The 57,671-nt window shown below is 52.2% G+C and carries 40 protein-coding genes, 1 tRNA gene and 2 pseudogenes (1 of these 43 running past the window's edge); 31 read left to right on the top strand and 12 right to left on the bottom strand.

The genetic code is table 11. From position 1 onward, the window contains the following. Both BITS_RS07845 and BITS_RS07840 read left to right on the top strand, forming a co-directional pair. Positions 1 to 373, top strand: partial view of a carbohydrate ABC transporter permease gene (locus BITS_RS07845; protein WP_026642468.1) — the 3' end only. The gene continues 482 nt to the left of window position 1, outside the view; only the last 373 of its 855 coding nucleotides appear in the window; its start codon lies beyond the left edge, outside the window; the stop codon is at positions 371 to 373. Then, positions 370 to 1,206, top strand: a complete 837-nt coding sequence (locus BITS_RS07840; protein ID WP_026642467.1) for a carbohydrate ABC transporter permease — start codon at positions 370 to 372, stop codon at positions 1,204 to 1,206. Before BITS_RS07845 ends, BITS_RS07840 begins: the two co-directional genes overlap by 4 nt. A gap of 392 nt (positions 1,207 to 1,598) precedes the next feature. On the opposite strand, the gene BITS_RS07835 is transcribed toward BITS_RS07840, so the two are convergent. Beyond that, positions 1,599 to 3,359 (bottom strand): glycoside hydrolase family 13 protein, encoded by a 1,761-nt coding sequence (locus tag BITS_RS07835; protein ID WP_026642465.1) that lies wholly within the window; start codon positions 3,357 to 3,359, stop codon positions 1,599 to 1,601. Positions 3,360 to 3,435: 76 nt separating this feature from the next. On the opposite strand from BITS_RS07835, the gene BITS_RS07830 reads away from it, so the two are divergent. Together BITS_RS07830 and BITS_RS07825 are read left to right on the top strand one after the other, a co-directional pair. Next, entirely contained in the window at positions 3,436 to 3,684 is a 249-nt protein-coding gene (locus tag BITS_RS07830; protein ID WP_026642464.1) for a hypothetical protein, read from the top strand. 170 nt (positions 3,685 to 3,854) lie between these two features. Beyond that, a complete protein-coding gene (locus BITS_RS07825) occupies positions 3,855 to 4,484 on the top strand; it encodes a DUF624 domain-containing protein (RefSeq protein WP_026642463.1) in 630 nt (209 codons plus the stop codon). A gap of 135 nt (positions 4,485 to 4,619) precedes the next feature. On the opposite strand, the gene BITS_RS07820 is transcribed toward BITS_RS07825, so the two are convergent. The 6 genes from BITS_RS07820 to BITS_RS07795 form a co-directional block, all read right to left on the bottom strand. Continuing rightward, on the bottom strand, positions 4,620 to 5,633 hold the full coding sequence (locus BITS_RS07820; protein WP_026642462.1) for a LacI family DNA-binding transcriptional regulator: 1,014 nt from the start codon (positions 5,631 to 5,633) through the stop codon (positions 4,620 to 4,622). A gap of 361 nt (positions 5,634 to 5,994) precedes the next feature. Beyond that, positions 5,995 to 8,151: a 4-alpha-glucanotransferase gene (gene malQ / locus BITS_RS07815; protein ID WP_026642461.1), complete on the bottom strand. Its 2,157-nt coding sequence runs from the start codon at positions 8,149 to 8,151 to the stop codon at positions 5,995 to 5,997. Between the two features lie 453 nt (positions 8,152 to 8,604). Continuing rightward, positions 8,605 to 10,518, bottom strand: coding sequence for a type I pullulanase (gene pulA, locus BITS_RS07810; protein WP_034534165.1), 1,914 nt, complete (start codon positions 10,516 to 10,518; stop codon positions 8,605 to 8,607). 174 nt (positions 10,519 to 10,692) lie between these two features. Beyond that, positions 10,693 to 11,601 carry a sugar ABC transporter permease gene (locus BITS_RS07805; protein WP_081693568.1) on the bottom strand — a complete coding sequence of 303 codons (909 nt, stop codon included), beginning with the start codon at positions 11,599 to 11,601 and terminating at the stop codon, positions 10,693 to 10,695. Between the two features lie 5 nt (positions 11,602 to 11,606). Then, positions 11,607 to 13,007, bottom strand: coding sequence for a carbohydrate ABC transporter permease (locus BITS_RS07800; RefSeq protein ID WP_026642458.1), 1,401 nt, complete (start codon positions 13,005 to 13,007; stop codon positions 11,607 to 11,609). 160 nt (positions 13,008 to 13,167) lie between these two features. After that, positions 13,168 to 14,406, bottom strand: a complete 1,239-nt coding sequence (locus BITS_RS07795; protein WP_026642457.1) for an extracellular solute-binding protein — start codon at positions 14,404 to 14,406, stop codon at positions 13,168 to 13,170. A gap of 463 nt (positions 14,407 to 14,869) precedes the next feature. On the opposite strand from BITS_RS07795, the gene BITS_RS07790 reads away from it, so the two are divergent. The 3 genes from BITS_RS07790 to BITS_RS07780 all read left to right on the top strand — a co-directional run bounded on the left by BITS_RS07790 (position 14,870) and on the right by BITS_RS07780 (position 18,085). Beyond that, positions 14,870 to 16,489 (top strand): alpha-amylase family glycosyl hydrolase, encoded by a 1,620-nt coding sequence (locus BITS_RS07790; RefSeq protein ID WP_026642456.1) that lies wholly within the window; start codon positions 14,870 to 14,872, stop codon positions 16,487 to 16,489. Positions 16,490 to 16,518: 29 nt separating this feature from the next. Further along, a complete protein-coding gene (locus tag BITS_RS07785) occupies positions 16,519 to 17,196 on the top strand; it encodes an HAD family hydrolase (RefSeq protein WP_238556577.1) in 678 nt (225 codons plus the stop codon). 148 nt (positions 17,197 to 17,344) lie between these two features. Then, the gene (locus BITS_RS07780; protein ID WP_034534164.1) at positions 17,345 to 18,085 is read left to right on the top strand and encodes a TraX family protein; all 741 of its coding nucleotides are present in this window, start codon (positions 17,345 to 17,347) and stop codon (positions 18,083 to 18,085) included. A 27-nt stretch (positions 18,086 to 18,112) separates the two neighbouring features. Here the strand turns inward: BITS_RS07780 and BITS_RS07775 are convergent, their stop codons facing one another. Continuing rightward, the gene (locus BITS_RS07775; RefSeq protein WP_026642454.1) at positions 18,113 to 19,132 is read right to left on the bottom strand and encodes a LacI family DNA-binding transcriptional regulator; all 1,020 of its coding nucleotides are present in this window, start codon (positions 19,130 to 19,132) and stop codon (positions 18,113 to 18,115) included. A gap of 562 nt (positions 19,133 to 19,694) precedes the next feature. Between BITS_RS07775 and phoA the strand changes: the two genes are divergently transcribed. From phoA to BITS_RS07750, 5 genes are all read left to right on the top strand, one after another. Next, a complete protein-coding gene (gene phoA, locus BITS_RS07770) occupies positions 19,695 to 21,719 on the top strand; it encodes an alkaline phosphatase (RefSeq protein WP_026642453.1) in 2,025 nt (674 codons plus the stop codon). Between the two features lie 582 nt (positions 21,720 to 22,301). Next, the gene (gene dnaK, locus BITS_RS07765) at positions 22,302 to 24,167 is read left to right on the top strand and encodes a molecular chaperone DnaK (protein WP_026642452.1); all 1,866 of its coding nucleotides are present in this window, start codon (positions 22,302 to 22,304) and stop codon (positions 24,165 to 24,167) included. 2 nt (positions 24,168 to 24,169) lie between these two features. Continuing rightward, a complete protein-coding gene (grpE, locus tag BITS_RS07760) occupies positions 24,170 to 24,811 on the top strand; it encodes a nucleotide exchange factor GrpE (protein WP_026642451.1) in 642 nt (213 codons plus the stop codon). 142 nt (positions 24,812 to 24,953) lie between these two features. Next, entirely contained in the window at positions 24,954 to 25,943 is a 990-nt protein-coding gene (locus BITS_RS07755) for a DnaJ C-terminal domain-containing protein (RefSeq protein WP_026642450.1), read from the top strand. Positions 25,944 to 26,055: 112 nt separating this feature from the next. Then, positions 26,056 to 26,610: a heat shock protein transcriptional repressor HspR gene (locus BITS_RS07750; RefSeq protein WP_026642449.1), complete on the top strand. Its 555-nt coding sequence runs from the start codon at positions 26,056 to 26,058 to the stop codon at positions 26,608 to 26,610. Between the two features lie 105 nt (positions 26,611 to 26,715). Here the strand turns inward: BITS_RS07750 and BITS_RS07745 are convergent, their stop codons facing one another. Beyond that, complete coding sequence (locus BITS_RS07745) at positions 26,716 to 27,714, bottom strand: asparaginase (protein WP_026642447.1); 999 nt, start codon at positions 27,712 to 27,714, stop codon at positions 26,716 to 26,718. A gap of 274 nt (positions 27,715 to 27,988) precedes the next feature. Between BITS_RS07745 and BITS_RS07740 the strand changes: the two genes are divergently transcribed. From BITS_RS07740 to BITS_RS07730, 3 genes are all read left to right on the top strand, one after another. Next, on the top strand, positions 27,989 to 28,657 hold the full coding sequence (locus BITS_RS07740; RefSeq protein ID WP_044259746.1) for an HAD family hydrolase: 669 nt from the start codon (positions 27,989 to 27,991) through the stop codon (positions 28,655 to 28,657). Between the two features lie 212 nt (positions 28,658 to 28,869). After that, on the top strand, positions 28,870 to 29,748 hold the full coding sequence (locus tag BITS_RS07735; RefSeq protein WP_051264373.1) for a DUF3737 family protein: 879 nt from the start codon (positions 28,870 to 28,872) through the stop codon (positions 29,746 to 29,748). 16 nt (positions 29,749 to 29,764) lie between these two features. Then, positions 29,765 to 31,093, top strand: coding sequence for a MalY/PatB family protein (locus BITS_RS07730; protein WP_026642444.1), 1,329 nt, complete (start codon positions 29,765 to 29,767; stop codon positions 31,091 to 31,093). A 295-nt stretch (positions 31,094 to 31,388) separates the two neighbouring features. Here the strand turns inward: BITS_RS07730 and BITS_RS07725 are convergent. After that, positions 31,389 to 31,461, bottom strand: a tRNA-Ala gene (locus BITS_RS07725). 116 nt (positions 31,462 to 31,577) lie between these two features. Beyond that, positions 31,578 to 32,291 (bottom strand): DedA family protein, encoded by a 714-nt coding sequence (locus tag BITS_RS07720; RefSeq protein ID WP_026642443.1) that lies wholly within the window; start codon positions 32,289 to 32,291, stop codon positions 31,578 to 31,580. Between the two features lie 359 nt (positions 32,292 to 32,650). On the opposite strand from BITS_RS07720, the gene BITS_RS07715 reads away from it, so the two are divergent. The 5 genes and pseudogenes from BITS_RS07715 to BITS_RS07695 all read left to right on the top strand — a co-directional run bounded on the left by BITS_RS07715 (position 32,651) and on the right by BITS_RS07695 (position 38,289). Continuing rightward, positions 32,651 to 33,694, top strand: coding sequence for a LacI family DNA-binding transcriptional regulator (locus BITS_RS07715; RefSeq protein ID WP_238556576.1), 1,044 nt, complete (start codon positions 32,651 to 32,653; stop codon positions 33,692 to 33,694). A 112-nt stretch (positions 33,695 to 33,806) separates the two neighbouring features. Then, the gene (locus BITS_RS07710; protein ID WP_026642440.1) at positions 33,807 to 35,114 is read left to right on the top strand and encodes an ABC transporter substrate-binding protein; all 1,308 of its coding nucleotides are present in this window, start codon (positions 33,807 to 33,809) and stop codon (positions 35,112 to 35,114) included. A 102-nt stretch (positions 35,115 to 35,216) separates the two neighbouring features. Further along, positions 35,217 to 36,154, top strand: a pseudogene (locus BITS_RS07705) (carbohydrate ABC transporter permease). Between the two features lie 16 nt (positions 36,155 to 36,170). Then, the gene (locus BITS_RS07700; RefSeq protein ID WP_026642438.1) at positions 36,171 to 37,049 is read left to right on the top strand and encodes a carbohydrate ABC transporter permease; all 879 of its coding nucleotides are present in this window, start codon (positions 36,171 to 36,173) and stop codon (positions 37,047 to 37,049) included. 157 nt (positions 37,050 to 37,206) lie between these two features. Next, positions 37,207 to 38,289: a glycoside hydrolase family 172 protein gene (locus BITS_RS07695; protein ID WP_229774958.1), complete on the top strand. Its 1,083-nt coding sequence runs from the start codon at positions 37,207 to 37,209 to the stop codon at positions 38,287 to 38,289. Positions 38,290 to 38,602: 313 nt separating this feature from the next. Here BITS_RS07695 and BITS_RS07690 read toward each other — a convergent pair whose 3' ends face one another. Beyond that, positions 38,603 to 39,265 carry a YesL family protein gene (locus BITS_RS07690; RefSeq protein WP_026642436.1) on the bottom strand — a complete coding sequence of 221 codons (663 nt, stop codon included), beginning with the start codon at positions 39,263 to 39,265 and terminating at the stop codon, positions 38,603 to 38,605. A 349-nt stretch (positions 39,266 to 39,614) separates the two neighbouring features. Between BITS_RS07690 and BITS_RS07685 the strand changes: the two genes are divergently transcribed. The 11 genes and pseudogenes from BITS_RS07685 to BITS_RS09560 form a co-directional block, all read left to right on the top strand. Continuing rightward, positions 39,615 to 40,493 (top strand): ABC transporter permease, encoded by an 879-nt coding sequence (locus BITS_RS07685; protein ID WP_338010657.1) that lies wholly within the window; start codon positions 39,615 to 39,617, stop codon positions 40,491 to 40,493. 22 nt (positions 40,494 to 40,515) lie between these two features. Next, a complete protein-coding gene (locus BITS_RS07680) occupies positions 40,516 to 41,448 on the top strand; it encodes a carbohydrate ABC transporter permease (RefSeq protein WP_238556575.1) in 933 nt (310 codons plus the stop codon). A gap of 343 nt (positions 41,449 to 41,791) precedes the next feature. Beyond that, a complete protein-coding gene (locus tag BITS_RS07675) occupies positions 41,792 to 43,576 on the top strand; it encodes a type 2 periplasmic-binding domain-containing protein (protein WP_026642433.1) in 1,785 nt (594 codons plus the stop codon). 177 nt (positions 43,577 to 43,753) lie between these two features. After that, positions 43,754 to 45,241: an alpha-L-fucosidase gene (locus tag BITS_RS07670; RefSeq protein WP_026642432.1), complete on the top strand. Its 1,488-nt coding sequence runs from the start codon at positions 43,754 to 43,756 to the stop codon at positions 45,239 to 45,241. 58 nt (positions 45,242 to 45,299) lie between these two features. Then, on the top strand, positions 45,300 to 47,429 hold the full coding sequence (locus BITS_RS07665; RefSeq protein WP_026642431.1) for a beta-glucosidase family protein: 2,130 nt from the start codon (positions 45,300 to 45,302) through the stop codon (positions 47,427 to 47,429). 67 nt (positions 47,430 to 47,496) lie between these two features. Further along, entirely contained in the window at positions 47,497 to 49,536 is a 2,040-nt protein-coding gene (gene yicI / locus BITS_RS07660) for an alpha-xylosidase (protein ID WP_026642430.1), read from the top strand. A gap of 521 nt (positions 49,537 to 50,057) precedes the next feature. Next, positions 50,058 to 52,313: a cellulase family glycosylhydrolase gene (locus tag BITS_RS07655; protein ID WP_160249609.1), complete on the top strand. Its 2,256-nt coding sequence runs from the start codon at positions 50,058 to 50,060 to the stop codon at positions 52,311 to 52,313. Between the two features lie 93 nt (positions 52,314 to 52,406). Further along, complete coding sequence (locus BITS_RS07650; protein WP_026642428.1) at positions 52,407 to 54,008, top strand: glycoside hydrolase family 43 protein; 1,602 nt, start codon at positions 52,407 to 52,409, stop codon at positions 54,006 to 54,008. A 112-nt stretch (positions 54,009 to 54,120) separates the two neighbouring features. Beyond that, entirely contained in the window at positions 54,121 to 56,265 is a 2,145-nt protein-coding gene (locus BITS_RS07645; RefSeq protein ID WP_081693565.1) for a beta-galactosidase, read from the top strand. 10 nt (positions 56,266 to 56,275) lie between these two features. Continuing rightward, positions 56,276 to 57,304 (top strand): LacI family DNA-binding transcriptional regulator, encoded by a 1,029-nt coding sequence (locus BITS_RS07640; protein WP_026642426.1) that lies wholly within the window; start codon positions 56,276 to 56,278, stop codon positions 57,302 to 57,304. 176 nt (positions 57,305 to 57,480) lie between these two features. Beyond that, positions 57,481 to 57,671 (top strand): annotated as a pseudogene (locus BITS_RS09560) (IS256 family transposase); the annotation flags it as partial.

Here is a 57,671-nt window from a genome sequence, read left to right as displayed (position 1 = left end):
CATGATGATTATCTATATCGCAGGGCTGCAAAGCCTTCCCGGTGATGTTATCGAAGCCGCTGCAGTAGATGGCGCGAACGGAACGCAGACCATGTTCAAGGTGATTATTCCACTGATGATGCCATCGATAACCGTGTGCAGCTTCTTGACGGTGACCAACGGTTTCAAGCTCTTCGACCAGAACCTCGCGCTTACCAACGGCATGCCTTCGAACAAATCGGAAATGCTCGCGTTGAACATCTTCCGCACATTCTATGGACGTGTTGGTTACGAGGGCGTCGGCCAGGCGAAGGCAGTGGTGTTCTTCATCGTCGTGGCTGCAATCGCATTGATTCAAAACCGTCTGACCACAAGCAAGGAGGTGGCAGCATGAACGAGAAAGTCAAGCATCCCGTACTGTGGACCACGCTATTCACGGTTATTGCGCTGGCATGGATTTTCCCGATTGTGCTGGTGCTCATTAACTCTTTTAAGCAGAAGGCATACATCTCGCGCAATGCCTTTTCCATCCCCACAGGCAAGGCCTTCGTCGGATTGGAGAATTACAAGCGCGGCATTGAATCCACCGACTTTATCTCCAGCTTTGGCTGGACGGTCGTGGTAACCGTCGGCGCGGTGGCTCTGATTCTGCTGTGCACTTCGATGTGTGCGTGGTGGATTGTCCGAGTGAATAATTGGGCGGCCAAGCTGCTGTACATCCTCTTCTTGTTTAATATGATCGTTCCATTCCAGATGGTCATGTTCACACTTTCCAAGCTTGCTGACATGCTCGGTTTGAACACCCCTTGGGGATTGTGGATCGTGTACTTGGGCTTCGGCGCAGGCCTTGCGGTATTCATCTTTACCGGTGTGGTCAAAGGCATCCCTCAGGAGTTGGAAGAGTCGGCAATGCTTGATGGTGCGAGTGTTCCTCGCATATTCTTCCAGATCATCATGCCGATTATGCGTCCCTCGCTGATTTCGGTGGCGATTTTGCAGACCATGTGGATCTGGAACGACTATCTGCTGCCATCGTTGACCTTGAATCTCAATAAGTACACCACCATCTCCATCGCAGTGCAGAGCCTGAAAGGTGGATACGGTTCAGTGGATATGGGTGCCATGATGGGATGCCTCGTGCTCGCCATCGTGCCGATTATCGTCTTCTATCTTCTCTGCCAGAAGTACATTATCAAGGGGGTGATGGCAGGCGCGGTAAAGGGTTAATTCTTCTATTCCTACTCCTTTGACAACAGCGGTCCTCTCGGGGGCCGCTTTCTTTTTGGTCGTAATGGCTAGGTGTGCTGGAACGCTTTAATGAGTGATCGCCGCTGGGTGAGCGAGCCGGTATGCCTCAATGGGTTATCGCCGCCGAATGAGTGCGCCGGTAGGTCTCAATGGGTGATCACGGTTGGCTGGGAAGCGAGAGCGTGAGTATCTAATTACGGCTTAGGGAACTGAATGTGATTCTGAGAATTCGTTGTCTGGGTCTATTGAATGTTGCGTTTACGAGTGGCGAAGCCGAAAAGATATACATGAGTGCCAATAAACAGTTGCGGGGATATGCCCGAGTTAAGGCATATCCCCGCAACTGACGAATCCGTAAAGGGTAATTCGTACTATTTCAGCAACATCCACACCGTGGTATCTTGCGGGAGCGAGCTCCCTGATATCGGCTGAGACGACAGCACAATCTCGCCTTCTGGCAGAGCAAAGTCAGTGGTGCCAAAGTTGGTGAAGCTTGCGAAACGACGCCCTGATTCATCCGATGATGTGCGTGTGTACGCGATAACGTCGTCAGTGGGCTGAGAGACTTCGCAGTCGGTATTTCCGGTTGAAGTGAGCAGCCTTGACCTTGACTCGAGTGCCTCGCGATACAAGTGCAGCATCGAGCCCGAGTCCGCCTCTTCGCGGTTGACCGCGAGATCTGCGTACCACAGTGGTTGCGGCAGATGCGGATCGTCGGCAGGGGAGCCGTCTTCCTTGGTCGAGGGGGAGAATCCGAAAGAAGCACCCTGTCCAAACGACTCATCCCAGTCGGCTGGAGAAGGGACATCTTCGGAATCCCAGGGAAGAGGCACACGGCAGCCATCTCGGCCCTTTTCGACAAGATTTTCGCGGGTGAAGAACGCAGCAGGGTCCTCGAGCTTGTTCCAAGGAATATTGGCAACCTCGAATAATCCCAGTTCCTCACCTTGGTAGACGTAGACGGAACCGGGCAGGCCGGTTTCAAGCAGGATCGCTGCACGAGCGCGCTTGGTGCCCAGTGTCCGATCTTCGTAATAGCTATTGCCATTGCGCAATATCCAGTCATGGGCTATCTGGTGGTGTCCGCGCGCAGGTATCTGCGGCAAGCCATAGCGCGAAGCATGGCGAGGCACGTCATGGTTGCTCATAACCCAAGTGGTGGTGGAGCCTCCGGAATGTGCTGCGGAATCCAGGCCTTCCTCGATGGCGGCAAGCAGCGAGGAGGCGTTCCAGTCGGCCTTGGCAAATTCGAAGTTGAATACCTGGCCCAACTCTTCGGTTGAAGCGTAGAGATGCTGGTGTTCCGGAACGACCCAGGCTTCGCCCACTGCGAATCGCGGTGGATCGTATTCATTGAATACCTTGCGCCACTCGCGATAAATCTCATGGACTTCCGTGCGATCCCAGAGCGGATGCTTGCCATCCACGGAGCCCTGCTCCTGAATGCTGTAGCGGCGGCCCAGCTCATCCAAGGGCATGCTGTCGAGATCCTTGGTCAGTCCATGGGCCACGTCAATGCGGAAGCCGTCGGTGCCATGGTCGCTCCAGAAGCGCAATGTGGTGAGGAACTCTTCGTGCACATCGGGGTTTTTCCAGTTCAGATCCGGCTGTTCCTTGGTGAAGATATGCAGATACCATTGGCCATCCTCAACACGTTCCCAAGCCGGGCCGCCAAATACCGATTCCCAGTCATTTGGCGGCAGTTCGCCGTTGTCTCCACGGCCTTCGCGGAAGATATAACGGTCACGTGCTGCCGATCCGCGGCCGGCCTCCAATGCTTCTTGGAACATGGCATGCTTATTGGAAGTGTGATTGGGGACAATATCAACGATTACCTTCATGCCCGCTGCATGGGCGGCTTTGGCCATGGCGTCAAAGTCATCCATGCTTCCGAGACGAGGGTCGACATTGCGGTAATCGATCACATCGTAGCCGCCGTCTGCCAGTTCAGAAGGATAGAAGGGGGAGAGCCATATGGCGTCAATGCCCAGACTCTGCAGGTAATCCATTTTTGAGGTGATGCCGGCAATGTCTCCCAATCCATCGCCGTTGGCATCCTTGAAGCTTCGTGGATAAATCTGATAAACGACGGCTTGTTTCCACCAGTCGCTGCGCTCGTTATTGGCGGTCATCGTGCCTCCTTAGGACTTGATCGCTGCGTTGCCTTGAACTGCTTTGTTATCACGTCTCAGTGTACGGCATAAAATCATGTCTGACAACGATATCATCGAGAATATCAAGGAAATTACAGTATATTTTGACCACGTTATCATGTGTCATATTGGCTATCTGCGCATAGTGGTGCCCGGTAACGGTGTGGGACGTACTCTCTTGGCTGGTTTCGCCTATGAATCGCAGGAAATGGGAATGGGGTTATGTGGGATTGCCAACCGTGTATGTCATTTGCGTATGTCATTTGCATATGTCGTGGTGCGTATCGTTATGAAGCCGTATTGATCTGGGCGACGTCATCATAACTATGCCGATTCCGATTTTGGGGGCATCCGCTGACTCATGCCTTGGAATCGAGGTGCTGCATGCAGCAAGGCGTGGTATTGATTACGATGGATGAGGCTATATTGGTCACGTGGCTGCATGACGCCATAGGTCTAGAAGAATGGAATGACATGAAGTTCCTGTCACCCGATTCGCCATTTATGCGAGGATTGAGCACCTTCGCAGATGCGGTATGGATCAACATATTGATGGTGCTGACCAGCATCCCCATCGTGACCATAGGCGCTTCACTGACCGCGGCGCATGATGCTGCTCGCAGGTCTCTCGCAGCCCAAGGCCATGTGACATCCAACTTCTTCAAGGCTTTCGCATCCAACTTCCGCAAATCCACCCTGACCTGGCTTATTTTCGGCCCACTCGCCGTGGGGCTGGTGTATGCGTGGGTCATTTTGCAGATCACGCCGTTGCTCATCCCGAAATTCGCTTTCAGCATTCTATGGCTCATCGCATTCGAATGGGTATGGGCTTTGCAGGCCCGTTTTGAAAATGCGTGGCTGTCCACAATCGCCAATGCGTTTATTTTCGGCATATCCCATATCGGATACACCCTGGCCATGCTGATCATTGACGGCGTGTTTTTGGGCTTGATCGTGGCCTCATGGCTATATATGCCCCAAGGTGTGCTGCTTCTGCTGATTATGGGATACGGTTCTGTGATTATGCTGCATATCCCGTTGTTGGAGAGGGTATTCAGAGCGTATACACAGCCCGAAGAAATGACGCCTTCCGTACAGCAATAGCGGCGAGGTCGCATGGGCAATTGGATATTTCGAGCAGAGTCTCAAGATCTGCGGTTGAATGGAGAGCCCAGTCCGGCTCTCTCGTATGTCGAGGTGATTGCCTGTCGTTTGGTGGCCTGTGGAATACCGCGAAGATTACCTCAGCAGCATCGTGGTCTCGCGCAGCATAAGTTGCACTGGGTATGTGCTGTGGCGCTCGTCATCGTTCATCGTGCCTGAGATGCAGGAAAGTACCTGTTGCGCGGCGTATTCGCCAAGCCCATAAGGGTTCTGCCGTATTGTGGTCAACCCGACTTGCTGGGACATCGGGATATCGTCAAATCCAACGAGTGACAGGGATTGCGGTACGTCCCTGCCATACTGCTTGAGACGATAGAGCAGCGGCAAAGCAAGATCGTCGCTTTGGCAACACAAAGCGGTTGGGGCGGTGTTGGTGCTGATAAGCCGATTCATTACGGCATTCACCGGATTCTCGTCATCGATGATGATGGAATCAAGTCGCAAGGCAGGTTCAGCTGAGCAAGCTGACATAAGACCCTGCAGTCGTGCGTCTGCGCTGAATCGCATATTGCTACTGGGGTCGGAGGCCGTCCCTGCATACGCAATATGACGATGCCCCAATGACCGCAGATGGTCGGCAATCATGTGCATGGCCTGTTCGTCGTCAATGCTCACGGTCGCGTCAAAGCCCTCGGTCGAAGGGATGTTCACGCCGATGATGGGTACTTTCATATGGCTGAGACGGCGCACTTCGTCGGGGTCGAGATTGAAAGAACATGCTATGACCGCGTCGACATTGCGGCGCACGGGGAGGCTGGTGAAGAAGTCGCGGCGTTGTTCGGCAGTGGACATGGCATAGACTGCAATGTCGTATCCAGCCGGATGAAGAATCGAATCCAAACCGGCGAACACATTCGCATTGAACCATGAGGCAATATTGCCTCCTGAAAGCAGCGCCACACGCATGGTTTGACCGGATTTCAAAGCAGCTGCGGAGCGGGAGATCTGAAAATCGAGTTTGCGGGCGGCTGCCTCGACCTTGGCCCGTGTTTCCGGCAGCACGAGGTCGGGTTTGGTGAAGGTGCGCGAAACGGTTGATACTGACACTCCCGCTTCTGCTGCGACCGCTTGAATGCTGGCTCTCATCATACCCTGAAATCCTTGAGTCACGACAACGTTATCATCTGTAATTCCAAGCATAATATAGGTTTACGCAATTCATGATGACATATTCGCATACGTCGTCATATGCGGATGTCGATTGTATGTTGTCGCGTATTGCGTGAGGGGGGGGGTATGTGGTGCCGCATTGTTTTGAATGACCTGAATGACCGAATCATCGCGCAATGTACCTGGCGTCATTGCCTTGGTTGGATCGAGATATTCTTCAAGGCCCTGCGTATAGGATTGCTGCCGCTATGGGCACCGCTCCTATACACAGGGCCTTGACTATGAATGGCTGTTGCACCTCGCAAGCTCAGCGAATCGCTTGCTGCAACATGCGGGGCGGTTAGCGCTCACCTCGCATAACGGCTGATAGCGAGAGCACTCGTTCTTGCGAGAACACATCCTGTGTATGAATCACATTGCCTTGTGCATCGGCCAAAGGGATTCTCCAATTCGGGTACTGATCCGAAGTTCCGGGCTGATTCTGCGTGCGATGCTCGCCAGCGCCATCCACCAACGCTGCTTGCAGCAATACCGATGGGGATTTCAGCAGCATGGCGTGCATGGCTTCCACGATGCTTTGCTCATTTTCGGGAACGTCCTGCGCCGCCGCGGCATCCAGCCATCCGCCTTGAACCAGCAGATCAAGCATGGCCTGGCGCTCGGCCTTGGCGGATTGTTGGAAGGCTTCAACGGAATCCGTAAGCAGATGCAGTTCCTCGCGCAACTTCACATGTTCGAAATTGAGATAACCGGCAGTTGGCGGCAGATCATGCGTGGTCACCGATGCCAAGGCATATTTGCGATAGGTGCTTGGGTCGGCATATGGATCTCCTGCATTAGGGGAGTTGTCGACGCGAGAGAACCATTCCACCACGGTGCCCAGAATGCCGTGCGAGGCAAGCACCTTCGATACATAGGTTGGTACGGTTCCCAAATCTTCGCCGATAACCACACCATTTGCGCGCGTGGCCTCGATGGACAATACCGCCAGCATGGCGTCGACGTTGTAGGTCACATATGCGCCGCCTTGAGCGCCTTCACCTTGCGGGATCCACCACAGGCGGAACAGTCCGAGCACATGGTCGATGCGGACCGCGCCTGCGTGGGAGAACATATTGTGCACCATATCGCGGTAGACGGCATATCCTGTACGTTCCAAATAGTTGGGGTCGAAAGGAGGCTGTCCCCAGTCCTGTCCTTGCTGATTGTAGAAGTCGGGCGGTGCGCCGACGGTCACGCCGTCGGCAAATCGTTCGGGACTCCACCACACATCCGCACCCAGCGCATGCACACCCACGGCCATATCCTGCATCAATCCCAATGCCATGCCGCTGGTCTTAGCGGCGCTTTGCACTTCGGATACTTGCTCGTCGGCAATCCACTGAAGCCACCTTTGGAACTCGAATAGTTCTGCATGGTCTTGGCGTAGCGTTTCCAACTGCGGAGAAGTCCTGTCCATAGTGGTGAACCATGACCCGGCTTCCCAAGGAGCTCCCCACACTTCGAAGGCGGTGCACCAGGTGGCAAAGGAGTCAAGATCAGGGCCGGCCTGCTCTTTGAACGCTTCGAAGGCAAGCTGCCTGGAGGCAGAGCGAGGCTGCTGGAATAGCATGAACAAGGCCTTGCGCTTGGCATCCCAAGCGGCATTGATATCCATTGGGTTGGGGTCATCATTCATGGCGGCCACACTGTTGTGCAGTGCTTCGATCTTGGCGAGGCTTTCAGCATCAAGTAACTGATATTCCTCGATATCTTGCGGGCGGATATAGGTGACGTTGAGGAAACGACGAGATTCGGGCAAATACGGGGACGGCTCCAGAGGGCTGATCGGAGCGGTGGCATGAATCGGGTTGATCAGCATGAAATCGGCGCCGGATTTGGTTGCGGCGTCGGAAATGAGCTGTCTTAAATCGCCATAATCGCCAACTCCCCAAGATTCAGGGGAACGCACCGAATACATCTGTGCCATCCATCCCCAACGTTGGCGCTCCTGAAGAGCCTCAGGCAGTTCGATGCGGGCCGGGGCGAGTATCAGCGTTGCGTGTGCTGTGCGCTCGCCATCTTGTGCGGTGAGGGTGTGATATCCGATGGGCAGATCTTCGGGGATGCTCAGCACCAGTTGGTCGTTGACGACATGCGGTTCAAGCTTGATGCTCGCAGGTTGTTCTTCTCCTTCAAGGGTTATGGAAATCTGTACTTCTGCGGCATCGGTATTCACAGGAATACTCGTGTCCGTGCCCTGGAATTTGACGATGGTCGGCGGCAGCAGGCGGGTATTGCGTTCCTGTGTGATGCCATCCAGTGCATCGGTGATCGCCTCGTCATTGGTGGCGTTGATTCCAAGGGAATGAAGTACAGAGACGAGAACCTCGTCACGGATTTCCACATAGGTCCCTAGTTGATCAATATAAGATGTCGCAATGCCGGCTGTTTGCGCGAGGCGGATGAGGGGGCGAGCAAGCCGCTCGGCGCTTTCCTGCTGCTGAATGGGGGTCATCTGAGCTCCTTCGTCGATGATGCTTGTTGTGTTCACGGGATATACGGAGTGCAGCGCCGTCCTTGGAGAGGCAAACCGCATGTGCTTCTCCAACTCTAACGCGTATTGACATCGTTTGCAATGTGTGTCTGATGATAATTATCAATGATTATGATGATTGCATCGCATAAGACAGTGAAGAATATGACAATCGTTTGCAGGTCAATATGATACAAGTGATTCAAAAGTGCAGATGGTGCAGTCGTCATTGGGCGGTCCATGGTTGAATGCAATTATTGCGAATTATGCCGCGCCAGCCAGGGCTTGTGTGTAATTGATGATATGTGCCTATGTGTTGTGTGCTTGAAGGACGGAGTCTTTTGTCGTTCGACGGATGATGGCTGCATGAAATGCGTAGAGTTGCTCGCCGGCTCACTGATTTCACGTGAAACACACGAGCCGGCGAACATGTTGTTACTGTTTCGCTCTCACTTCGCAGACAACGAAACTGCGAGCAGGCATAAGAAGGGTATTGCCTGTGAGCGATGCATGTGAAGCGTCCCCAAGATTCGTTGTGGAATCGGCCAGAATAGTCCATTCGCCACGTTCGAGTGCACTCACAGACCTGGCGGTGGGATTCGGGTTGGCGCAGACCAAAAGATTGCCTATGCGCACTGCGATCATATCGGCGTCGCAAGGCACGCTGGAACGAGCGCCGTCAAAGAGCTCTTGATGCGATTTGCGGATTGCGATCATCGTCCGATACCAGTCGGTGAGATGATGCATGCGCTTTGCCAACGACCAATCCAGCCAATTCAATTGTGCTGACTGGTTGAAGGAATTGTCGCAGCCGTATTTGGTGCGCGCGAATTCCTCGCCGGAAAGGAAGAACGGTCTGCCTGCGCTGGAAAGCACCAATCCTGCGGCGATGGCGTTGGCTGCCAAGATGTCCGAGACCTCACCTCGTGTGGCGTAATCATCATCCGAGGGGCGTTCACGCATCGAGATGCATAGCTTATCCCACAATGTCAGGTCATCGTGCGCAGAGACATATTGGATGATCTGGCCAACATCCTCGCCTGCTGCCGGAGTTCCTCTCCAGGCGTTGAGCGCATTCGTGACCGATGATGCGAATTCGTGGGCATTGCCGTTGGCGAATCCTGGGTGCCTGTGATCCATGACGCTTCCTTTGATGGCATCACGAGATTCGTCGCTGAACCAACCGATACGGCTATCCAATCCATTGCGACCCAGCTTATCGGCTAGAGCGGCATGTCCTTCGACGAGGGTGGGACCGGCTGACCAGGGCTCTCCATACATAAGGATCGAAGAGCCGCCGGGCAATTCGTCAAGCGCGCGGCGTGCTTCATTCATCGTCTCGACGTCGATCAGCCCCATAAGGTCGAAGCGGAAGCCATCTATGTGATATTCCCGCGCCCAATGAACAAGGGATTCCACAATGAAGCGGCGGAACATCAGGCGTTCGCTGGCCATATCATTGCCGCAGCCGGATCCGTTGACAAGGCTGCCGTCCTCGTAGCGACGAGTGAAGTATCCGGGGACCATGCGTTCAAAGGGGTTGTCGGAGACATACATGTGGTTGTAGACCACATCCATAATCACGCGCATGCCGGCACGGTGCAATGCGGCGATCATGGATTTGCATTCACGAATGCGTGTGGCTCCATCGTGAGGATTGGTGCTATACGAACCCTCAGGCACATCGTAGGCGACAGGATCGTAGCCCCAGTTATAGGGAGTCCCGGTGTCTTCGTCCACAGAACCGTAATCGAAGAACGGAAGAATCTGCACATAGGTGACGCCAAGATGCTTGAGATAATCGATGCCGGTTGGAAAAGCGCCGGGGACACCGTCCAGCGTTGTGTGCTCGTCTGTGAAGGCAAGGTATTTGCCGCGGTGCTCGTCGGGATGACCGCTGCGCGGATCGTTGCTGAAATCTCCAATATGTGTCTCCCAAATAACACATTCATGGTCAGGGATTTCAGGAGAACGGTCTTCCTGCCAATGTTCAGGGTCAGTATCCCGCAGATTGACCACCATGCTGCGCAGGCCGTTTGAGCCGCTAGCCATCGCCCAAGGGTCGCTGGTCCGGTTGACGGTGCCTTCTTTGAATTCAACAAGATAGTCGTAGAAAGTGCCTGAGAGATTATTCGGATATGCATATTGCCATGCCCCATCTTCGACTGGAGTCATGGGGATGCTTTCCAACGGAGCTTGGTAAGGGTCGTCGGTATCGAAAAGGCGCAGTGTTATGGCAATGGCATTCGGTGACCATGCGGTAAATATTGTGGAATTGCCATTGATGGCTGCGCCGAGATGGCCATGATACACAGGCCATATTGAGTTGTGAAGTGAAGTGGAAGCCATGGGAATTCCTTTTGTGATAGTCGGGCTGATCGCCAAAGAAAGCGCCTCAGCCTAATTGCAAGTTGATTGGTTGTGGATTGCGAAGGCCGAAACAATACAGCCCGGTCATCCGATTGGTCCGAAGGCCGAAGTCGGTTGCGCCGGGCTGTGCTTGTCTGCGATGCGTGGTCGGTATTAGCCCTTAACCGAACCGGACATCGACTCTTCGTAGTATCGCTGCATGATGATGAACAGGATGGCAATCGGGATGGAAACGCATACAGCGCCGGCGGCGAAGCGGGCGTACCACTGATTGATGTATTCCTTTTGCAGCATCTGCCACAGGCCCAGAGCAACGGTGAAGTTGTCTTGAGTGCGGGCAATGACCTTGGCCATGACGAAGTCCAACCAAGGGGCCAGGAAGCCGACGATTGCTTGATACACGATCATGGGCTTGCAGATGGGGATGATGATCATGGTGAACACCTGCCATGTGGTGCAGCCATCCAAATAGGCAGCTTCATCCAAGGACTTCGGGATCGTGTCCATATATCCCTTCATGACATAGAATCCAGCGCCTGAGCCAGCCGAGTACACCACTATCAGTGCGACCAATACCAGCGCACCGCTGGTCAGGCCGAATGCCTTCAAAATGAAGTAGATGGCGATAACGGCCATGATCGAGGGGAACATGCCCAGGATCAGCGCGATGTTCATGAAGGTTCGGCGGCCACGGAAGCGCAGTCGCGACATGCAGAAAGCCACTGCAAGCACGAAGAACAGAGAGATCAGGCATACGAAGATGGCGACGATCAGCGTGTTCATGAACATGCGTGGGAAGTTCATGACATCGCGCTCGGTGAACAGCTGAATGTAATTATCCAAGGTGTATTCGCGAGGGAAGAAGGTCTCCTGATATGGCGCAGTGTTCTTATTGAAACTTTCCAGCACTACCCACACGATGGGGAGCAGCCAGATTACCGCCATGATTGCCAGGAAAATGTGTGATACGACATCGCCGATAACGCGACGGGTATGCTGATTCTTCCAGAAAGGCAATGAACCGTTCTGAGCAGAACGCTGTGACACGGAAGTGTTGTTCATATTACTCACCGGAATCCCTCCTCATTCTTGTAGGAGCCCGAGTTGCGGTAGGTGATCAGAGCCACCACCGACAGCACGACGAAGGTCATGATGCCGATAACCGCGCCAAGGTTGTAATTGGACCTATCGACCGTGAGCTTGTACAGCCAGGTGATAAGCAGATCGGTTTTGCCTGCGCTGGCGCCGACAGGCGTTGGCGATCCATTGGTCAGCAGGTAGATCACATTGAAGTTGTTCACGTTGCCAGTGAATGTGGTAATCAGATACGGGGTCATCACGAAGAAGATGTATGGCATGGTCACATTGGTGAATCGCTGCCACCAGCTGGCGCCATCCAGTTCAGCCGCTTCGTAGAGCTCGGCGGGCACATTCTGCAGAATGCCTGTGATCTGCATGATGGTGTAGGGGATACCAACCCAGAGGTTGATGATGATAACCGTCACGCGTGCCCATGTGGCGTCAGTAAGGAACGGCAGAGGCCCGTCGATAAGCCCCCAACCCATCAGCAGACGGTTGATTGCGCCATCGCGCTGCAGCATGGTATGCATGACCAACAGGGATACGAATTGAGGTACGGCGATGGACATGGAGAAGCAAGCGCGCCAGAAACCCTTGAAGTGGGTGGTCTTGCGGTTGATAATCATGGCCATGAACATACCGAAGAAGAAGTTCAGGAAGGTCGCGAAGAACGCCCAGACCAAGGTCCAGATCAGTACTGAGATGAACAGGCCGGCGTTGACTTCGCCAGTGGAGCTGAAGATTGCTCCGAAGTTCTTGAGCCCGACCCAGTCGAAGAGCACCACGTGGTTCTGGTCGTAGCTGGTGAATGCCATGGAAATCATGAACACCAAAGGAAGAATGGTGAAGATGACGATTCCCAAGGTAGGCAGGAACATCAGGCCTACGTGGGCATTGTGGTTGGTCAACGAGCGCACATCTTTGAATATGGAGACTGGCTTGTCTCCCTCGGCGATGACGCTTTGTGCCTTGTAAGCGCTGCGACCCGACAGAGTGGCGACGATCACAAGCAGGATTATGACGAAAATGGCCATGACGCCGTACAGCAAAATCTGCACTGAGTTATCACCGGCCTGGTAAACCCAGAAGCCGTCGACCTTGACCTTGGTTTGCTCGGCGCTGCCCAGGGATGGCAGCTTGAGCAGATACTGTTCGCCGCTGGTGGCCAAATATGCGATGGCTCCGATTTCAACGGCAAGGAATATCAGTCCTTTGATAATTTGCTTGCGCAACAGGTTGCCCAGGCCGAAGATGAAGAATGACAGGCGGGTGATCACATCACCATTGCGCCAGGCCTTGGCAGTGGAATATGGAGAGGGTTGCAAGCCATCCGGGTCCGTTGCGCGTTTGCGAACTCGGCGTGGAGTCTTGGCAATCGCGGTTGTCATGGCGATACCTTTCTCATTGATGGGTGTGGTGGAAAAGAGTTGTTCGTAATCCCGGTGACAGGGCGTGTCGCCTGGTATTCAACCAAAGGGCGCCCGACCCCGCGGTGTGCAGGGAGCGGGCGCCCTTGGCGTCACGCACAGTGTACGCGACTGGTTAGTGTTACTTGCTCAAGCTGGCGTACTGATCAGCCCAGTCCTGAGTCTTCTGAGCGGCGTTGTCCAAGGTGATCTCCTTGTTGACCAAGGCAGTGCCGAAGGTCTTTGCAGGATCCCAGAAGTCGCTCATCGCTGCGAGCGTGGACTGCAGTGTGGAGGTGTTGGCGATGGTGTCCATCTGAGCCACGGCTGCTGGATCGCTGGAGACGGTGCTTGCAAGCGACTTGTCGGTCGGTACGATCGAACGCATCTCGAAGTGCTGCTTCTGTGCTTCGGTGGAGCCGAGGTATGCGGCGAACTGCGCTGCCAGCTTCGGGCTCTTGGAGTTCGGGTTGTAGCCAACGGCCTTGGAACCGGAGAAGGACTTCATTTGGAAGGTTCCCGCTTCGGTGGTGAACTCAGGGAGCTGAGCTGCTGCATAGTTGTCGCCCAGAGCTTCCTTGACGTCGTTTGCCTGCCAGGTTCCTGAGAACAGCACGTCTGCGGTGCCGTTCTGCAGAGCTGCCAAGCCAGCGCCCTCGTCATTGTCGACTACGAAGTTGGCGTTATTGACCAGGTTGACCAAATACTTGGTCACTGCCTCGGCATTGTCTCCCAGCTTGATTCCTGCGGAGGCGTCAGTGCCGTCAGCACCGAAGATGGTTGCGCCAGCGCCAATGTAGAAGGCGGGCATGTACCAGGAATTGCTCAGGTTGAAGGAAACCTTGCCCTTGGTGAGCATGCTGTCCAAGGACTTGATGTCGTCGGAAGTGAACTTGGACTTGTTGTAATACATGAACCAGGTGTTGCCGGTGTACGGCACGCCATAGAGCTTGCCGTCGGTGCCGGTGACGGAGGTGACGATGGAATCGTCATTCTGCTCCTTGACCTGCTTGGCTGCGTCATCGCTCAATTCGCCAATGGCCTGTGCGTCGATCAAAGTGCCCAGCTGATCATTGGCAAACATGTACACATCGGCTGCTGCTGATGGATCCTGCTTCACGGTCTTGCTGGCGTCGCCCTCGGCGACCACGGAATTCTTCCAAGTGATCTTGTATTCGGGATGTTCCTTCTCGAATGCTGCTTCCATCTTGGGCAGCCATGAATCAGAGCTTGCCTGATCCTCAGACGGACCCCACACGGTCAGCGTCACATCGCCGCCTTCGGAGGAGCTTGAGCTGGAGTTTGAACTCCCGCAAGCAGCCATGCCGAATAATACTGCAGCAGCGGCGCCTGCGCCCAGAATCTTCTTCAAATATGTCATCCTTGACCTCCTACCAAGTCGCCTCGCCTCTCCGGTGAAGCGTCATATTGCTTGTCGGCCCGGCTCGACCTGCCTGTTGGCACATGCTCGCCTCATCTGTGCAAGCATGTGGGGCAGTGAGCCATACGGCTTCCTCACGTTGTACGAGTATACATGAAAATGAATACGTTCGCAAAACCTGTTTCATTCGGCGTTTGCAAAGTTTTCCCTGAAAGTCGAAAATGCCGTAATTCGTTGGTATATCGAGAAAATTCAATGGTTTTACGATATGTAGACGACTGGTGACGGGTGATGTCGAAATGCATAGTGATACACCGGTTTATGCTATCGTTTGCTTGCATATACTGACTGACGGCTGCAACATGTGCAGGCAGGGACCAGTGCTGTGGGCGAATCGCGATACGTCGCCCATATGCGTGGCAATGACGCGGGTATCGCGATGAATTCCTGTGAAAGGAGACTCATGGACGAGCGGATTTGGGAAAGGCCACAGTGGTTGGACACAGCGGTATTCTATGAAATTTATCCCCAGAGCTTCCAGGATTCCAATGCGGATGGTATCGGGGATATTCAGGGCATCATTTCGAGACTGGATTACATTCAGCAACTCGGTTGCAATGCGCTCTGGATCAATCCTTGTTTTGATTCGTCGTTCAAAGACGCCGGATATGATGTGCGCAATTATTGTAAAGTCGCCGAACGTTACGGGACCAATGATGATCTGGTAGAACTCTTCGAGCAAGCGCATAGCAAGGGTATTCGAGTGCTGCTTGATCTTGTTCCAGGGCATACCAGCGAGGAACACGCTTGGTTCGAGGCCAGCAAACAAGCCGAACGAAACGAGTATTCCGACCGATATATATGGACCAATAGCGCTTTTGAGGGATACAACATGCCTTTTATCGGAGGCGAAAGCGACCGTAACGGCACATATATTCTCAACTTTTTCAAATGCCAGCCCGCGCTGAACTACGGTTTTGCAACAATAGATAAGCCTTGGCAGGACGGCGTGGACTCCGAAGCCGCTGAAGCGACAAGGCAGGCGATGATCGATGTCATGCGTTTTTGGCTGAGCCGCGGATGCGACGGATTCCGCGTGGATATGGCCAATTCCTTGGTCAAGAACGACGGGGACGACAAACCGGAGACCATTCGTGCATGGCAGCAGATGCTGGGCGTGGTCAAGAGTGAATATCCTGATGCCGCTTTCGTCTCTGAATGGGGCAAGCCGGAACAGGCTCTGCGAGCCGGTTTCGATATGGACTTTTATCTGGATTGGCGCTGGGACGGCAAAGGAAATGGATACAATCTGCTGGCCCGCGATGTTGTCAATGCTTTGGACGCTGAACACGATCATAGCTATTTCTCCGCGCGTGGCGGTGGCAGCATCACAGCGTTCTTGGATGATTATCTGCCGCAATATGAGGCGACGCGAGACAAGGGCTATTTCTGCCTGATCACCTGCAACCATGACACCCCGCGATTGGCCCCGCGTCTTGATGAAAGGGAGCGCAAAGTGGCATTGGGTATGCTGCTGACCATGCCGGGTGTGCCATTCGTGTATTACGGCGACGAAATCGGCATGTGCTATCGCGATATCCCAACAAAAGAAGGCGGTTATGCGCGTACCGGAAGCCGAACGCCTATGCAATGGGATGGCAGAGCCAATGCAGGATTCTCTGAAGCCTCGGCGCAAGAGCTGTATCTTCCAGTCGATGAGGAATCTGATGCGCCATGTGCTGAGGAACAGATGTCGCGCAACGATTCCATGTGGTCATGGGTGCATGATGTGTTGCAGCTTCGCAAGAACAATGATGCCTTGCATTCTGGTGCCAGCTTTGACGTCCTCAGTGCCGAACCGGATGCCCGCAGCTTTGTGTACACGCGTTCTTCGCAACGCGGTGGTGAGTCGGTATTGGTCGCACTGAATCCAGGATTGGAATCTGAAACCATTGCATTGCCTGAAAATTTGAATATTGCGCAGGGATCACAGACTCCACTGCTTGCCCTTGGCGAGGCGCAGGTCACCGATAGCGCACTGTGTCTGGGCGCGCAAAGCTTTGCCGTATTCAAGCTGGCGTAGTGCATGAGTGCGACGAAGTCGAGAACAATATGAGAAGATACGACATTGTGCTCTTCGATTTGTATGGCACGCTCATAGATATCAGAACAGATGAAGAGTCCGACCACGCTTGGGCGGCTTTGCGCGAGGCGCTCGCTCGATGCGGTGCCGAATATGATTCAACCGTACTGCTCCGAGAAGAATTTGACCGACTCTTGCAGGCGGAAATCATAAGGGCTGGGCAGGCTCAACAGATGGTGGAACCCGAGCATGTGGAGCCGGATCTGCTTGCAGTGTACGAGGGATTGCTCGCATCCAAATCTGTGCGCGGAGACATTCCGTCACTGGCAGGGCATGTGGCTTGGGAGTTCAGACAAGCAAGCACGAGCCTGCTCAAGCTGTATGACGGTGCAGACTCCATGCTTGCGAGTTTGAGGACCGCTGGTTTGCGAACAGTTCTGGTCAGCAATGCGCAACATTGCTACACGATGCCGGAGTTGGAAATGTTGGGTCTGACTTCGGAACTTGACCATATTGTTATCTCCAGTGACGAGGGCGTGCGCAAGCCTTCTGCGGAATTATTCCTGAGAGCTTTGCGTGAAGAAAACATGTCTGCCGAACGCGCAGTCATGGTGGGCAATGATGAGCGTTGTGATATCGAAGGGGCCAAAGCCGCAGGAATCTGGCATCTATCTGCATACGGAAATCTCGCCAGCTTCCGACGCTGATACGGCGCAACATGCGGTACTCTCTGTGAATGGCGCGGATTACGGCGTAATACTGGATTACATATTGAAGGAACAGGCGTAGCTCACGGCCGACTGCAACGGTTTTCGGGCAAGCGGATATGCGGGCAAAGGATTGAGTGGTGATCATATGGCGCGAAACACATCGCGGCGGTGGCGGGGTTTGACTGATCTGCATTTGAAGATAATTGGCGCTGTGCTTATCGCCATATCGACCTTGGGGAACACTGTGCTTGCCGAGTCATTGGGAGGCGCAAGCGCGGATAATATGACTGCGCTGACGGTGCTTGTGGTATGCGAGGTCCTGTCTTGGTGCGCGATACCCATGTATGCATGGCTGTTGGTGCAGGGGTACCAGCATACCCACAATGTCTTGATGTATGGCGTGCGACTGACTGCGCTCGCGGTGATTTCTGAGGTCCCGTATGATTTGGCGACTTCGGGCAAATACTTCGATATGGATTCACAGAATCCGGTATTCGCATTGGTGGTGGCGCTTATCGTTCTGGCAGTACTGGATTGGGGGCAGAGCCATCTTGCAGGGGCGGCACGAGTTGCAGTGATTGTTGCTGTGGAATTGGCTGGATTCCTCTGGATGGTATTGCTACATATCGGTGTGCGTCAGCAGATGTTGAATATGGGCGTGCTTATTCTTGCATTCGCTACCATCTTCCATTTCCTTCAGGATCGCGAAAATACCATGATGCTGACAGCGGGGCTATTGGGAGCAGTGTCCTTCCTGGCTCCTGGCATAGGCATGGCAGTATTGCATTATCGCAATGATGAACTCGGATATTCGAAGCCGTGGGTGCAATGGCTTTTCTATGCCTTGTATCCCGCAACGCTACTAGCGGGAGCCCTGCTGGTCTGAACAGAAGATGGGGTTCTCCCGACCCTTTTAACCCCTTGGACTATCCGTCTCACGCAAGATGAGCTGTGCCTGGATCAACTCATGGGGTTTGTCCAAGCTTTCGCCATTCATCAATGCCAGGGCCTTATTCGCTGCCATGCGACCCATGGCCTGTGGATCCTGGCGCATTGTGGTGAGATTGATGGTATCGGCATAAGGGCTGTCGTCGAATCCGATAATCGAGTAATCGCGGGGTGTCAAATGCCCGTATTTGCCGAGTTTTAGTACCAAAGGAATGGCCATCATATCCATTTGGCAGCAGATGGCGTCGGGGAATTTCTCCAAGGCGAGCAGGGCAGCGAGAGCGGAATCTGCAAAATCCCTCCCTCGGGGAACGGAAATTACCTGCCATGTGAGATCTCGGGTGTGGCTTGCCGCTTCGCAAGCCCGCACGAAGCCGCGACCTCGAGCGTCGATACTGGAATTGATGCTGTCCTCTGCCTGCGAGCAGGTATACACAATATCTCTATGCCCAAGATTGATGAGATGCTGCGTACCCGTGAACATGCTGGCTTCATCATCAATGCTTATCGATGCGTCGAAACCTTCGGTTGTGGGAATGTTGATGCCGATAATAGGAACGTTGATACGTCGGAGCTGTTCCGCCTCATGAGGGTCAATATCGAATGAGGCGACGAAAACCGCGTCAACATTGCGTCGAATCGGCAGATTGGTGAAAAAGTCATGACGATGAGCGGCGGTATCGATGTGCTGGAATAAGGAGACATCGTATCCAAGAGGGTGAAGCACATTGCTGATGCCCGCAAATACCTGGGTATTGAACCAGCTGGTGATTTCCTCATTCATCAGCAGTGCGACTCTGTGGGTCTGGCCGGTTTTCAGGGCTGTCGCTGAACGTGAGATATTGAAATCCAGCTTGTCGGCGGCGTCCAGGACTTTGCGACGAGTGCGATCCGACACTAATTCCGGTCGAGTGAAAGCACGTGACACTGTAGAAATCGAAACTCCAGCGGCCTTGGCTACATCGCGAATGCCTGCTTTATCCATGACCTATCCTTGTCGTTCAACGCTGAGACTTGTACATCAAGTGTAATGCTCTTCACATAGTTTTGCAAACGTTGTCAGATTCAAGTCCTTCTGAATATTGGGATAGTCGGCATTTTCCGCATATTTATGAAAATTTGCATAAGTGTTTCATGCACTGTTTCATTTGTATGACTCCTGCATTCGTCGGTGCTGGAAATTATCAGGGTTTGATCGATTCCATATAGATGTGTTCAAATCTCTGGATTATCGATGGAAGGGCTGCGATATTCAGAAGGTAAACAACTCGTAATCCATGGATTTGAGTGGCGCATTATGGCTGCGTCAGGATGGTGTGCGCGAGGATTTCCGTGGTATTGAGGGGATTGTGCACTGACATTGCAAATGTGTGCAGAAAAATCTGGAATCTGATTATTGGGAAAGCCCACTGTGAGTTTCATCACTGTTTACCTGAAGTTGGTGAACACCACAGCTCAGAGATGCTTTGACAACCTAGCCTGTCCAGTGAATCGGGGACGGCTTTGGTCATCCGACGTGGTCGTATCTCCGTATGAAAGGAAATGAAGTGAAGCAACACAAGATGGTGCGGATGGTTTCCGCAGCGACAGCGGCTGTCGCACTCCTCGCAGCGCTGCCTTCCGCGGCTTTGGCCCAAGATGGAAAGTCGGCTGCTGATCTGGCTGGGCACGGAGCAGCTCAGCGTATCGCAACTATTGGCTCAGCAAATGCAAAGAACGTTATCCTCTTCATCGGCGATGGTATGGGCGATTCTGAAATCACCGTCGCTCGTGATTATCTCCATGGTTCCAACGGCACTTTCGACGGTCTTGACAAGATCGGTCAGCCAGGTGCTCTGGGCGATACCTCCGCGGCAACCGGTCAGTACACCACATATTCGTTGGGTAACGGCAGCAAGGATGCCAACAACCCTGTGATTACGCCGGTAACTGATTCCTCCGCTTCCGGTTCAAGCTGGGCAACCGGTACCAAGACTTATAACAACGCTGTTTCGATTGATTCCTATCTCAATCCTCAGTTGAATCTTATCGAGTTGGCCAAGGCCAAGGGCCTGGCAACCGGTAATGTCACCACCTCTGAGATCCAGGATGCCACGCCGGCTGTTCAGGAGTCCCATTCCACCGAGCGTTCCTGCTATGGACCTCAGGGCAAGACCGATGGATCCAAGAACGATGCAGGTAAGCGTTGTAAGGCCGAGCAGCTGAAGGAGAATGGCGGTATCGGTTCCATTTCGGAGCAGCTGCTTGACACTCGCGCTGATGTGACCATCGGCGGTGGTTCCAAGTACTTCAACCAGACCGCACAGGGTGGCGAATACGCAGGCAAGACCCTGTGGGAGCAGGCTCAGGAACGCGGTTTGCAGACCATTGAAAATGATGTGGACGCGTTTGCTGACTTGGAATATCAGGAAGACGCTCCTGTGCTGGCACTGTTGAGCGATGGCAATATGCCAACTCAGTTCAACAACATGCCGGCTATGAGCCAGGCTGCCACCATCGCACGTGGCGCACAGACTTGCTCCACGAACGAAGCATGGTTGGGCAACAAGACCGCTAACGGCAACTCCGCTTCCTTGGCTGATATGACCAGCAAGGCTCTGGATTTGCTCAAGGCCAATCCGAAGAGCGACAACGGCTTCTTCCTCCAGGTGGAAGGCGCGTCCATCGATAAGCGCGATCACGCCGCTGATGCTTGCGGCCAGATCGGCGAAACCGATGACCTCGATAAGGCGATCTCCGCCACTCTCTCCAGCCTCGAGGCTAGCGGCGAACTCCAGGACACCCTGATCATCGTCACCGCTGATCACGCCCACACCAGCCAGATTGTTGCCGCTCCTCCGGCATACGCTGTGAGCACGATTCTGCAGTCCCCAGTTGACGGTGCAAACATCGTGGTTTCCTACGGCACCGCTGGTCAGATCGATCCTGATGCTGACGCCGACGGTTACAACGACGGCGGCATGGGCCACACCGGTACCCAGCTGCGCATCGCAGCCTCCGGACCCGGTGCGAGCCGTGTGAGCGGCTTGACCGATCAGACCGATAACTTCTACACCATTGCATATGCACTTGGACTGGCCGCAACGACCGAGGCTCAGAACGCACTTTCCGATAACGGCGAAGTCACTGTAAACGCTGACGGCACCAAAGCAGCAGTCACCGGTTTCGATGGTGATGCAGTGCTCTCCTATGAGCTCAAGGATGCAAACGGTGTGCTCGCCGCAAGCAACACCTCCACTCCTGTGTCCGGCGTGCGCGTGGCCACTGGTCAGACCACCAACATCGCTCTGGAAGGCGTGCAGACCAACGGTACGGGTTACACCCTCACCGTCACCGGTCAGCAGTCCGGCAAGCAGGTTGTCGTGACCTTCGACGGTCCTGCAGACAACGCTGGCAACGGCTCAACCACAGGAGACAAGGAACTCGCCTCCGGCTCTGTGAAGCAGACCAAGCCGGCAAAGCTGGGTCGCACCGGTGCCATGGTTATGGGTGCGGTGTTCTTGGCTGCAGCCTTGATGATTGCAGGTGCACTCATCGTGGCTTACCGCCGCGGCGCCTTCAACAAGCGCTGAAGTAAACGTAAGCCCTAGCCGGGTGATCGCTAGCTGAAGGCGGATTCCGTCTCGAGCGAATGTCCGGATTGGGACGGCTTGTATAAGAGAAGATGGGGTTGGGGCGTCAGTAGACGTGGAACCTCGGCAGATGCCTGTAATGCATGCTTGCGCACAAGCGCATGGTGTATTGCAGGCATCTTCTTTTTTGGGGTGCTGCAGGTTGGCGCTGTGATCATGGTCGGCTGTTGAATTCGAGGTATTGGTAAAGAGGGCGTGCCAATGTCTCTGCCGTGATGGGGCGGGAATGGCCGCGTAGTCTGACTCGGCAGAAGCGGCGGTTTTACATGGTATTCCCGCAATGGGTGTGCCGAATAATGGGTATGCAGGAACTTGATAGAGATAAGCTCAACTTTTTTCTGAATTTTGGGAATAGAAGTTGACTTTAGGAAGTTGAGTGATGTAGGCTCAGGTTTTGGAAAGGCAAAACGGACCGCATGGATCCAAGATCCGGAACGACTTCTGATAAGTCGTCGAGGAGACAGTGATCCGTGAAACCTGAACGAATACGACGAATATAGCGGAACAATAAGGAGAACCAATATGGGACGCGCAGTTGGTATCGATCTGGGTACAACGAATTCCTGCATCGCCACTCTTGAAGGCGGTCAGCCAACAGTTATCGTAAATGCTGAAGGTGCTCGTACCACGCCATCCGTGGTGGCATTCAGCAAGTCCGGCGAAATCCTCGTAGGCGAGGTCGCCAAGCGTCAGGCAGTAACGAATGTCGATCGCACCATCAGCTCCGTCAAGCGCCATATCGGTACTGACTGGACTGTGGAAATCGATGACAAGAAGTGGACTCCTCAGGAGATCTCCGCTCAGATCTTGATGAAGCTCAAGCGTGATGCCGAGGCGTATTTGGGCGAGCCGGTAACCGATGCCGTGATCACCTGCCCTGCATACTTCAATGATGCACAGCGTCAGGCAACCAAGGATGCCGGAACCATCGCAGGACTCAATGTGCTGCGTATCATCAACGAGCCTACCGCCGCAGCTCTGGCTTACGGTCTGGAAAAGGGCAAGGAAGACGAGCGCATCCTGGTCTTCGACCTCGGTGGCGGTACTTTCGATGTCTCCTTGCTTGAGATCGGCAAGGATGAGGACGGATTCTCCACCATCCAGGTGCAGGCCACCAATGGTGACAACCACCTCGGCGGTGATGACTGGGATCAGAAGATCATCGATTGGCTGGTCGGCGAAGTCAAGAACAAGTACGGCGTTGACCTGAGCAAGGACAAGATTGCTCTGCAGCGTCTGAAGGAAGCGGCTGAGCAGGCCAAGAAGGAATTGAGCTCTTCCAGCTCCACTTCGCTGTCCATGCAGTATTTGGCAATGACTCCTGACGGCACTCCGGTGCATTTGGATGAGACGCTGACCCGTGCACGCTTCGAAGAGATGACTTCCGATTTGCTGGGCCGTTGCCGCACTCCATTCAATAACGTGCTTTCCGATGCTGGCATTTCCGTAAGCGATATCGACCACGTGGTGCTTGTCGGTGGTTCAACCCGTATGCCAGCAGTCAAGGAACTGGTGAAGGAACTCACCGGCGGTAAGGAAGCAAGCCAGTCCGTGAACCCGGATGAGGTCGTGGCTGTCGGCGCTGCCGTGCAGTCCGGTGTCATCAAGGGAGACCGCAAGGACGTTCTGCTCATCGATGTCACGCCGTTGAGCCTTGGTATCGAAACCAAGGGCGGCATCATGACCAAGTTGATCGATCGTAACACCGCAATCCCGACCAAGCGTTCGGAGGTCTTCTCCACCGCTGAGGACAACCAGCCATCCGTACTGATTCAGGTCTACCAAGGTGAACGTGAATTCGCACGTGATAACAAGCCGCTCGGCACTTTCGAGCTGACTGGCATCGCGCCTGCTCCTCGTGGCGTTCCTCAGATCGAAGTGACCTTCGATATCGACGCCAACGGCATTGTGCACGTGTCTGCCAAGGACAAGGGCACCGGCAAGGAACAGTCCATGACCATCACCGGTGGTTCCGGTCTGCCAAAGGACGAAATCGATCGCATGGTCAAGGAAGCCGAGGCACACGAGGCCGAAGATAAGCAGCGCAAGGAGGATGCGGAAACCCGCAACCAGGCTGAATCCTTCGCCTATCAGACCGAGAAGCTCGTCAATGACAACAAGGACAAGCTCTCCGATGATGTCGCCAAGGAAGTCACCGACAAGGTGAATGAGCTGAAAGAAGCACTCAAGGGCGATGACATCGAGAAGATCAAGACCGTCCAGAACGAGCTGATGACTTCCGCCCAGAAGATCGGTCAGGCGCTGTATGCCCAGCAAGGCGCAGAAGGTGCCGCGGCTGGTGCTGAGGGCTCTGCTGCCGGTGCATCTTCTGATGACGATGTTGTGGATGCCGAGGTCGTGGATGACGACGATAAGGACAACAAGTAATCATGTCCGAGTTCAATAAGGACGACTACTTGAATGACATGCCGGATGCCGAGTCGCTGCAGGGTGACCCGGCATCCGCCGGAACTGGAGTCGAGAACGAAGCTGCTGCAGATGACCAGCATGACGCTGCGCAGGACCAGCAGTCCTCGGATCAAACACAGGGTTCCGGCGATCCCCAGAGTGACTCCGACGCTTCGGAAAATACTCTGACTCCCTTGGGTAAAGCCAAGAAAGAAGCCGCTGAATATCTGGAAGCCTTGCAGCGCGAGCGAGCGGAGTTCATCAATTTCCGAAATCGTTCCGCCAAGGAACAGGAGCGTTTCCGTCAGCACGGCATCATCGATGTGTTAACGGCATTGCTCCCGGCTCTGGATGATATCGACCGCATTCGCGAACACGGTGAAATGGACGATTCATTCAAGGCGGTTTCCGCAAAGATTGATAAGACCTTCGAGAAGTTCGGGGTTGAGAAATTCGGTGAAAAGGGTGAAGAATTCGACCCGACCCGTCATGATGCCATCTTGCACAAACCGGATGCCGAGGCGAGCACCGAAACCGTGGATACCGTTGTTGAGGCAGGGTATCGCATCGGAGATCGCGTTATTCGCGCAGCCAGAGTGGTTGTTGCCTCGCCACAGCAGTAGTCGGCAGGAAGCGCGATGCGCACACAACAGTCAAGAACAAGAGGCGATAGGCAGAATGTTCAAAACGAATCTGCCATATCGCCACTTGTTCGCTCACAACGCCATGATCATGTGGGGATAAGTTGCCGGAAGGAGGCACAACATGGCTGAAAATGAATGGTTGGCCAAGGATTTCTACAAGATTCTCGGTGTCTCCAAGGATGCCAGCGAAGCAGAAATCACCAAGGCGTACCGCAAGCTGGCACGCAAATACCATCCGGATTTGAATAAGGGTGCCGAGGCCGAAGAAAAGTTCAAGGATATCTCCGAGGCCTATGATGTGCTGAACAACAAGGAATCACGTCAGAAATATGATGCCATCCGCCAGTTTGGCATGGGCGGTGCCCGTTTCGCAGGAGGCTCGGGCCAAGGTGGATTCGATGGTGCCGGCTTCTCCGATATCTTCGGTTCGATGTTCGGAGGTGCTGGAACAGGCGGGACCCGTGTTCGCTACACCACATCGGGCGGTGGACAGCCGAATCTCAATGACATCTTCTCGATGTTCGGCGGCGCAGGACAGCAATTCGGCGGGCAACAGGCTGCTTATGAGGATATGGCTCCCCGCAAGGGTGAGGATCGCAACTCCCATATCACCCTGACCTTCCGCCAGGCGGTTAAGGGTGCAACGGTTTCTCTGCGAGTAGATGGCAAACAATTCAAAACGCATATCCCTGCCGGCGTGAAAGATGGCCAGAAGATTCGCATCGCTGGCAAGGGCAAGGCCGGTGTCAACGGCGGCAAAAATGGCGATATGTATTTGAATATCACCGTAAAAGAGGATGCTCGCTTCTCCATGAGAGGTAACGACATCCTGATGACTTTGCCGGTGAGCGTGGCTCAGGCAGTTGCCGGAGCAAAGATCGAAGCACACGACATTGACGGAGAGACAGTGACCTTCAAAGTGCCTTCTGGCTCGTCCAGTGGCACGGAGGTTCGTTTGTCCGGAAAGGGAGTTCCGGGACGTCATGGCGATCTCGTCGGTCGAGTGGAAATCCACGTTCCCGACAAGCCAAGCATGGCCATGAAGAAGGCTGCCAAGGCATTTGATGAAGCGACCGGCGATTTCGTCAGTCAATTGGGCGAGCAGCGGTAATCGCTGCAACTCAGAGCCGAACCTGCAACGGTGCTTCGTCTCTTTATGATGAGGCACCGTTGCTTTTATATTCGCCGTTGTATATATTCGCACAGCAAGGAAAGGAGTCGGCATGGCAAGAGCTGCGAAGCAGATTAGGGCGTTGTATGAGTTATGCGCCATTGCGCTGGTTGAAGGGCGTGCCGACTTGGATGGCGCCGATGAAGTAGGCTTCGACATCGATCTTCCGATGTTCACTGTGGGACGTGCTGCCCAATTGGCTGATATTCATCCGCAGACCTTACGTCAATACGATCGTCAGGGATTGGTCGTTCCACAGAGAACGGAAGGCGGCGCACGCAGATATTCACTACGCGATATCGACCGCCTTGTGCAAGCGCAGAGCCTGAGCCAGGATGAAGGCATCAATCTTGCAGGAATCGTTCGCATTCTTGAACTTCAGGAAGAAAACCGGCAATTGCGCAGACAGGTCAAGCGACTGAGCAATCCGGCAGGATCCAGCATATTCGCGGCTGATACCGATGGTGACATAGTCGAGGTGCAGCGCTCGCGGAGTGCGCGTATGTGGCGGCATGATATTCATACAAGGCGTCGCGAATTGCCCGGTTCAAGGGTCGGCGGTGAAGAAGTGTCGAATTCCGTCGTGCTATGGGGAGATTTCGAATAACCGGATGAGCCGATGACGGCTAAGTGTTTCACGCGGCTATTCGGAGAGTCTCTGTGACTATGGAGAATCTCTGTGATTATTCGCAGAGCTCCTATGGTCAAACGGCTATTCCGTGGTTATTTCTCCTGCGATGGACTGGTTCATCCATTGTGCCAATTCCATTCCTCGAAGTCCTTGGGATAGCAAGAATATGGTTTTTGCATATGTGGCTTCCAAGGTCATATCTCCTGTGCCCACGGCTCCGGCCTCGACGACCGCGGAACTTGCGGCATATTGATCGATGATCACATCGGCTTGCGGGCATTGTGAGGCGATGATCACAGGAACATCATGAGCCATCGCATCGATCAATGACTTCTGAACACCTGGATCGCTATTGGGAATATTGCCCACTCCATACGCGCGAATGATGATGGCTTCAGGCAAAGGCCGGAGCATTGATTGCATTCGCTCGGCACTCAAGCCCGGAACCATATCGATAACCATGACGTCGTGCAGCTCATAAGGCCTCGCCTCACACCAACCCAGAGCCGGGGAAGGTTTCCCGTGCCAACGCCATGGAACTCCTGCGGTGGCCAATGGTCCGGTGGCTGGTGCCGAAAAGCCTTCGAATGCCCACGAAGATGATTTGGTACTGCGGTTAGCGGCAAAAAGATGCTGTCCGAATAACAGGCTGACTCCTTGGGCGTTGTCACTGAGCGCAGCATAGAGTGCGCCTGCAATATTGGTTGCAGCATCGGATTGAACGGTTCCCAGGGGATGCTGTGAGCCTGTGAAAATAACCGGCTTATCGAAGTCAGTGAGTGCAAAAGACAGGGCGGATGCACTGTAACTCATGGTATCGGTGCCATGAAGCACAATGAAGGCGTCGGCCGCATGCCTATTGGCCAGAACATCTTCGATTATGGCTTGCCAGCTTGCAGGGGTCGCATGAGCTGAATCAATCAATGGGTCAAGTTGCGTCAACGTTACCTGATCGCGGTCGATATGAGTATTGTCCAAAATGGCGTAGAGCCATTGTTGAAGATCGGCGCCCGGCAACAAACCCTGAGGGGACATGACCATGCCGATCGTTCCGCCGGTGTATGTGATATGCACGCGCATGGATTCTCCTCTGGAAAGATGGACGGTGTCGATGGACTCAATGTTCCGGAAAACGAATATCAACCGTTACCAGTATGGCTTCGAGTCTCGATAGATCGCGGTTGTGCAAGATTAAGGCAAAGCGGAATGAAGAGCGAGCGATAGCTGATTCAAGTTGAAACGGCCGACTTTTCAGACAGATTCGAACAGTACTGAACCGGTTTTGTCTTGCATCTTTGTTGAGATTGCAGTGTACCGATTGTGAGCGCAAAGATGACGAAAGGCGAGGTCGCTGATGCTCAAGGCTGTGTTCTGGGATATGGATGGAACGTTGATTGATTCCGAACCGTATTGGCATGCGGGGGAGATGGTAATCGCCCAAGAGCACGGTGGCTATTGGGATGAGGATTTGGCTTGGAAAGGTTCAGGAACCCCAATCCCTAGCGTTGCCCAAAGCATGATTGATCACGGTACGAAGCTTTCTGCTGATGAAATCGGTCGTCTTTTGGTTGAATATGTTACGCGCAGGGAAATTGAGCATTTACCGTGGAATCCGGGCGTATTGGATGTGCTGCAATCCTTGGTGGATGCGGGAATCCCCTCGATGTTGGTCACCACATCTCCTCGTTATCTGGCTGAAAACCTGGTGAATCAGGCGCCGGAGGGCGCATTTGCGGGCTATGTGTGCGGCGAGGATGATGTGGAAAAGAAACCGTCTCCGGAACCTTATCTGGCCGCTGCCAGCAAGCTCGGAATCTCGGCAGAAGATATGAAATACTGCATTGCAATAGAGGATTCCATCTCAGGGCTGCAATCGGCGGCAAGCTCGGGCGCTACGACTTTGGCTCAGGTGCGATTCATGCGTTCTGACACTTCCCAAGGTCCGCAGTTCGCTTCTATCGATGGTTATGAAGGAATTACGGCTGCCGTACTTGAAGAGTATGTGCAGCAACGCATTGCGTAAAGATAGCTGTTTTCGAGGTGTTGGTGACGCAGGGCACTGCATGACGGCGGTTATTCCATCACAAGCATAAATATGACAGCGGCTTGGTCGTAAGTGTCTGAGCTGCTGTGTTATGCGTGTTTATGCTGCGCGCACAATGCCTTGTCTCGCTTGACTTCAAGCCGACTTGAAGTTTTATCCTCTTACTGTTCACAATATTGAAAAGGTTCAGGATGACATCTTCGCAAAGCGATAATTATTACCTCAATATGCATTTCCCCCAAGAGCGCGCCTTGTTTGCATTGAAGGATGCAACGTTGGAACGATGTATTTTCACACAGGGTGAAAGTCCATTGAAACATGGCAAGAATCTTGAGCTCAAGCAATGCCATTTCGAATGGAAATACCCGCTGTGGTACACCACCAATATCGATATTGACCATTCCTCTTTCGCGGATACGGCTCGCTCCGGATTCTGGTATGTCGATACGTTGCATATGGCTGATTCCACCATGGCAGCGCCAAAGGGATTCCGAAGATCCCGGCATGTACGCTTCGATCATGTTTCGTTCCAGCACGCACAAGAGACGCTGTGGACCTGTTCGGACATCGTGTTGAATGATTGCCAGATCAATGGCGAATATTTCGCCAAGGACAGCGATCATATCCGTATTTCCAATTGCAAGATCGCCGGAAACTACGCCTTCGATGGCGCGAGCGATATCGAGATCACGGATTCGACGATTTTGGCAAAGGACTGCTTCTGGAATTGCAAGAATGTCAAGGTGAAGAATAGTGTCATAATCGGCGAATATCTGGCATGGAATACCGAGAATATCGTCTTTGAAAACTGCGTCATTCGTTCATTGCAGGGCTTGAATTACACAGATCAGTTGGTGATGCGTAACTGCACGATGTTGGACAGTCGCGATGTCTTTGAGTATTCCACATTGGATGCTGACATCCATGGGCATATCGATTCTATTTTGAATCCGACCTCAGGTTATATCGATGTTGATTCTGTGGGGGAAATAACCTTGGATCAGCAATATATTGATCCGGAACAGGTGCATATCAACGTGCGGAACACTGAGGAAGGCCTGGTGCGCTGAGGAGGGACGGGACGCAATGACTGGTGATCAATTCGATTTCGATGCTATCCACTCAAGAATGGGCACAGGCAGTGCCAAATGGGATCATGCATTGCAGCAGATCCCTGTGCAAATCGCCAAGCAATATGCCCCAATTGCCGCAGATATTGCCGATATGGAATTCCAATGTGCGCCTGCCATCCGCGAAGCCGTGATGAAGGTTGCACAGCATGGCATCTTTGGGTATGCCAGTCTGCCCGAGACTTTCCAGGAAGCTGTGTCTTGTTGGTTCGCAAGAAGATATGACTGCAAGCTTGATATACATGAAATCGGACTGTCAGCTGGCACTATTCCAGCATTTTCGAGTATCATCCGGAGTCTGAGCAGTCCTGGCGACGGCGTTATGCTGTGCACGCCGGTGTACGGCATCTTCTTCAATTGCATTCGAAATTCTGGACGGCGCTGTGTCGAAGTGCCTTTGCATTGGTCGGCTGCGACAGACGGTTGCAGCGAGTCCGAATCCGCAGGGCGCTGGATTATGGATTTCGCGGCTATGGAGGATATCCTGCAATGTGATCGCATTAGCGTGTTCGTGTTGTGCTCGCCTCACAATCCAACCGGAACGATATGGGATGCGCAAGAATTGCGACAGCTGCTCGAGCTGATGGGCAAATACAATGTCGCCGTGCTCAGTGATGAAGCACATGCTGATATCAGTGCACCTGGCAAACGATACACTCCTTTGGCTGCTGTGGCTGGACCTCACGATTGGGCAGTGAGCATCAATTCTCCTTCGAAGCCATTCAATATGGCTGGTTTGCAGATCAGTGCAGTGGTGAGCAGGAATCGCAGTCTGCTTGAGCGGGTGTTGGTCGGAATCAACCGAGACGAAGCCGGTGAGCAGAATATCTTTGCATTGCCGGCATTATTGGCTGCGTATTCACCGGAAGGGGAGCGATGGTTGGATGTGATGCGTTCCTATGTCTGGCAAAATCGCCAGCTGGTTGCCGATCATTTGCGTGGTTCCGGTGCTGAGCTGTTGCCAGCGGATGCCACATATTTGGGTTGGATTGATATTCGTAAGGTATTGGAAGTTCGTGCTGGAGGGATCAGTGCGGCTGACATCGATGGTGATGGCGGAATTGAGGGTGTTGATGCATCCGGGAGTGCTTTCCCCGAGCCGCAATCGTCAATGGTCCAGTTAACCGATGAATTCGTGGCGCACGTTCGTGACCATTATGCTTTGACTCTCAGTTCAGGCACTTCCTTCGGACCTGCGGGCGCAGGGTTCATTCGCATGAATCTTGCTATGCCTGCCAGCGTGGTTGATGAGGCATGCAGGCGACTCGTGGCTGCCTTGCAGTAATAGAGTCACTATCCGAAGTCGATATCACCATCACTTTGCAGAAATTCCCTGAGATTCAGATGACGCACGCCATCGCGTTTTGCAAATGAGGGATTACATGTGAAATGGGGCCTATAGGAACTTTTGTGGTGCTTATGATCGTGGTTTGCCTTGTGCGGGACGGCGTGCCAGCCTGTTATTTTTCCCTCATTGAAAATGATATGCGCGTGATGGTGGTTGGATGGTGTGAGAACGCCGTCCAAGGGAAGTCAAAAAGAAAAAGGCCGCTGCGGTGGAATGAATGCAACGGCCTTAGTGGAGCTGACGGTAGTCGAAACCGCGACCTCTTCGATGCGAACGAAGCGCTCTACCAACTGAGCTACAGCCCCGTGCCTTGTCTCAAGACAACTCTGAACACTATAATGCAAGCACTGCCCAAGCGCAATTTTCGTGCTTGGAACCGGAGACATTCGTATGGTTCCAGCATTCGGTGCGTGATGACAATTCAGGCGGTTGCCGTGTGACTCTGGCCGCCTTGTTCAATCTGCTGAGGCGATTCTGATTTCTTGCCGAACTTCATACGAATCAAGCCGATTATGGTTGGGAGTAGCGAGATAAGCAAAATGGCGACGATAACCAGTTCGAAATTATTCTGTACGAATGGGATATTGCCGAAGAAATAGCCCAGCAGTGTGAACAGAGTCGACCAGGTCAGACCGCCCAGCGCCGAAAATGCGGAAAAGCGCAGCCACCTCATGCCTGAAATGCCGGAAATAAATGGCATAAAAGTGCGGATGAAGGGGAAGAACCGACCAAGGAATACTGCCAATGGACCCCACTTGTTAATCATTGCTTCGGTTTGGGCAATGCGTTCCGGCGTCATTGCCTTAACCCTGCCCGATTCGATAATGCGTCGACCGAAAAATCGACCGATCAAATAGTTGCATTGGTCGCCAATGACCGGAGCGGCCCATACGACAGGCAGCAAGAAAGCCAGGGGGAGTGCGGCGGTCCCGGTACTGGTGTCGGGTGCGGCAAAGAGGCCGGCTGCGAACAGCAGAGAATCGCCGGGCAAGAAGGGGAAGAATACGACTCCGGTTTCGATGAAGATGATCAGGAAGATCAGCCCCAAAGTAGGTGCGACTCCCATGGCTATCCATCCGGCAATGGCTGCGCGGGGGTTCTTCAGCAATTCGAGTATGAAGTTGATAAATCCCATGTACTCCTGCGATTCGTGTCATATCAGAGGTTTGACCGCGCTCAACGATACCAGTGTCTTTCTGGTGCATTATGGCGGATTGCTATGAAGAATATAAATCTGCACAAACCATACAGACTGTCTGTGTTTTATGAGTTGCTGCATGTAGTTGTCAAGATCTTGGACGGGATTGAGTGTATTTCACTTAATCACCAGTTTGGTGAAGATTGACAGAGCAAATGACTAGAGATAAACTGTATGAAACGTTTCGACGAAACGTTTCGAATATTATTCGCAACATATGAAGCGGCATATTCGGCGTGAAGTCATACGTGAATCTGAGCAATGGTGCTGCGCGTGCCTTAACAAAGGGAGCAATTGTGGTAGCAGGCATAAAAGATGTGGCTCGAGAAGCGGGCGTGTCTGTAAGTACCGTATCGTACGTGATTTCCGGAAAGCGTTCTATCTCTGCCAAGACTACCGATAGGGTAATGGCTGCGGTGGAGAAACTCGGCTACATTCCCGATGCAAATGCCCGCAAAATGAGGGGTATGCGGTCTCAAGTCATAGCGCTGAGTGCACCAATTCGAGGAGATATAAATCAAGCAAAGTACAATGCATACTTTCTTCACACAGCATGGGCAGCAAGGAACGCCGGGTATGACGTGCTGCTGTTGACCGGGCAGGATGCGGTGAACGATATTTGTCGTGTAACGGAAGGTAATTTAGTTGATGGCGTAGTGTTGTTGGATGTCGAGGAAAACGATGAGCGTGCTGCTGCATCTGGGCGGTTACCTAAACCATGTGTAGCCATTGGTTATCCTTCGATTCACAAGAGGTGCGCATGTATCGACATCGATTTCGCTGCAGCTGGCAAAAAAGCCGTTGATTATCTGTTTGATAAAGGTCACCGAAAGATTGTTTTTTTGCGCAATAATGAGTCTGACTACGAACGGGAATCTGGATATGTCGTGATTTTCCGGAGAAGTATGTTATCGCAGGCAAAGGTGCGCGGCGTGGAAGTAATCGAATCCCCCCGTTATGAAGCAGATTGTTTCGACGCAAAACGTTTCGTAAGAGACACCTTTGCCGGGGTCGATTGTCCGACGGCTATTATCAATCAGGCTAATGCTAGTGTGCTGAATTTGGTGCTGCAGGAATTGGCGGTTGCCGGACTGTCTATCCCAGAGGATGTGTCGGTATTATCGTGCGGGACATATCTTGAAGGCGAGCTGATGTCTCGACCGGTTACAGAGATGCCTGTCATGCCGGAGAAATTGTGCTCGCGGGCTATGCGACTATTGATTTCGGCAATAGAAGAGAATGCTGAGATCATGGATGTTGTCGACTTGGAGGCGCCTGTGTTGAAAGAGCGTGGCTCCATTGCAGATATCGGGAGAGGGGATCAGATGTCATCTTTATGACATTCCCGTCCTGAATTGATTCGAGGGGCGTGTAATTATATGCAAAATCGAAACGTTTCGATGACAATTTGGATTCATCAAAGATGATTTTCCAGAAACAAAGGAGAAAACAATGAAAATATATAAGTGCCTGGCTTCTATTGCCGTAGTAGCGTTGTCATTAGCTTCGCTCGTCGCGTGTGGCGGCGACAATGCAGCCGATGAAGAAAAGCCAGATAGCCTATCATTTTGGTACTACGAAGAGGATGACGCTGGACAAACCCAGGCATGGAAGCGAGCTGCAGAGGCCTTTGAAAAGGATACGGGAGTCAAGATCGACTTCGAGCGTAAGTCGTTTACTCAAATTGCTCAAAATGGCAGTCAGTTTTTAAACTCGGATGAAGCGCCGGATCTGATGGAGTCCAATCGAGGAAATGGATCTGCCGGTGTGCTCTCCACAATGGGCTTACTCACTAATCTTGACGAATATGTTTCTCAGTACGGCTGGGATAAAAAAGTGACGGGTGCCGATGCGGCTGTTGCCAAATATGATGAGAATGGCATCATGGATGGGGATACCTGGTATGGCATGACTAGTTACGCTGAATTCCAACGTGTCTACTACAACAAGGATTTCTTCGCTAAATACAATCTTGATATTCCGACCACATATGAAGAATTCATAAATGTTTGCCAAAAATTCGTTGATGCTGGTATTACTCCCATTGCAGCTGACGCACAAGAATACGGCGTGATGTGGTTATGGTGGCAACTCGTCTCTAAAAATGCCGACTCGAAATTCATCGATAATTGGCAACTTTACAAAGGAGACGTTGACTGGAATTCTAAGATACTCACTGATTCTGTCGATACAATCAACGATTGGCTTGACAAAGGCTACATTTCCCGAAATGCGACTGGTATGAAGGCTGAGGATACGACTCAGGCTTTCATTAAAGGTGAGTATCCAATCTATCAGACAGGTACTTGGAACCAAGGCCGTTTTGCAAAGCAAATTACTTCGTTCGATTGGGACGCTGCAGTGTTGCCTGAATCGAATTACGCCGTTGGTTGTGCAGGCAATTTGTTGGTCATTCCAGAAAGGTCGCACCATAAAGATCTTTCGGCCAAGTTTATTGACTATGTGCTTTCGGAGGATGTGCAGAACTTCTTGGGTAATGCAGGTGGTATTCCTGTTGCTGCCGATATCAGCAAAATCACGGATGAAAAAAGCAAGGCGATGATTGAAGAGTATTCTTCTTTCGCCAAAGACGGCAAACTCAGCTTCTATCCGGATTACGCGGCTTCTAACCTTACCGATGCGGTGCCGGCGGCTTTCCAAGAGCTAGTTAACAAAACAATGTCGCCTTCACAAGTGCTACAGGATATCCATGAAAAGTACGATACTGGCGTCGAGGACATGGGTGTCAAAAATGACTAAGAAGCGTATAAGTCAACACATGGTCAAGTAGTCAGCTGCCGGTGTGGTCTGATCATGGCTGACCACACCGGCAATGTGTCCCACTCAGCGAAGGATTCTAAAATGTTACATAAGATTGATTCCGGCGAAGTCTCGATGTCGAGGCTGCCGGGCAGCCGATCGTCAAGATTCATTCCATATCTCATTCCCGGCCTATTGGGTTTATTAATTATCGTCGTAATTCCATTCATTTGGAATGTTTATCTGAGCTTCACTCGCTGGCGTGGAGTTGGACCAGTAAAATGGGTGGGATTGAAGAATTGGCAACGCTATTTTCGGATTCCACATTCTGGATTTCTTTTGTTAACTCGTTCTGGATTATTATCGCTATCGTAATTATCCCGACTGTGCTCGGTTTGTTTATATCATCTTTGCTTACTGATGTGATTCAAAAGAAGTTTGGTGGTAAGACAGCCTCATTTCTACGCGCTTTATTCTATCTTCCTCAGCTTTTGCCTGTAGCGGTCGCTGCGATTGTAATGGGGTGGATATTTCGCCCCGAAGACGGAGCTGTCAACGCTCTCCTTTCAAAATTGGGGTTGGGGATGATGCAGCATAATTGGCTAGGGAGCCCCGATAGTGCCTTGCCGGTGCTAATGTTCATTCTCGCTTGGATCCAACTCGGTTACCCTATCGTGATTTTCATGTCAGGATTACAGAGAGTTGATCCTGAATTGTATGAGGCGGCGGGGCTTGATGGAGCTAACTGGTGGCAGAAATTCTATGTGGTGACGCTACCATCTATTATTCCTGAATTGATGGTGGTCATACTCACGGCTACTATCGGCGCGCTGAAGACCTTCGCGCCCGTCTATCTGCTGACTAAGGGCGGTCCAGGCACTGCAACGACTGTGCCTTCGTATTATTCTTACAACCAATTTTTCCAAGTGCAGCAAGTTGGATACGGGGCTGCAATATCTACAGCGCTTACCGTGGTAATCATTGTGTTTTCAATCGTTTTCACGATGGTTCAAAAGCACGTCGATAAAGAACTCGTTTGAAGTCAAAGGTGAAATCATGATTGCATTATTGTCCACAGATTCTTCGAGGAAGATTTCAAAGAAGACGAAACATGTTCGTTCGGCTGGAGACTGGACTACTTTGATTCTTTTGATCACAGCGGCACTGCTGGTGTTATTCCCACTACTGGTTTTGACTGTTAATGCATTCAAAACCTCTGCTGATTACAATGCAACAGGGCCGCTCTCTCTACCTGAACACTTCACTGTGGAAGGCATTGTTTCGTTCTGGACGACTACTAAATTTCCGCTTAAGTTCTCGAACAGCCTTGTTATTTCACTTTTTGTAGCCGTGGCCGCTGTAATACTTTCAGTGTTAAATTCTTTTGCGTTGGGGATCGGTAGAGTAAAAGGCAACACATGGATTGTGTTAGCTATCATGCTCGCTAACATGATGCCGCAAGAAGCTTTGCTGTATCCGTTGTATACCATGTTTAAGCAGATGGGGCTGTACAACACCAGATTAGCTATCATTATCATTTTTACAATTATCCAAAGTGCTTATGGGACATACTTGCTTTCTTCTGTTTATGGTACGTTTCCTCAAGCGATTTTGGAGGCTGCCGCTATCGATGGCGCTTCCAGGTGGCAAATTCTAAGAAAAGTGGTACTGCCTATTTCTTGGCCGACTATAAGCGTGTTGTTTGTTTTCTTCTTCGTATGGACTTGGAACGAATACATGATTCCTATGGCATTCCTAATGGGGGATGATGTGCAGACCATACCTCTGGCTCTAGCGACCTTACAGGGACAGCGTACGATGGAAGCAACTACATTAGCTTCAGCATCATTATTAAGCATCATTCCAACTGTTATTTTCTTCATTATTTTCCAACGCAAGCTATCGCAAGGCATCACTGCGGGTGCCGTCAAATAAGCAGTGGACAAAAGATAACGGTTGACACACTATACGTGATGAGGCGCTGATGAGGCGCTCAGTGATATGTGATGAGTTTCTTTTAAAAGGAGTAATTGTGGGAGCCACTAATACAAATGCAGGTACTGCAGTATTTGGAAATAATTCATTAGGAGGGTTGCCGTTTTCTACGAATCATGGGCGCAGCCGTTGTGTGAACGCTGAAAATCCTAGTGGAGGCAAAGGCGTCGCCGCTATGGCCGCAAGTAGCCTAGGTCCCTCACGCAAGGGGAGTCCATGTATCAAAACCGTTCGAAAAGGAGATACTGTAACTTTGATGGATGTGGAAGGGCCTGGCATAATTCGTCATATCTGGATGACTGTTACGGATCAGACCTCGTCAACTGGTCCAAATGTTTTACGAAATCTTATTCTCGAATTCTACTGGGATGGGGAGGAATCCCCGTCTGTTCGGTGTCCCATTGGTGATTTTTTCTGTTGTGGTCATGCACAGAGCTGTAACATCAACTCTATTCCTGTCATGGTGGCGCCTAATCGCGGTTTTAATTGCTACTTCGCTATGCCCTTTGAACATGCCCGTATTGTGCTGCATAACGACCATAATGAGGATGTTCCGGCTTTTTTCTACCAGATTGACTACACGGAATACGATGAATTGCCTACGGATGCTATGCGTTTTCACGCACAGTGGCGCCGTGAAAGAGTTACAGAATCAGGTCGTGACTATGTGGTTCTGGACAGTGTTCATGGATCTGGTGCGTATGTGGGAACTTATCTTGCCCTTACAGCTTTAGAAAGTCGTTGGTGGGGAGAAGGCGAGTTCAAAATGTACATTGACGGTGATGACCGTTATCCGACATGGTGCAGTACGGGGGCCGAAGATTATTTCGGTGGGGCATGGAGCTTCGCTGGTTTCGATAGGGGCGGCCATATGTCAGAGCAGACATTTACTGGGCCTTATCTAGGCTTTCCGTTTTATTCGCAAACAATAGCCAGGAATCGTGAGAGTGCTTACTGGGATATCAATGCGCCCGTGATGCGAGGTCTGTATCGGTGGCATATCCCAGATCCAATATATTTCGATTCTGATTTGCGTGTTGAATGGCAGCAAATCGGGACGGAAGAGAGGGGTAATTTTGAGCGACAGGATGATGTTGCTTCGGTGGCGTATTGGTATCAGTTTGAGCCGCATGTGCCATTCACGTCAATTGGCGATCGTCATTTCCGACAGCCTCGATAGTCTCTAACTAGGTAGCGTGAGTCGTGTCAAGCGACTCAGACCTATGTTGATACCTATGACAATGGCGAGATATCTGGGCAGGCATGACTGGGTATCTCGCCGAGCTGTGATAGTAACTGTATTCGCCGCGGTCGCTTGAAATTGGCATTTCCATAAGTGAGCGCGACATGTATTTATTCGGTGCCAAGCCAAACTTACTTGTGGTTAGTAGGGTTGGATGAGAGCTTAAAACAAGGCGAAATCGGATGGAGTCAGCTATTGGAGTTCGGTTCCTCCTATTAGAATCCATTGTCTTGTCAAAATTGTTTAGTGCTCACTGCAACGACGCAGTGGGCAACGAGTAATCCGGCTTTTCGCGAGGGGTGTTCGGATTCCCGCTTACTTGTTCAAAAATCCTTAAATATATAAGAGATTTCGCGTATGCCAGCCATGCGAATCCCAGCAGAATGCATCCAATACGCAGCCACGTGGTGAATGCAAAGAGTGCGGCCGCGGCCACATCGATGGCGATCAAGATAAGCGTCTTGCCAAATACTGCCCAGGGCAGACGCAGCGCATTTTTCCAGGTATTGGTGAAAGTATTGGAATAGCGTGCCTGCAGAGGGAACCAGTATTCAAAGCTGATAAGCGTTATCGTTCCGGCGATAATGAGAATCGGCAATGTGATATATGCGGTATCAGTGTCGAGTGAGTTCCAAAAGACGATGGCGAAAGTCACTGCTGCGATGGCGACTACGAAAATAAGCCACGCCCCGAGTGAGCGGAAGAACTCCCTCTTGAAGCGTTTGAGATATTCCGCAGCCAAGTTGATGTCTTCGTGGTCGTTGTAGGCAAACACTGTGCTATACAAAGCAGCGCGAGCCGGGCCGATCGTAACCAGCGGAATAATCGTGATGACGAAGAGAATATTCAGAATGGCAAACCTCGTGCACAGCGTGATGAATTGCCAGAATGAATTGTCAATATTGAATCGCATTTCGCCTCCATATCGTTGGAATTTCAAGCATACCGCCATCGGCATGCATGCGTGTGCCAACATGAGTTGACAGATAAGTCAAACGAGTTTATTATCAAGCATACAACTTATTTATAAAGTAATAAATAAGACATAAAAACGACGACGGTGCAGTCGTTTGGACGGAGCGCATCAACTATGACAGGTTGTACACCGAGCCGAAGGAGGAAAGGTGCAGTCACTAGAGGGTAGTGCCGGCGCGACAGCGAGCGCAGGTGTTACGTCAGAAGCGGCGGCAGTCGCAGGGCGTCAATCGCGACGTAAGAAGAAGAACGGTGGGGTCACTAGCGATAAAACACATGGCTTTCGCCTGTGGTTGCTCATTGTTCCATTCCTGATTCTCTCCGTGCTGTTCAGCTATCTGCCGCTGTTCGGATGGATTTACGCATTCTTTGATTATCAGCCGCCAATCCCACTGACCGAGAGCGAATTCGTTGGATTGCAGTGGTTCAAGATGCTGGTGCAGAACCCGGCTCAGTTGGCGACCATCGGTCAGGTGCTGGCGAATACCTTCGCCATGAGTGGTTTGAATATCCTCACCTCGTTCTTCCCGCTGCTCTGCGCAATCGCGTTGAACGAGATCCGTGCACGCTGGTTCAAGAACCTGGTGCAGACTCTGACCACTCTGCCGAACTTCATCAGCTGGGTGCTGGTCTACTCCGTGGCATTTGCCATGTTCTCCACCACCGGTATGTTCAACCAGTTGTTGCAGAATCTCCATCTGATCACCGAGCCGATCAAGTTCCTCGATTCCGATTCCCATACATGGCTCAAGATGTTGATGTGGGGTATCTGGAAGGGCCTCGGTTGGGGATCGATCCTCTACTTGGCTGCAATTGCAGGCATTGATCAGGAATTGTATGAAGCCGCGCAGGTCGATGGCGCAAGCCGGTGGCAGCAGATCATCCACATTACGATTCCACAGCTTTTGCCGACTTATTTTGTGCTGCTGATGCTCTCCGTATCCAACTTCCTCAACAATGGTATGGATCAGTACTTCGTGTTCCAGAACGCCTTCAATATGAAGCATATTCAGGTGCTTGATCTGTATGTGTACAACGTCGGTATGGGCAACAACTCCTTGTCGCTGGCAACCGCAATCTCCATGCTGAAATCCTTGGTCAGTGTCGGCTTGCTCTTCGTGGTGAACTGGCTGTCCAAGCGCACTCGCGGCACGTCAATCGTCTGAGTGGATGGAAAGGAATCGTATCGTGAAAAGCAAAGTTGCAGTCAGCGTGGCACCTTCCATGCGCCGTACCCGTGGCGAGAAGATATACAACGTATTCAACATCCTCTTCTTCGTGGTGTTCGCATTTATCTGCGTATATCCCTTCTACTACCTCATCATCAATTCCATCTCTGACAATGCTGCTTCGGCCGCAGGCCAGGTGAATTGGTGGCCAGACGGATTCCATCTGGAGAACTACAAGCAGGTATTCGCACTTGATGGTCTGAGCACTGCCGCCTTCATTTCGTTGGCGCGTACCGTTATCGGTACTGCCTTGACCGTGATTGCAAGCGCATTCTTGGGATTCATGTTCACTCAGCAGAAGATGTGGCGTCGTACCTTCTGGTACCGCTTCATCGTGGTGACCATGTATTTCAACGCAGGTCTTATTCCTATGTTCATCACCATGAAGAACCTTGGACTGACCAATAACTTCTGGGTGTATGTGCTTCCCGCCATCGTTCAGCCATTCAATATCATCTTGGTGAAGACCTATGTGGAATCCATTCCTGCAAGCCTTCAAGAAGCTGCGGAAATGGATGGCGCAGGAACCATGACGGTATTCGGCAAGATCATCCTGCCGATGTGTACGCCAATCTTGGCTACGGTCGCTATCTTCTCTGCGGTCGGTCAGTGGAACTCCTTCCAGGACACCCTGATCTACATGACGGATTCCAAGCTGTATTCCCTGCAGTATTTGCTGTACACCTACATCAACCAGGCCAATGCATTGGCTGCATCGGTGAAGGCGAGCGCAGGAACTGCAATGAACGTTGCGGCTCTGGCAACCCAGCAAACGCCGACCTCGATCCGCATGACGGTATCCGTTATCGTCGTGCTCCCGATCCTCTTCGTCTACCCCTTCTTCCAGCGCTTCTTCGTCAAAGGCATGATGCTTGGAGCGGTAAAGGGCTAAGTCGATAGATGACAGCCCAGTGGGCTGTCATCCGACTTAGCCGAGGCGCCCACTAAGGGAGCTGAGGCAGAAACACAGTCCGGCTCCGCCGGTCAAAAATTGCATAAGACCAAGCACGGTTACCGAGTTAAAGACACCTTTAACACCCACCAACCCTTGACGACAGAACTGAAGGCAAGGAAAAGGCAACGGCCTCAAATCGGATGGCGAGAAGCAAGCCGTAAGGCCGAGGCAAATCGTTAAAGGGCTGTTGCAAGTTTGTCGGAAACGATCCTCAGTCAAGCCGACAACACACACAAACACGTATCCCGAAAAATCACACCATAAGGAAAGGAAGGACACCATGTCCCTCAAGAAGAAGGCAGGTATCGCGGTTGCAGTGACGCTATCCGCCATGCTGGCGCTCACCGGTTGCGGTGGCGACAAAACCGCTTCGGATGCCGATGACGGCTCACTGATGACCGTCGAAGTATTCGACGAGCTGGCCAACTACCAGGGCGAACAAAAGGGTTGGTTCGCCAAGCTCATCAAGGACAAGTTCAATATCAAGCTCAATGTCGTTGCCCCTAATGTTGCCGGCGGTGGCAGCACCCTCTTCGATACTCGTTCTGCAGCAGGAAACCTCGGCGACATCATCATCACCGGTTACGGTTCCGGCCGCGGCGCCAAGCTGGTCAAGGCCAAGCTCATTGCCGACATGACCCCGTATCTGGACGGCATGGATAATATCAAGAAGTATTCCAACGCCACCGAAAACCTGAACAAGAACATCGGCCAGGAATCCGGCGTCTGGGGAATCCCGGGTTCCGTATCCTCCGAAGCTCCAACAGAAGCAGGCGAAGGACTCGAACCAACATTCGGCCCCTATATCCGTTGGGATTACTACAAGGAAATCGGCTATCCGGAAATCAATACTCTTGAAGACCTGATCCCTGTACTCAAGCAGATGCAGGATAAGGCTCGCGAAGAGACCGGCTCCAACGACATCTATGCCATGAGCCTGTTCAAGGACTGGGACGGCAATATGATGAACAATGCCAAGCAGCCCGCAACATTCTACGGATTCGACGAAATGGGCTTCGTACTCGCCAAGGCTGACGGCTCTGATTATGAGTCGGTCACCGATGAGAATGGCATCTACGAGCGCGTCCTGAAATTCTTCTACGCAGCCAATAAGGCCGGTATTGTCGACCCCGAGTCCACCACGCAGAATTACGACACCATGAACTCCAAGTACAAGGAAGGCAAGGTGCTCTTCTCCTTCTGGCCTTGGTTGGGTCAGGCGGCATACAACACCACTGAAAACAAGGCTGCAGGCAAGGGCTTCATGATTGCCCCAATGAAGGATCAGAAGATCTTCTCCTACGGTGCAACACCTGATGGCAGCAGCACCATGATCGCACTCGGTGCCAATGCCAAGAACAAGCAGCGCTTGGTCAAGTTCATCGATTGGCTGTATTCCTCCGAAGGCGTGTATGATTCCGGCGCCCAAACCGGTGGCGCAGCAGGTCCGAAGGGTCTGAACTGGGAGATCAAGGACGGCCAGCCTGTGCTCACTGACTTCGGCGAGACCGTGCTCAATGGTGGATCCGCCAATGTTCCTGATGAATACGGTGGTGGTTCCTACTCCGACGGTGTATCCGCTCTGAACTTCCCAACGGTGCTCGTCAACGATACCGATCCTGAAACCGGCTATTCCTTCAATGCATCCATGTGGCCGAGCGAATTGGAAAAGGCCAATAGCAATGCACTGAACCAGGATTGGTCCGAGCATATGGGCGGCTACAAGACCACTATGGAGTATCTTGAAGCCAATAACATGATCATGGTCGCTCCGGGCGCCACCTTCATCCAGCCTGATGAGGATTCCCAGATCTCCACACTGCGTGGACAGGTCAAGACCGAGATCGTGAATGCTTCTTGGAAGGCTTCCTTCGCTTCCAGCGATTCCGAGTTCAGCTCGATCCTGAGTGAAATGCGTTCCACGGTCAAGGGTCTGGGCGTTGACCAGGTACTCGAGGTCGATATGAAGAACGCCAAGGATCAAGAGGCGGCTCGTAAGGCCATCGCCGAAGAGTATGCCAATAAGACCTCTTCTTCGGACGAGTCCAGCTCATCCTCCAACTAAGAGTCAGGGCAGCGAAAATAATCGATTGCGGCGTGCCCCATCATGGGCATGCCGCATGAGATTCGCACGATTTCGACAGTGCACGCCCGTCGTCTTCCGGCGGGCGTGCCTATATACATTCTTCCTTTCATATCCGGCGCGGCTGCCGGTGATATTTCCAGCGCAAGGAGGCGTCCGATGATGGACCTGGAGACCATAGACAGAGTGATTGCCCAGGGGCCGTTTGACGCCAATTGGGAGTCGCTCAGTCATATGCAAGCACCCGCATGGTTCGCGGACGCTAAATTCGGCATTTTTACCCATTGGGGTTTATACACGGTCCCCGAATTCCGCAACGAGTGGTATTCGCGCAATATGTATATCAAAGGGTATCCGGAGTTCGAACACCATATCAATACATACGGGCCTCACAAGGAATTCGGATACAAGGATTTCATTCCGATGTTCACGGCCGAGGCATTTGACGCCAATGAATGGCTCGATCTCTTTAAGGCAGCCGGAGCGAAATATTATTTCCCCGTCAGCGAGCATCATGACGGTTTCCAAATGTATCGCAGCGAGCTTTCTCGTTGGAATGCTGTGGATATGGGACCTCACCGCGATATTCTGGGCGAACTGCGCGAGGCCACATTGAATCGTGATATGCATTTCGCCACATCCAACCACCGGGCTGAGCATTGGTGGTTTATGGGCCATGGCCGAGAATTTGACTCCGATGTGCGTGAACCAATGCAACGTGGCGATTTCTATTGGCCAGCCCAGCCTGAACCTGATAACCAGGATCTGTTCAGTACGCCATATCCCTCCGAGGAATTCCTTGAGGATTGGCTGTTGCGAGTATGCGAAATCATCGATAACTATTGCCCTGAATTGCTGTATTTCGATTGGTGGGTGCAGCACAGCGCATTCAATCCATATATGCAGAAACTGGCGGCTTTCTACTATAACCTCGGCAAAGAATTGGGGCTGCCCGTCGCCATTTGCTACAAAGAGGATGGCATGGCATGGGGGAGCGGTCTTGTGGATGTGGAGCGCGGCGGTTTTGCTGACGCCAAGCCATATGTGTGGCAAACCGATACGGCCATTGCGCGCAATTCGTGGTGCTACACGAATTCGCTGGAATACAAAACACTTGCCGAACTGTTGGTTACGCTGGTGGACACGGTCAGCAAGAATGGCAATCTGTTATTGAATGTTGGCCCGCGAGCGGACGGTTCCATTGCCGAACACGATCGCAAGCTGCTCGAAGGCATAGGCCGATGGATGCAGGTCAATGGTGAAGCCATATATGGTTCGCGGCCTTGGCGGCTGGCGCAAGAAGGGCCTACTTCGACGCCTTCCGGCTCATTTAGTGATCAACAGGCGATCGTCTGGACTTCCAAGGATTTCAGATTTACATCCAAAAATGGTGCGATTTACGCATGCTGTTTGAATCCTGGAGATTGTCAACAAGTGACGATAACCAGCATGAAGTCATATCACAATAGCGAACAGCCACCCTTCCATGGGGTTATTCGAAACGTTGAGCAATTGGGTGCAGGAAAGGTTTCATTCGACCGCAATGCAGAAGGGTTGAATATCTCCGTGAGGCAGGAGTCTGTGCAACGGGACTTCACCAATGCCAACGCAAGCCTTCCGGTGGTGTTCAAAATCACCGTCGAATAGCAACGACTCAATGAGTCGAAAATCAATACCACAGCAATAACACTACGAGGTGTACACCATGACCACTATTACTCAGGACAATATCGAGACAGCGCGCAACCTGTTGTCGCAGCTCACACTGGACGAGAAAATCGGCATGATCCACGGTGCCGGCCTGTTCCGCACCGAAGGAGTCCCGCGCCTGGGAATTCCTTCTTGGAAAATGTCTGACGGCCCAAGAGGAGTCCGTGCGGAAGTGCATAACGACTCATGGGCACCGCTTTACAATACCCGTGATTTGGTGACCTACCTGCCTTCCGGCAGCGCTGTGGCATCGACTTGGAATCGCGGTCTCGCATATGCGACCGGAAAAGTGTTGGGCGAAGAGACGCGCGGCCGTGGCAAAGACGTGATTTTGGGACCTTCTATCAATATCAAGCGCAGCCCTCTATGCGGCCGTAATTTCGAATATATGAGCGAAGATCCTGTGCTGACCGCGGAACAAGGTGTGCAATACATCAAGGGCGTTCAGGAGTCTGACGTTGCGGCATGTGCAAAGCATTATGCTGCGAACAGCCAGGAAACCGACCGCTTGGAAGTTGATGAGAGCATAAGTGAACGGGCCTTGCGTGAAATCTATCTGCCGGCCTTCGAGTCTGCCGTCCGTGATGCCGGCACGCTGACGGTTATGGGCGCCTACAACTTGGTGAATGGCAAACAGTGCTGTGAATCCAGCGAATTATTGGATGATATCCTTCGTGACGAGTGGGGATTCAAAGGTGCGGTTATCTCCGATTGGAGCGCCGTCAAGCGCACACAGGCAAGCGCTGAGGTCGGCTTGGATGTGGAGATGGCGGTGACGCCGAATTTTGATGAATACTATTTCGCCAATCCACTCAAACGTGCCATCGAAGCGGGTGAGGTCAGTGAAGCTGATGTGGACGCCAAAGTCGTGCGCATTTTAAGCGTTATGGATGCGTTGCATATGCTCGGCAAGAATTCTAACGCGCGTCACTCTGGCAGCTTCGCGAGCATCGAGCATGCGCAAACAGCATTGGATATCGCAAGGCAAGCCGTGGTGCTCTTGAAGAACGATAAGAGCCTGCTGCCTCTCGATGTGCGCGGTTTCGATCGAATGCTGGTTATCGGCGCGAACGCGGATCGAACGCATTCCAACGGCGGCGGCAGCGCCGTCATCAAGGCCTTGCATGAGATTACGCCCATTTTGGGATTGAACGGCCTGATCGGCGGCAATGTCGACATAGAATACCTTCCGGGCTATCTTGCCAAGCAGGTCACCCAGGATTCGTCATGGCAGGAGGAGAGCCTGGAGAATTCCACAGGCGATGCAAACTCCGATGAGGCGCAGGCCAAGCAGTTGCGCGAAGAAGCCGTGACTCGTGCCAAGGAATATGCTCAAGCGGGTCTTCCCGTGATATTCGTAGGTGGACTCGATCATGACCATGATCTTGAGGGTCGCGATCGCGAGACCATGGACTTGCCGTATGGTCAGGATGCTTTGATCGAAGCGTTGCTTGATGTCGCGCCCGATATGGTGGTCACCATGGTCGCGGGTTCGCCGGTGACCATGCGATGGGCTGATCGCGTGCATGCCTTGGTCTGGAGCTGGTATGCCGGTAGCGAGGGTGGCACCGCACTCGCAGAAGTGCTGGTGGGTAGGGAGAATCCAAGCGGCCACTTGCCGGAGAGTTTCCCGATTGCGCTGGAAGACTCTCCTGCGCACGCAGTCGGCACCTTCGGCTTGGCAGGGCATGTGGATTATACGGAAGATATTTATGTGGGCTACCGTTATTACGAAACCCGCAACATTCCAGTCCGCTTCTGCTTCGGGCACGGCCTTAGCTATACCAGCTATGATTACTCCGCGCTCTCGGTGCAGCGCATTGATGACAAGGTGCGGGTTGCATTCACCATTAAGAACACAGGGGATCGGGCGGGATATGCCGTTCCTCAAGTGTATCTGGGACTTGAGGGAACCGGTGAAGACCGTCCAGTCAAAGAGCTCAAAGGGTTTGACAAGGTATTGTTGCAGCCCGGCGAAATCAGGCAGGTGACCATCGATATGGCTTCACATAAGGCCTTGCGGTATTGGTCCAATGAACGCGACGCTTTTGCGCTCGCGCCACAAGCACAGGTGTTTGTGGGCGAATCTGTACAAGATATTCGCCTGAATGGACGTGTCGAATAATGTTTATTTATAGACTTATCAATAACGGAAATACAAATGAAATAACGCGGTCAAAGGAGATGCAAGTATGAAGTTCCTCAACGGCGGATGGCTTGTTAAAGACGGCTATGACGTGAAGTATGCGGCAAACGTGTACACGGCAAATATCGAAGAAGGCAAGCTCACTCTGTTTTGTCCCTTCGGCGTCCCAATTCATAACGCCGGACAGACGCTTGATGGCGGTATCATGACCATCGAGGTCACCAGTCCTCGTCCGGATATCATTACGACAAGGCTCGTGAATTTCGAAGAGGATCGCAGCCATGATCCCGAATTCAATTTGAACATCTCCAATCCTGAGGTGTCCATAGAAGACGGTGAGGATGCTTGGGTATTCACCTCAGGACGATTGAGCCTGCGTATTGCCAAGGGCGAGAGCATCGACTTCCAGTATCTCTATGACGGCAAGGAAATCGCTCGCTCCGGTTGGCGCGCCAAGGCCTTGGTCACCGATCCGGAAGGTCAGATCCATGTTTCTGAGCAGATGAATCTGGGTGTCGGCGAGAAGATCTACGGCCTGGGCGAGCGTTTCACCAACTTCATCAAGAATGGCCAAACCGTTGATATTTGGAATGAGGATGGCGGCACCGGCACGGAACAGGCATACAAGAACATCCCGTTCTACTTGTCCAACCGCAACTATGGTCTCTTCGTGAACACTCCCGGCAAGGTCAGCTTTGAAATCGGTTCGGAGAAGGTTTCCCGTGTGCAGTTCTCCGTACCCGAGCAAGAGATGAGCTACTCCGTTATCGGCGGCGAGGATCTGAAGGCAATCCTCAATACATACACCGATTTGACGGGCAAGCCACCGCTGGTTCCGGATTGGAGCTACGGCCTGTGGCTGTCCACTTCGTTCACCACGGATTATGACGAGAACACCGTCATGCAGTTCGTTGACGGCATGGCTGAGCGTAATATCCCGCTGTCGGTCTTCCACTTCGACTGCCGTTGGATGAAGGAACTCGAGTGGTGCAACTTCGAATGGGATGAGGACAAATTCCCCGATCCGGAAGGCATGCTTGCCAAGCTCCATGAGCGCGGCTTGAAGGTATGCGTATGGATCAACTCCTATATCGGACAGAAATCACCGCTTTTCAAAGAAGGCGCAGCCAAGGGGTACTTCATCAAGCGCACCAACGGCCAGGTGTGGCAGTGGGACAAATGGCAGGCCGGTATGGCGATTGTCGACTTCACCAATCCCGAGGCTGTTCGCTGGTATCAGGACAAGCTCAAGGCCTTGATGGCCCAGGGCGTGGATTGCTTCAAGACCGATTTCGGCGAGCGCATCCCGGTTGATGATGTGGTGTATTACGACGGTTCCGATCCACAGCTGATGCATAACTACTACACCTACTTGTACAACAAGGCGGTGTATGACGTCATCGCTGAAGTCAAGGGCGAGGATCAGGCGATTCTGTTTGCGCGTTCGGCGACGGTCGGCGGCCAGCAATTCCCGGTGCACTGGGGTGGTGATTGCTCTTCGAATTATCCTTCTATGGCAGAATCCTTGCGTGCGGGTCTGAGCTTCGGCATGAGCGGATTCGGTTATTGGAGCCACGATATTGCCGGCTTTGAAGACAAGCCTTCACCTGATCTCTATAAGCGCTGGACCCAGTTCGGCCTGCTGAGCTCTCATTCCCGTTATCACGGTTCCAATGAATACAAGGTGCCGTGGCTGTATGGCGAAGAGGCTGTAGAAGTGGCTCGCGAATTCACTGAGCTCAAGCTCAAGCTTGTGCCATATCTCAAGCGTATGTCTGAGGAAACCCATGCCACTGGCGTGCCGATGATGCGTGCCATGGTTCTGGAATTCCCGAAGGATCCTGCATGCGAGGATCTGGACACGCAGTACATGCTTGGTGATGATTTGCTGGTTGCTCCAGTCTTCAGCGAAGACGGCACCGCACGCTTCTACGTGCCGGATGCAGGCGGCGATCAAGCAGGAAAGTCTTGGAAGAATTTGCTGACCGGCGAGATGTATGAGCCAGGCAAGTGGTACACCGAACAATTCGACTACCACACATTGCCTGTTCTGGTTCGTCCCGGCAGCGATCCTTTGGCTGAATAAGCCTGCGAATAGATTGTTCGTGGGATGAGCGCTTTGGTATTTATCCCACGAATGTCGATATCGCGCAAGCGAAGTTATGAAGGTTAGCATTTTCTAGAACGAATGCGAAGCAGCGTAACCTCATAAACCGGTGCTTGCGTGATGTCGACAAATCCGATGAGTTCGGGACTCCAGAGGTGCTGTAGTGCATCGTTAGGAAATATGAGTAGAGAAGAGCGGATTGATTATCCGCATGCAATGGCGCATATCATTTCATTTTTGTACGTTTGCGCCGCCAGATATTCAAAGATCGAGGAAAGGTAGCAACCGTGCGATTGCAGTCCCCGCAGGAAATATCCTTTATATGTAGGCTACAATCCACAGCTGCGAAGCTTGGATGTGTTTTTACGGCAGCCATGTTGACCATATCATGGCTCATGCTCGTACTAGTAGAACCAGCATCGGCGCAGGAGATTGCCTGTGAAACCAATGACATAAGCATTTCGTCAGAACGCGCGAGCGAAGGAGCTTATCGACTGCGAGTGACGAATGTCTCTGATAGCAGTATCGTCTCGATAGACGGCGTTACTTCTGTCCCGGAATCAATCGTTGCAAGTGACGGACAGGCGGTCTATTCATGGACAGTGGGGAAGTTGCCGGTTGGTGAATCGGCACTTGCTCAAGATGCTCAAGGCCAGGACCTCGTCATTCATATTGGCGAAGGCGCTGAAGGCGAGAGGAAAGCGATTGAAGATAATTCCCAAGCATCGAATATTGCGCATTCTAAAAAGAAAAACGGCACACCAGACAAGCTCAGCACGACGGGCACACCTGTAGTAGGGCTAATATGCTTGGCGGCAGGTCTTGTTATGTGCGGAGTCTCTATCCGCAGACAGGGTGGTCATCTATTCGTTCGTCGTACTGTTGCCGGCATTGGTGTTGTCGCCATGATCGTCGGCATGCCGAGCATGGCCACAGAAGCGCAGGCAGCTCAAAAGTCTTGTGAAAGCGCTGGATTAAGCAGCAGCATCGAATCATCTGGACAGCAATACGCCTTGATTTCAGACGTTCGTATCAATTATGGTGACGAAGCAGAGCCAGAAGAATATTCATCGTTGGCATATGCCAAAGTCATGGGCTCTGGTTGGAATTTGGGCAATTCCTTTGACTCAGTTGGGACTGATCTCAGTGAGCCTGACCAAGGTGAGGTGTCGTGGGGTAATCCACAAGTCACCAAAGAACTCATCCGTTCCGTTAAGTCCAAGGGATTCACCAGCATCCGTATTCCAATGACTGCATACCGTCGATACACCGAAGTTGTGGATGCGGCAACCGGTACGACAAAAACCGTTCTTGATGAGCAGTGGCTTGAACGCTACCGAGAAGTCGTTGATTGGGCAGTCGATGAAGGATTGCATGTCATGATCGACATCCATCACGATTCATGGTTGTGGGCCAAAAATTGGAACGGCGACACTAATGCCGCTGAGTACATCCGCTTCAGTGATCTGTGGAAGCAAATGGCTTCATACTTCGCTGATGAGCCAGAATTGGTGAGTTTTGAGACTCTCAACGAGCCGCAATTCAGCCAAGGTGATGCACAAGAAAAACTCAATGCCCTGAATAAGGCAGCGTATGACATTATCCGTGCCACGCCTGGCAATGAACAACGCATGATAGTCATTCCAACTGTTGAAACCGCCTATGGTGATGATAGGTTGAAAGCCACGCGTGACTTCATTCAGAAAGATTTGCATAACGATCCATATGTTATGGCGACGGTTCATTATTATTCAGAGTGGGTGTATAGCGCCAATCTCGGAATAACCGGATTCGATGAGGATCTTTATGGAGGTTCGCAGCCATATAACCCGCGCAATTCCATGGAAAACTTCTTCCAACGGGTCAATGCCGTGTTTACGACAAGTGGAATTGGCACGGTCATTGGAGAATACGGTCTGTTGGCATATGATTCAGCTTCAGATAATGCATTGCAAGCCGGTGAAGAGCAAAAATACTATGAGTACATGGGGCACATGGCTCGAGAACATGGCATCGCAGCCATGTTCTGGGACAACGGTTCAGGAATAGACAGGAATGATGCTGACTATTCGTGGAAAAAACCGTTGGCTGGCGATGTGATTCAGGCAAGTACCACAGGCAGATCTTCCTACGCAACCGGTCTTGATACTGTGTATATCGAAAACCGTCCAGATGCCGATATCTCCATCCCTCTGGCTTTGAACGGTAATAGTTTCATAGGCATCGACGGCTTGACTGAAGGCGGAGAGTATACCTATGATTCGCAACAGTCCGCAGTGGTGCTCAAAGCTGATTATCTTGCCTCGGTTTTTGACGCCAGGAAGGGGAACGGTCTTCTGGCTGATCTGACACTGAGGTTCTCTGCTGGGGCTCCATGGCATGAATATGTTATGAAGTCAGGAGTGCCGACAGTTGATGCGGACAGACTGGCGGCTGGTACCCGAGAAAACGGATTGGATATCGCACTGGATTTCGCGGGCAATGAATTCAAATCCATTACCACGTACCAGAACGGGAACAAGGTGGGGCCGAATTCAGGCTGGTGGAAGTATTTGCAGAATGGCAGCGCAGTTGTTGTCCATGACAACACTGCAGACCATAGCTTGGGCAGTGTGACGCTTACTCCATCCTTCTTCGCTGATGCGACGGTGCAGGATGGTCAGATCACATTGGAAATCACCTTCCAAAGCGGAAAAATTCTCGAGTTAACAGTCGAGATAAGCAATGGGGTTGCCCGAGTGCAGACCACAATCTGATCAGTACAATGATTGGGGAACAGAACGATTCTTTCTGAATGATCCGTTCCCCTGATTTTGAGGATTCAACGGTGAGTGACTAAGGAGCAAGCAATGACGCTGTTCAATTGCAAGCCAGCCAAAAGGATTGCATCTGGATTCCATCCCGATCCATCGATATGCGAGAAGCCCGATGGCGGATATGTGATGGTGAATAGTTCGTTTGAATTTATGCCAGGTTTGCCGGTATTCGAAAGCGAGGATGGCGAACACTGGACCAAGGTCGGGCACGCGCTTTCGCGTCCCAGCCAATTCCCTTACGAATCCATGGGCAACAGCCAGGGCATCTATGCTCCCACGATCCGCTATCACGACGGCTTGTATTATCTCATCGTCACCAATGTGAATGTTGGCAATATGCTGTTGACAGCCAGCGATCCGAGCGGTGAATGGTCCGATCCCATTTGGATTCCTGATTGGCCTGGAATCGATCCAAGCCTGTTCTTCGACGATGACGGAACTGTATATATATGCGGCAACGAAAGCGGCTGTGTAGATGAGGATGGCAACCACGAAGAGGCTGGAATATATCTGTCTCGTCTCGATGTAACCACAGGAGAGGTGCTCGATAAGCGCAAGCGAATTTGCGGAGGTATCACGGGATCAAATCCAGAGGGTCCGCATATGCTCAAGCGCGGGGATATGTATTACCTCATGTGGGCAGAAGGCGGTACTGAATCGGGGCACATGGAGAATATCGCCCGATCGAACAAGGCTGATGGTCCTTATGAGATGTATTCGGGCAATCCTCTGATTACCAATCGAAGCACGCATCTTACCTTGCAGGCCATTGGTCATTGCGATTGCGCGCACTTTGAAGATGAGCGAACTTTGATGGTATTCCACGGTACCCGTAATAATGACGAGTATCCTGCGCAAGGGTGGATAGGTCGTGAACCGTATGCGGTTTGGTTCACCTGGAAAGATGGCTGGCCACAGTTAGCAGACCAGTCATATGATTGCACACTCAACGGCAATGGCGATGCCTTGGAACATGACGTTGAATGGATTACCCCAGGCCGTGATGATTATGGTCGGTATTCCGTATCACCGAACCAAGGTGTTGCTGATTCTGATGAATCTGTATTCGATATTGAGGTAAGTGCCTCAGGCAATGACTTTGACCTGCCGAATGATGGAGCTCCGCTTATTGGTACACGTCAGACTGATATGGACTGCTTATTTGAGGCGGCTGTTGTGCCCGGTGTTTCATGTGAAACAGCAGTGGCAGGTATTGCCGCATATGGCAACGATAAGCATGTCATCACTGTGAGTATCGAGCGCGGCGCTGCGAAAGATTCCGAGAGTGCTGAAAATGCGCCGAATAAGCAAGGTGGCAAGGACTCGACCTCTGCAGAGCAGTACACGGTTTCAGCGCAGGTGAATAATGCTGGTTTGAGATCCACAGTCGGCAGCATTGCCATGGATGGGTCCCAACCCGTGACTCTTCGACTTTTGGGAACAAATGCCGGTTATGTATGTTCAGTGCAAACCGCTGATGGTTTGGTGCATGAACTTGGTCCGGTTCCTGGCAAAGTGTTGAGTTTCACCAATGCAGGTGGGTTCACCGGCACGCTACTCGGCGTTTTCGCACATGGCACGGGACAAGTGAAATTCTCTCAGGTGCGCTATCAGCCGCTGATGGCAAGTAGATAACACAATCGTCGATGTCGTGACTCAAACGTGGGCTTTGATGCGAATCATGAATATTTCAACGAACAGCGAGCATCCACGCAGTATTGCGTAGAAACAAACAATAAGGAGACATATGACTCAACAATTTGATTCCTTCCTTTTCGGCGGAGACTGGAATCCGGAGCAGTGGCCTGAGGAGACATGGGAACAAGATGTGACCATGCTCGAGCACGCTCATATGAATGAAGCGACTATCAATGTGTTCTCGTGGACACTGCTTCAGCCCGATGAGCATACCTATGACTTTTCCAAACTGGATGCCATTATCGCTCTTCTGGTGAAGCATAACTTCAATATCGTGCTGGCCACGGCAACCGCTGCTGTGCCTGCTTGGATGTCACGCCTTCATCCCGAAGTGCTCCGTGCCAATATTGACGGTGTGCGCAATACTTTCGGTGGCAGGCATAATTTCTGTCCGACCTCGGATGTGTTCCGCAGCCAGGCAAAAGAACTCACGACCCGCATCGCCCAGCGTTATGCCGGCACCCCCGGTCTGCAGGCATGGCATGTCAATAATGAATATGGCAATGGTGGAGGAATCTGCTACTGCGAGAATTGTGCTCAGGAATTCAGATTGTGGCTCAAGAAGAAATACGGCACTATTGAAGCCCTGAATCAGGCGTGGTGCATGAATTTCTGGAGCCACACAATAACCGCTTGGGAAGATGTAATGCCTCCTCTCGGCACAGGCGATGGCATTGGAACCGATAAGTCGGTAATCTCCGGTCTGCTCATTGATTATCGTCGTTTCCAGAACGAAGCCATGCTGGATTGCTTCATTATTGAGCGTGATGCCATTCGCCAAAATGATGAAACGACACCAATCACCACGAATCTCATGAGCACTTTCAAGGATCTCGACTATTTCGCATGGGGTCGCGAGATGGATATTGTCAGCTGGGATAACTATCCCGGCATGGATACTCCTGCCAGCTTCACCGCAATGCGCCATGATCTGATGCGCGGAGTTGGCGGCGGCAAGCCCTTCATGCTCATGGAGCAGACACCAAACCAGCAGAATTGGTTCCCCTTCTGTGAAGTCAAGCAACCTGGCGAGGTGCGAGCCCTGAGCTGGCATGCCGTCGCCCACGGTGCAGATACGGTGCAATTCTTCCAGCTGAGGCAATCTATTGGCGGTTGCGAACGCTTCCATGGCGCCATCATTGGTCACGACGGGACCGAGAACACCCGAGTTTTCAAGGAAACCACCCGTTTGGGCGAAGAACTGCAGCAGATCGGCACCTCAATCATGGGCAGTGCTGTGCGCTCGCGGGTCGCCATTATCTTCGACTGGGAAAGCTACTGGTCTTTGGAAGCATGCGTAGGCCCTACCAAAGGCCTGCGTTATCCGGATGAAGTGCATCGCTTCTATAAGGCATTTCATTCGTTGGGCTTGAGCGTAGACGTTATCCCCAGTACGGCAGATGCCCAAACCTTGGCGAAATACGCCATCGTAGCGGCGCCTACTTTGATTATGGTCAAGCCTGGCGTCGCCCAGAGTTTGGAAGAATATGTCCGCAAAGGCGGTCGATTCATCACGGGATACATGTCCGGATTGCATGACGAACATGATCTGATCGTGCCAGGAGGATATCCGGGAGAATTACGCTCGCTGACCGGAGTTTGGGTTGAAGAAATCGACGCGATGGCGCCAGAGGCAAGCATCGAGGTCAGATCTGGGGAATCTGCGTCCGGAGAAACCGACTCGACACCTGCCATCGAAGGACAGGGCACTATCGTTGCCAGCATCATGCATCTCGAAGGAGCCAAACCGCTCGCAAGATACGGCGGTGACGGATTCTATGCAGGTACCACGGCGGTAAGTGAGCATGACTTCGGCAAAGGCAGGGCGTATTTCGTCGGTACTGCACTGGACGAAGGTGGTATGAAGGCCGTGGCCATTCGAGCAATAGATGGTCTCGATCTTGAATGCCTCGATATTCCAGAGGGTGCCGATGTCGCGGTGCGGTATGCCGAAGATGGCAGTCGATTCGTATTCGTCACCAATCTTGAATCCGCTTCCAAGCGCATTGTTGTTCCTTGGCTTGCAGGAGAAGAATCCTTGGTCGAACAAGGAATTGCCGCACCTGATTATGGGGTCGAGCAAAGCGATGCGGTCATTGCGGCGCGAGAGGACAGTGCTCGCAAGGTCAAGGCTGGCGATGATGGAACGGTTGAACTCTCCTCATATGGAGTGGCAGTCTTCCATCTGCAGTAAAGGTGCCAATATGGTCGGAGTTAAGGATGTCGCCGCTCGAGTGGGTGTGTCAATCAGCACGGTTTCATATGCCTTGAGCGGCAGGCGTCCTATCAGTGCCGAGACAAAGGCCAAAGTCATACGGGCGATGCGTGAATTGGGGTATCGTCCCAAAGGCATGCTACAAGCATGGCAAGGTGAGCACACCGGAATCATTGCGGTGAGCTCACCTATGGATGACGATACGGCTTATCGGTGCTGGTCCCCGTTCATCTTCGGCATTACCAAGCGTGCGCGGCATTACGGATACACCGTGCTGTTGTCGGTTCAGGAGAAGGACGGCGCGGAACTTACAAGAATTGCCGATTCTGGCGGCGTGGATGGTGTGGTCCTTTTGGATGTCTCTCTCGACGATCCGCGCGTTGCTGTCGCTCGGACTTCTCGTATTCCCGTGGTGGCCATCGGGTTTCCGCGTCATCGCGCCGGAATAGTTGCGGTTGATCTTGATTTCGAAAAGGCTGGAAACGAGGCCTTGAAACGGTTGCAAGGTCTTGGACATCGCAATATTTTGTTTATCGGCGCAGAAGTAACGTCATATTTGGATGAACTTAATTTTCTGATTCGCACAAGGGATGCCATTATGACATCTGCTCAGCAATTGAATATGTCTGTGATATTTTCATCGATGCGGGGCGGTAGTCAGGAAGATGCCGCACGGGTTATCGATCAGGCTTTCCAACGTAATCCGGGAATTACCGCGGTCGTCGTGCAACAGGGTCAGGAATCATGGCAGCCCATTATGTATGCCTTGCATAGGCGGGCACTGGCTGTTCCGCAAGATGTTTCGGTAATCGTGCTCAGTGCATTTGGTGATGCGGTAGTGCAAGGTCAGGGCTTGGATGAGATTCCTGTTCGTCCGTCTCAAACCTGTTCTCATGCCGTGGATGTGCTTCATGAGTGGATAGAAGGACGCTGCATACCCTCTGAAGAAGGCAGGGGTGACTTAGTCCCTGTCACCTATTTGCGCAGAGGTTCTGTAGCTGAAGCCAAAGCCAGATAGTTGAAGGAAGTGCGCTATACCTATTTTATGAATACGCTACTGCGTACTCATAAAATAGGGACAACGACGGTTACTGTCGATGTGCAAAGAAATTCTGAATTGAAGCCAGTGAGGCGAGAAGCACGATAACGTCCGAAATCTTGCGCACTTTGTGATTTGAGTTCCTGAATGTGAACATGGCCCGCGTCGTGTACGATTTTCAGTCGCCAAACATTGAAAACCGCGATTGGAAAGAGGCACGGGCCATGTCCAAGGAAATGATACAGTTCGATGACGTCATGTTCGAGTCCAGACTCGACGCGATGGTGCGCGAGAAGGTCGAGCAGATCGTCAACGCGATGCTCGACGCGGAGGCCGACGAGATAGC

The organism is Bifidobacterium tsurumiense, assembly GCF_000741765.1.
Lineage (GTDB): Bacteria > Actinomycetota > Actinomycetes > Actinomycetales > Bifidobacteriaceae > Bifidobacterium > Bifidobacterium tsurumiense.
This window is presented reverse-complemented; position numbering and strand designations above follow the sequence as displayed.

Excerpts from the sequence above, each read along its gene's own strand:
- BITS_RS07840 (WP_026642467.1), top strand. The coding sequence starts at position 370 with ATGAACGAGAAAGTCAAGCATCCCGTACTGTGGACCACGCTATTCACG.
- BITS_RS07835 (WP_026642465.1), bottom strand. The coding sequence starts at position 3,359 with ATGACCGCCAATAACGAGCGCAGCGACTGGTGGAAACAAGCCGTCGTT.
- BITS_RS07830 (WP_026642464.1), top strand. The coding sequence starts at position 3,436 with ATGTCTGACAACGATATCATCGAGAATATCAAGGAAATTACAGTATAT.
- BITS_RS07825 (WP_026642463.1), top strand. The coding sequence starts at position 3,855 with ATGAAGTTCCTGTCACCCGATTCGCCATTTATGCGAGGATTGAGCACC.
- BITS_RS07820 (WP_026642462.1), bottom strand. The coding sequence starts at position 5,633 with ATGATGAGAGCCAGCATTCAAGCGGTCGCAGCAGAAGCGGGAGTGTCA.
- malQ (WP_026642461.1), bottom strand. The coding sequence starts at position 8,151 with ATGACCCCCATTCAGCAGCAGGAAAGCGCCGAGCGGCTTGCTCGCCCC.
- pulA (WP_034534165.1), bottom strand. The coding sequence starts at position 10,518 with ATGGCTTCCACTTCACTTCACAACTCAATATGGCCTGTGTATCATGGC.
- BITS_RS07805 (WP_081693568.1), bottom strand. The coding sequence starts at position 11,601 with ATGAACAACACTTCCGTGTCACAGCGTTCTGCTCAGAACGGTTCATTG.
- BITS_RS07800 (WP_026642458.1), bottom strand. The coding sequence starts at position 13,007 with ATGACAACCGCGATTGCCAAGACTCCACGCCGAGTTCGCAAACGCGCA.
- BITS_RS07795 (WP_026642457.1), bottom strand. The coding sequence starts at position 14,406 with ATGACATATTTGAAGAAGATTCTGGGCGCAGGCGCCGCTGCTGCAGTA.
- BITS_RS07790 (WP_026642456.1), top strand. The coding sequence starts at position 14,870 with ATGGACGAGCGGATTTGGGAAAGGCCACAGTGGTTGGACACAGCGGTA.
- BITS_RS07785 (WP_238556577.1), top strand. The coding sequence starts at position 16,519 with ATGAGAAGATACGACATTGTGCTCTTCGATTTGTATGGCACGCTCATA.
- BITS_RS07780 (WP_034534164.1), top strand. The coding sequence starts at position 17,345 with ATGGCGCGAAACACATCGCGGCGGTGGCGGGGTTTGACTGATCTGCAT.
- BITS_RS07775 (WP_026642454.1), bottom strand. The coding sequence starts at position 19,132 with ATGGATAAAGCAGGCATTCGCGATGTAGCCAAGGCCGCTGGAGTTTCG.
- dnaK (WP_026642452.1), top strand. The coding sequence starts at position 22,302 with ATGGGACGCGCAGTTGGTATCGATCTGGGTACAACGAATTCCTGCATC.
- grpE (WP_026642451.1), top strand. The coding sequence starts at position 24,170 with ATGTCCGAGTTCAATAAGGACGACTACTTGAATGACATGCCGGATGCC.
- BITS_RS07755 (WP_026642450.1), top strand. The coding sequence starts at position 24,954 with ATGGCTGAAAATGAATGGTTGGCCAAGGATTTCTACAAGATTCTCGGT.
- BITS_RS07750 (WP_026642449.1), top strand. The coding sequence starts at position 26,056 with ATGGCAAGAGCTGCGAAGCAGATTAGGGCGTTGTATGAGTTATGCGCC.
- BITS_RS07745 (WP_026642447.1), bottom strand. The coding sequence starts at position 27,714 with ATGCGCGTGCATATCACATACACCGGCGGAACGATCGGCATGGTCATG.
- BITS_RS07740 (WP_044259746.1), top strand. The coding sequence starts at position 27,989 with ATGCTCAAGGCTGTGTTCTGGGATATGGATGGAACGTTGATTGATTCC.
- BITS_RS07735 (WP_051264373.1), top strand. The coding sequence starts at position 28,870 with ATGACATCTTCGCAAAGCGATAATTATTACCTCAATATGCATTTCCCC.
- BITS_RS07730 (WP_026642444.1), top strand. The coding sequence starts at position 29,765 with ATGACTGGTGATCAATTCGATTTCGATGCTATCCACTCAAGAATGGGC.
- BITS_RS07720 (WP_026642443.1), bottom strand. The coding sequence starts at position 32,291 with ATGGGATTTATCAACTTCATACTCGAATTGCTGAAGAACCCCCGCGCA.
- BITS_RS07710 (WP_026642440.1), top strand. The coding sequence starts at position 33,807 with ATGAAAATATATAAGTGCCTGGCTTCTATTGCCGTAGTAGCGTTGTCA.
- BITS_RS07700 (WP_026642438.1), top strand. The coding sequence starts at position 36,171 with ATGATTGCATTATTGTCCACAGATTCTTCGAGGAAGATTTCAAAGAAG.
- BITS_RS07690 (WP_026642436.1), bottom strand. The coding sequence starts at position 39,265 with ATGCGATTCAATATTGACAATTCATTCTGGCAATTCATCACGCTGTGC.
- BITS_RS07675 (WP_026642433.1), top strand. The coding sequence starts at position 41,792 with ATGTCCCTCAAGAAGAAGGCAGGTATCGCGGTTGCAGTGACGCTATCC.
- BITS_RS07670 (WP_026642432.1), top strand. The coding sequence starts at position 43,754 with ATGATGGACCTGGAGACCATAGACAGAGTGATTGCCCAGGGGCCGTTT.
- BITS_RS07665 (WP_026642431.1), top strand. The coding sequence starts at position 45,300 with ATGACCACTATTACTCAGGACAATATCGAGACAGCGCGCAACCTGTTG.
- yicI (WP_026642430.1), top strand. The coding sequence starts at position 47,497 with ATGAAGTTCCTCAACGGCGGATGGCTTGTTAAAGACGGCTATGACGTG.
- BITS_RS07650 (WP_026642428.1), top strand. The coding sequence starts at position 52,407 with ATGACGCTGTTCAATTGCAAGCCAGCCAAAAGGATTGCATCTGGATTC.
- BITS_RS07645 (WP_081693565.1), top strand. The coding sequence starts at position 54,121 with ATGACTCAACAATTTGATTCCTTCCTTTTCGGCGGAGACTGGAATCCG.
- BITS_RS07640 (WP_026642426.1), top strand. The coding sequence starts at position 56,276 with ATGGTCGGAGTTAAGGATGTCGCCGCTCGAGTGGGTGTGTCAATCAGC.